Source organism: Sphingobacterium sp. MYb388, from assembly GCF_037479535.1.
Classification (GTDB): domain Bacteria; phylum Bacteroidota; class Bacteroidia; order Sphingobacteriales; family Sphingobacteriaceae; genus Sphingobacterium; species Sphingobacterium anhuiense.
In genome coordinates, this window is record NZ_JBBGYV010000006.1 from 230,686 (window position 1) to 288,356 (window position 57,671).

The 57,671-nt window shown below is 36.8% G+C and carries 52 protein-coding genes (2 of these 52 only partly in view); 30 read left to right on the forward strand and 22 right to left on the reverse strand.

The features are described 5' to 3' along the window. The 4 genes from WH188_RS18785 to WH188_RS18800 all read left to right on the forward strand — a co-directional run. Positions 1 to 32: the 3' end of a SusC/RagA family TonB-linked outer membrane protein gene (locus WH188_RS18785; RefSeq protein ID WP_339424480.1), read on the forward strand. The gene continues 3,316 nt to the left of window position 1, outside the view; the window shows 32 of its 3,348 coding nt (coding positions 3,317-3,348); the start codon falls outside the window, past its left edge; its stop codon occupies positions 30 to 32. Between the two features lie 10 nt (positions 33 to 42). Beyond that, positions 43 to 1,623: a SusD/RagB family nutrient-binding outer membrane lipoprotein gene (locus WH188_RS18790; RefSeq protein ID WP_339424481.1), complete on the forward strand. Its 1,581-nt coding sequence runs from the start codon at positions 43 to 45 to the stop codon at positions 1,621 to 1,623. A gap of 105 nt (positions 1,624 to 1,728) precedes the next feature. Further along, positions 1,729 to 2,346 (forward strand): hypothetical protein, encoded by a 618-nt coding sequence (locus WH188_RS18795; protein ID WP_339424482.1) that lies wholly within the window; start codon positions 1,729 to 1,731, stop codon positions 2,344 to 2,346. Positions 2,347 to 2,415: 69 nt separating this feature from the next. Continuing rightward, positions 2,416 to 3,450 (forward strand): sialidase family protein, encoded by a 1,035-nt coding sequence (locus WH188_RS18800; protein ID WP_021189876.1) that lies wholly within the window; start codon positions 2,416 to 2,418, stop codon positions 3,448 to 3,450. Between the two features lie 106 nt (positions 3,451 to 3,556). On the opposite strand, the gene WH188_RS18805 is transcribed toward WH188_RS18800, so the two are convergent. The 8 genes from WH188_RS18805 to WH188_RS18840 all read right to left on the reverse strand — a co-directional run bounded on the left by WH188_RS18805 (position 3,557) and on the right by WH188_RS18840 (position 14,687). Beyond that, positions 3,557 to 5,923: a glycoside hydrolase family 3 N-terminal domain-containing protein gene (locus WH188_RS18805; protein ID WP_339424483.1), complete on the reverse strand. Its 2,367-nt coding sequence runs from the start codon at positions 5,921 to 5,923 to the stop codon at positions 3,557 to 3,559. A gap of 421 nt (positions 5,924 to 6,344) precedes the next feature. Then, positions 6,345 to 6,827 carry a hypothetical protein gene (locus WH188_RS18810; protein ID WP_168128285.1) on the reverse strand — a complete coding sequence of 161 codons (483 nt, stop codon included), beginning with the start codon at positions 6,825 to 6,827 and terminating at the stop codon, positions 6,345 to 6,347. A gap of 101 nt (positions 6,828 to 6,928) precedes the next feature. Then, positions 6,929 to 7,300 carry a hypothetical protein gene (locus WH188_RS18815; RefSeq protein ID WP_021189874.1) on the reverse strand — a complete coding sequence of 124 codons (372 nt, stop codon included), beginning with the start codon at positions 7,298 to 7,300 and terminating at the stop codon, positions 6,929 to 6,931. A gap of 4 nt (positions 7,301 to 7,304) precedes the next feature. Next, positions 7,305 to 8,057 (reverse strand): hypothetical protein, encoded by a 753-nt coding sequence (locus WH188_RS18820; RefSeq protein ID WP_021189873.1) that lies wholly within the window; start codon positions 8,055 to 8,057, stop codon positions 7,305 to 7,307. Positions 8,058 to 8,089: 32 nt separating this feature from the next. Further along, positions 8,090 to 8,746, reverse strand: coding sequence for a hypothetical protein (locus WH188_RS18825; RefSeq protein WP_021189872.1), 657 nt, complete (start codon positions 8,744 to 8,746; stop codon positions 8,090 to 8,092). A gap of 12 nt (positions 8,747 to 8,758) precedes the next feature. Beyond that, positions 8,759 to 9,424: a hypothetical protein gene (locus WH188_RS18830; protein ID WP_021189871.1), complete on the reverse strand. Its 666-nt coding sequence runs from the start codon at positions 9,422 to 9,424 to the stop codon at positions 8,759 to 8,761. Between the two features lie 18 nt (positions 9,425 to 9,442). Continuing rightward, positions 9,443 to 12,928, reverse strand: coding sequence for a DEAD/DEAH box helicase (locus WH188_RS18835; protein ID WP_339424484.1), 3,486 nt, complete (start codon positions 12,926 to 12,928; stop codon positions 9,443 to 9,445). A 25-nt stretch (positions 12,929 to 12,953) separates the two neighbouring features. Beyond that, positions 12,954 to 14,687: a hypothetical protein gene (locus tag WH188_RS18840; protein WP_339424485.1), complete on the reverse strand. Its 1,734-nt coding sequence runs from the start codon at positions 14,685 to 14,687 to the stop codon at positions 12,954 to 12,956. A 189-nt stretch (positions 14,688 to 14,876) separates the two neighbouring features. Here WH188_RS18840 and WH188_RS18845 point away from each other — a divergent pair, with 189 nt between their 5' ends. The 4 genes from WH188_RS18845 to WH188_RS18860 all read left to right on the forward strand — a co-directional run bounded on the left by WH188_RS18845 (position 14,877) and on the right by WH188_RS18860 (position 19,801). Further along, positions 14,877 to 15,026: a hypothetical protein gene (locus tag WH188_RS18845; protein WP_168128289.1), complete on the forward strand. Its 150-nt coding sequence runs from the start codon at positions 14,877 to 14,879 to the stop codon at positions 15,024 to 15,026. A 549-nt stretch (positions 15,027 to 15,575) separates the two neighbouring features. Next, positions 15,576 to 17,366, forward strand: a complete 1,791-nt coding sequence (locus WH188_RS18850) for an alpha-L-fucosidase (protein WP_339424486.1) — start codon at positions 15,576 to 15,578, stop codon at positions 17,364 to 17,366. Positions 17,367 to 17,500: 134 nt separating this feature from the next. Beyond that, positions 17,501 to 19,372 carry a PAS domain S-box protein gene (locus tag WH188_RS18855; RefSeq protein WP_339424487.1) on the forward strand — a complete coding sequence of 624 codons (1,872 nt, stop codon included), beginning with the start codon at positions 17,501 to 17,503 and terminating at the stop codon, positions 19,370 to 19,372. Next, the gene (locus WH188_RS18860; RefSeq protein WP_339424488.1) at positions 19,373 to 19,801 is read left to right on the forward strand and encodes a response regulator; all 429 of its coding nucleotides are present in this window, start codon (positions 19,373 to 19,375) and stop codon (positions 19,799 to 19,801) included. A gap of 112 nt (positions 19,802 to 19,913) precedes the next feature. Here WH188_RS18860 and WH188_RS18865 read toward each other — a convergent pair whose 3' ends face one another. Further along, a complete protein-coding gene (locus tag WH188_RS18865; protein WP_339424489.1) occupies positions 19,914 to 22,157 on the reverse strand; it encodes a glycoside hydrolase family 20 protein in 2,244 nt (747 codons plus the stop codon). Between the two features lie 134 nt (positions 22,158 to 22,291). Further along, positions 22,292 to 24,067 (reverse strand): aminopeptidase P family protein, encoded by a 1,776-nt coding sequence (locus WH188_RS18870; protein ID WP_339424490.1) that lies wholly within the window; start codon positions 24,065 to 24,067, stop codon positions 22,292 to 22,294. Between the two features lie 111 nt (positions 24,068 to 24,178). Between WH188_RS18870 and dacB the strand changes: the two genes are divergently transcribed. The 4 genes from dacB to WH188_RS18890 all read left to right on the forward strand — a co-directional run bounded on the left by dacB (position 24,179) and on the right by WH188_RS18890 (position 29,148). Next, positions 24,179 to 25,624, forward strand: a complete 1,446-nt coding sequence (gene dacB / locus WH188_RS18875; RefSeq protein WP_339424491.1) for a D-alanyl-D-alanine carboxypeptidase/D-alanyl-D-alanine endopeptidase — start codon at positions 24,179 to 24,181, stop codon at positions 25,622 to 25,624. A 109-nt stretch (positions 25,625 to 25,733) separates the two neighbouring features. After that, positions 25,734 to 28,013, forward strand: a complete 2,280-nt coding sequence (locus WH188_RS18880; protein ID WP_339424492.1) for an NADP-dependent malic enzyme — start codon at positions 25,734 to 25,736, stop codon at positions 28,011 to 28,013. Positions 28,014 to 28,025: 12 nt separating this feature from the next. Continuing rightward, complete coding sequence (gene ruvA / locus WH188_RS18885; RefSeq protein WP_021189326.1) at positions 28,026 to 28,607, forward strand: Holliday junction branch migration protein RuvA; 582 nt, start codon at positions 28,026 to 28,028, stop codon at positions 28,605 to 28,607. Between the two features lie 70 nt (positions 28,608 to 28,677). Beyond that, positions 28,678 to 29,148 carry a GAF domain-containing protein gene (locus WH188_RS18890; RefSeq protein WP_339424493.1) on the forward strand — a complete coding sequence of 157 codons (471 nt, stop codon included), beginning with the start codon at positions 28,678 to 28,680 and terminating at the stop codon, positions 29,146 to 29,148. 6 nt (positions 29,149 to 29,154) lie between these two features. Here WH188_RS18890 and WH188_RS18895 read toward each other — a convergent pair whose 3' ends face one another. From WH188_RS18895 to WH188_RS18945, 11 genes are all read right to left on the reverse strand, one after another. Next, positions 29,155 to 30,075, reverse strand: a complete 921-nt coding sequence (locus WH188_RS18895) for a WD40 repeat domain-containing protein (RefSeq protein ID WP_339424494.1) — start codon at positions 30,073 to 30,075, stop codon at positions 29,155 to 29,157. A 144-nt stretch (positions 30,076 to 30,219) separates the two neighbouring features. Continuing rightward, entirely contained in the window at positions 30,220 to 30,804 is a 585-nt protein-coding gene (gene hisIE / locus WH188_RS18900; RefSeq protein WP_132843854.1) for a bifunctional phosphoribosyl-AMP cyclohydrolase/phosphoribosyl-ATP diphosphatase HisIE, read from the reverse strand. 61 nt (positions 30,805 to 30,865) lie between these two features. Beyond that, positions 30,866 to 31,618 (reverse strand): imidazole glycerol phosphate synthase subunit HisF, encoded by a 753-nt coding sequence (gene hisF, locus WH188_RS18905; RefSeq protein ID WP_132843855.1) that lies wholly within the window; start codon positions 31,616 to 31,618, stop codon positions 30,866 to 30,868. Between the two features lie 2 nt (positions 31,619 to 31,620). Continuing rightward, positions 31,621 to 32,373, reverse strand: coding sequence for a 1-(5-phosphoribosyl)-5-[(5-phosphoribosylamino)methylideneamino]imidazole-4-carboxamide isomerase (locus tag WH188_RS18910; protein WP_132772470.1), 753 nt, complete (start codon positions 32,371 to 32,373; stop codon positions 31,621 to 31,623). 20 nt (positions 32,374 to 32,393) lie between these two features. Beyond that, positions 32,394 to 32,987, reverse strand: coding sequence for an imidazole glycerol phosphate synthase subunit HisH (gene hisH / locus WH188_RS18915; RefSeq protein ID WP_031287866.1), 594 nt, complete (start codon positions 32,985 to 32,987; stop codon positions 32,394 to 32,396). 53 nt (positions 32,988 to 33,040) lie between these two features. Continuing rightward, positions 33,041 to 34,180, reverse strand: a complete 1,140-nt coding sequence (gene hisB, locus WH188_RS18920; protein ID WP_132772472.1) for a bifunctional histidinol-phosphatase/imidazoleglycerol-phosphate dehydratase HisB — start codon at positions 34,178 to 34,180, stop codon at positions 33,041 to 33,043. A 4-nt stretch (positions 34,181 to 34,184) separates the two neighbouring features. Further along, positions 34,185 to 35,243 carry a histidinol-phosphate transaminase gene (gene hisC / locus WH188_RS18925; RefSeq protein ID WP_168128298.1) on the reverse strand — a complete coding sequence of 353 codons (1,059 nt, stop codon included), beginning with the start codon at positions 35,241 to 35,243 and terminating at the stop codon, positions 34,185 to 34,187. 196 nt (positions 35,244 to 35,439) lie between these two features. After that, positions 35,440 to 36,351: a ribonuclease Z gene (locus WH188_RS18930; protein WP_339424495.1), complete on the reverse strand. Its 912-nt coding sequence runs from the start codon at positions 36,349 to 36,351 to the stop codon at positions 35,440 to 35,442. 1 nt (position 36,352) lies between these two features. Further along, positions 36,353 to 36,733: an STAS domain-containing protein gene (locus tag WH188_RS18935; protein ID WP_132772477.1), complete on the reverse strand. Its 381-nt coding sequence runs from the start codon at positions 36,731 to 36,733 to the stop codon at positions 36,353 to 36,355. Positions 36,734 to 36,750: 17 nt separating this feature from the next. Next, complete coding sequence (locus WH188_RS18940) at positions 36,751 to 37,701, reverse strand: phosphoribosylaminoimidazolesuccinocarboxamide synthase (protein WP_132772478.1); 951 nt, start codon at positions 37,699 to 37,701, stop codon at positions 36,751 to 36,753. A 49-nt stretch (positions 37,702 to 37,750) separates the two neighbouring features. Then, positions 37,751 to 38,716, reverse strand: a complete 966-nt coding sequence (locus WH188_RS18945) for a PhoH family protein (RefSeq protein ID WP_132772558.1) — start codon at positions 38,714 to 38,716, stop codon at positions 37,751 to 37,753. A gap of 355 nt (positions 38,717 to 39,071) precedes the next feature. Between WH188_RS18945 and WH188_RS18950 the strand changes: the two genes are divergently transcribed. The 18 genes from WH188_RS18950 to WH188_RS19035 all read left to right on the forward strand — a co-directional run bounded on the left by WH188_RS18950 (position 39,072) and on the right by WH188_RS19035 (position 56,820). Further along, positions 39,072 to 39,860 (forward strand): SAM hydrolase/SAM-dependent halogenase family protein, encoded by a 789-nt coding sequence (locus WH188_RS18950; RefSeq protein WP_168128299.1) that lies wholly within the window; start codon positions 39,072 to 39,074, stop codon positions 39,858 to 39,860. Positions 39,861 to 39,934: 74 nt separating this feature from the next. Continuing rightward, positions 39,935 to 40,459, forward strand: coding sequence for a hypothetical protein (locus tag WH188_RS18955; RefSeq protein ID WP_339424496.1), 525 nt, complete (start codon positions 39,935 to 39,937; stop codon positions 40,457 to 40,459). Between the two features lie 59 nt (positions 40,460 to 40,518). Further along, on the forward strand, positions 40,519 to 42,351 hold the full coding sequence (locus WH188_RS18960) for an ABC transporter ATP-binding protein (protein WP_168128301.1): 1,833 nt from the start codon (positions 40,519 to 40,521) through the stop codon (positions 42,349 to 42,351). 96 nt (positions 42,352 to 42,447) lie between these two features. Continuing rightward, on the forward strand, positions 42,448 to 42,855 hold the full coding sequence (locus WH188_RS18965) for a hypothetical protein (protein ID WP_031287862.1): 408 nt from the start codon (positions 42,448 to 42,450) through the stop codon (positions 42,853 to 42,855). A 73-nt stretch (positions 42,856 to 42,928) separates the two neighbouring features. Next, entirely contained in the window at positions 42,929 to 43,588 is a 660-nt protein-coding gene (locus WH188_RS18970; protein WP_168128302.1) for a heme exporter protein CcmB, read from the forward strand. Between the two features lie 33 nt (positions 43,589 to 43,621). Next, complete coding sequence (gene ccsA / locus WH188_RS18975) at positions 43,622 to 44,287, forward strand: cytochrome c biogenesis protein (protein ID WP_132772486.1); 666 nt, start codon at positions 43,622 to 43,624, stop codon at positions 44,285 to 44,287. A gap of 28 nt (positions 44,288 to 44,315) precedes the next feature. Further along, complete coding sequence (locus tag WH188_RS18980) at positions 44,316 to 44,531, forward strand: CcmD family protein (RefSeq protein ID WP_132772488.1); 216 nt, start codon at positions 44,316 to 44,318, stop codon at positions 44,529 to 44,531. A gap of 127 nt (positions 44,532 to 44,658) precedes the next feature. Next, positions 44,659 to 45,642, forward strand: coding sequence for a DUF6427 family protein (locus WH188_RS18985; RefSeq protein WP_021189315.1), 984 nt, complete (start codon positions 44,659 to 44,661; stop codon positions 45,640 to 45,642). Between the two features lie 224 nt (positions 45,643 to 45,866). Continuing rightward, positions 45,867 to 47,189 carry a hypothetical protein gene (locus WH188_RS18990; RefSeq protein WP_132843868.1) on the forward strand — a complete coding sequence of 441 codons (1,323 nt, stop codon included), beginning with the start codon at positions 45,867 to 45,869 and terminating at the stop codon, positions 47,187 to 47,189. A gap of 13 nt (positions 47,190 to 47,202) precedes the next feature. Further along, positions 47,203 to 47,811: an LPS export ABC transporter periplasmic protein LptC gene (gene lptC / locus WH188_RS18995; protein WP_168128303.1), complete on the forward strand. Its 609-nt coding sequence runs from the start codon at positions 47,203 to 47,205 to the stop codon at positions 47,809 to 47,811. Between the two features lie 160 nt (positions 47,812 to 47,971). Continuing rightward, the gene (locus tag WH188_RS19000; protein ID WP_339424497.1) at positions 47,972 to 50,077 is read left to right on the forward strand and encodes a peptidylprolyl isomerase; all 2,106 of its coding nucleotides are present in this window, start codon (positions 47,972 to 47,974) and stop codon (positions 50,075 to 50,077) included. 61 nt (positions 50,078 to 50,138) lie between these two features. Beyond that, positions 50,139 to 50,651: a DUF2480 family protein gene (locus WH188_RS19005; RefSeq protein WP_339424498.1), complete on the forward strand. Its 513-nt coding sequence runs from the start codon at positions 50,139 to 50,141 to the stop codon at positions 50,649 to 50,651. A gap of 41 nt (positions 50,652 to 50,692) precedes the next feature. Continuing rightward, positions 50,693 to 51,478, forward strand: coding sequence for a DUF3108 domain-containing protein (locus WH188_RS19010; RefSeq protein ID WP_132772494.1), 786 nt, complete (start codon positions 50,693 to 50,695; stop codon positions 51,476 to 51,478). 8 nt (positions 51,479 to 51,486) lie between these two features. Then, positions 51,487 to 52,050, forward strand: coding sequence for a DUF3109 family protein (locus tag WH188_RS19015; protein ID WP_021189309.1), 564 nt, complete (start codon positions 51,487 to 51,489; stop codon positions 52,048 to 52,050). Between the two features lie 58 nt (positions 52,051 to 52,108). Further along, positions 52,109 to 53,080, forward strand: coding sequence for a polyprenyl synthetase family protein (locus tag WH188_RS19020; protein WP_132772498.1), 972 nt, complete (start codon positions 52,109 to 52,111; stop codon positions 53,078 to 53,080). A 3-nt stretch (positions 53,081 to 53,083) separates the two neighbouring features. Then, on the forward strand, positions 53,084 to 54,142 hold the full coding sequence (locus WH188_RS19025; RefSeq protein WP_021189307.1) for a TerC/Alx family metal homeostasis membrane protein: 1,059 nt from the start codon (positions 53,084 to 53,086) through the stop codon (positions 54,140 to 54,142). 131 nt (positions 54,143 to 54,273) lie between these two features. Next, positions 54,274 to 55,461, forward strand: a complete 1,188-nt coding sequence (locus WH188_RS19030; protein ID WP_132772500.1) for a C1 family peptidase — start codon at positions 54,274 to 54,276, stop codon at positions 55,459 to 55,461. A 129-nt stretch (positions 55,462 to 55,590) separates the two neighbouring features. Further along, a complete protein-coding gene (locus WH188_RS19035; RefSeq protein WP_339424499.1) occupies positions 55,591 to 56,820 on the forward strand; it encodes a thioredoxin family protein in 1,230 nt (409 codons plus the stop codon). A 79-nt stretch (positions 56,821 to 56,899) separates the two neighbouring features. Here WH188_RS19035 and WH188_RS19040 read toward each other — a convergent pair whose 3' ends face one another. Next, on the reverse strand, positions 56,900 to 57,671 hold the 3' portion of the coding sequence (locus WH188_RS19040; RefSeq protein ID WP_339424500.1) for an NAD(P)-dependent alcohol dehydrogenase. 278 nt of this gene lie beyond the right edge of the window; only the last 772 of its 1,050 coding nucleotides appear in the window; the start codon falls outside the window, past its right edge; it ends in the stop codon at positions 56,900 to 56,902.

The following is a 57,671-nucleotide window of genomic DNA, read 5'->3' on the forward strand; positions in this document are numbered from 1 at the left end:
CATATGGTTTAATGCTACGTGCTAGCTTCTAATTTTTAAAAAATGAAAAAGTCAATTTTATTCTTAGGGCTAACAATGACTGCTCTATCAACGATAACATCTTGTAAAAAAGATTCTTTTGGAGATTACTACAATAACCCTTCTAAAAGTAAAGAAACAACTGTAGAAAAACAATTCACAGGAATGATCTACGACTTTAGGGCACTTATAATACCCTCATATGGTAATTATTTTGTGACTTTAAGACCAACAATTAATCTTTATATACAGAATTTAGGTTCTATTAACCAGGCTAATCAATTAGTACCAGGCTCTGCTGCAACTGAAGAAAGATGGAACAAATATTATGCTGGCTTAGCACAATACAAAGAATTTATACGTTTGTTTCAAATACAGACAGATAAAGAAAAAGAAGAAAAAAGAATTGCCCTCTTAGCTGCTAAAATTATTTTCTATGACCAGACACAACAAATGGTCGATTTAGTGGGCGATATACCGTGGTCTGAAGCCGGATTGTTAAATACCAATAATGGTGATTACAAAGTCTCTTATCCGAAATACGACAAAGCAACTGATATTTACACTAATATGCTGACTGATCTAAAAACAATCAGTGTAGAATTAAGTGATTTAAAAATACCTTCAACTTTTGCTGGTGCTTTTAGAACACAAGATCTGATCAACAATGGTGATGTTATTTTGTGGAAAAAATATTGCAATTCTTTGCGACTTAGAATGCTAACCCGCGTATCGGCTAGTAGTCAGTTCAGCGCTACTGCAAAAAATGAGATAGCTGAAATCATCAATAATCAAGATAAATATCCTTTGATTTTAAACAATGCAGACAATGCTCAATTAGATATCTTTAACACGAGTACCGATATCAAATCCGAAGATATCAAAGGTGCGTTTGAGGCAGATGGTTGGTTTGCAAATTTTGGCAGCAAACCTATGATTGATGAAATGGTAAATAAATCTGATCCTAGATTACCTATCTTATTCGAGAAAGGTCAAAAATCCGGAGATAAATATATCGGTTTCGATCAACAACTTGGAGAAGCAGATCAATCTGACTTAGCTAGAGGAGAAACTATAAGTTTTTACAACCGACACACCTTGTCTCGCAACAAATTTATTCCTGGCATCCTAATCAGTGCTTCACAAATTAATTTTTTACTAGCGGAGTATTACGATAAAATAGGAAATAACAGTGCCGCAAAGAATGCTTTTGAAAAAGGTTTGAGAGAATCAGTAGATTTGTATTACAACATCTCCACAAAAAGTGATGATATAACAGTTGCCACACCAGCAAAACCTCAACAAGCAAGCATAGATAATTTTGTCACGAAAGTAAATTGGGACGGAGCAACTAATAAAATCCAATTAATTGCCATGCAAAAATGGTTACATTTTAACCTATTTCAAGCTGTGGAAAATTGGTCTGAACAGCGACGATTAGATTTTCCTAAGTTTACTATTCCAACCTTAGCATCAGATTTACAAAAGACAATTCCTGTTAAATTGACTCTACCACAAAATGAAGCGACATTTAATGCAGATAACTATAATGCTGTAAAAGCACAAGACAACCCGAATACCAAACTTTTCTGGGACGTTAATTAAAATTAAATAATCTTAACAAAGGAAGCCACGCAAGTGGCTTCCTTTGTTTTGTAGCAATATTTCGTCAAACCTCGTTATCTTTTCAACCAATCAATATACTTATATATGAAAAAGATCATTTACACCTTATCTTTATTATTGAGTCTGTCTGTATTTTCCTGTAAAAATAGCGACCTTGAATATTCAAATCAATTTGAAGACAGCTTTGATAAGTTTAAAGAATTCAAAAAAGAAAGCTATAACTCCTATCAATACCAAACAAACACCTCATTAATGACACAAAGTGCCACAACAACAATATCAGTCATCAATGGAAAAGTAACAAAACGAGAGCATCTCATTCAGCGGTTTGGTAATCAATTTATCTCGCCGGCTACGGGCTGGACAGATGAGAAAATTGCAGCAATTGAAGCAAAAATAACGGATGCATTTAAAACATACCTAACGGATAAGAAGATTACATTAAAAGAATGCCTCAGCTGGTCAGAATCTGAAAAAGAATTAGGAAAATATAATGGATTAGGAGCAACTGAAATTATGACACTCGATGACGTTTATACCAAGGCAAAAGGTGAATGGCTTGTAGCACAAGAAAAGAAAAAGATATTTTTTGAAACGAAAAATAATGGGATGATCTCATCATGCGGTTATGTCATAGGAAATTGTCAGGACGATTGCTTTACCGGAATCAATATATCAGATATTAAAACATTAACGAACTAAAAAATAAAACCAAAAAGACTCCTGTACTTCGTTTAACATATGAAAAAGTGCAGGACCAAATAAACTTATATGAACAAACTATTCTTCTTTTCTATAATCATACTAACTATCCTTTCTTCTTGCAATAATTATAGACCAGCACTATTAACATCAACTCAGATTTTTAACGAAGGTCAGGTACCTTTCAAACAGTGCCACGCCTCTACCATCGAACAAATTGGAAAAGATAGCCTAATTGCCGCCTGGTTTGGAGGTACACATGAATCCAATCCCGATGTTGTGATCTGGACTTCACATTATATTAATGGCAAATGGCAGACCCCTGTGCAAGTTGCCGATGGAGTCCTTGGAGACAAACGCTATCCAACATGGAACCCTGTATTTTATCAACATCCAGCATCGGACAGCCTATATCTTTATTATAAAATAGGACCTAATCCTCGAGAATGGAAAGGTTATTACAAATATTCGCTAGATAAGGGCAATACCTGGTCAACAGCGAAAGCATTACCCCAAAACATTTTAGGTCCCATCAAAAACAAACCCATCACCCTAAAAAATAGTACTATCCTTTCCCCTTCAAGCACCGAGTCAAAAGACGAAATTTGGAAAGCTCATTTAGAGATCAGCGCAGATAGAGGTAAAACGTGGTCAATTGTTAACATTAACCATGATAGCCCCATTCAGGTGATCCAACCGAGTGTTGTACAACATGCAGATGGAAAAATTCAAGTCCTGTGTCGCAGTAAAGAGAATAAAGTCATGAGCTCCTTTTCCAACGATAACGGAAAGACTTGGCAACCTTGGCAAGCTACAAATCTGCTTAATCCAAATGCGGCAACAGACGCAATACGTCTAAACAATGGAAAATTTATGATCGTTTATAATCCCGATCTTGCCGGAAAAGATTGGTGGGAAGGACGTACGAAACTACGCGTGGCATTATCTAAAGACGGTCTGAATTGGAAAGATGCATTGATCTTAGAAGATGGTAAAAAGGGGGATGAATACTCCTACCCGACAATAATACAAGATGATGATGGTTTGATACATATTACCTATACCTGGAATAGAAAGAATATTAAACACATTGTATTAAAATAAAATTGGGGCTGTCAATAATAGACAGCCCCAATTTTATTTTACATCCTAAACGAGTAGGATCATTAAAGATGCAAGTATAGTATACTTTCCGAGTGTATTATTTTTCCTACAAATAGTCCTTCTTCAATTCCAATGTACCTTCCAGTCGCACATCATCAGATCCTGCACCAATCAGTAATTTAAATTTTCCCTTCTCAGTTTTCCACCGGTTATCCACAGCCCAAAGCTTCAGATCCTCTTTAGTCAATTGAAAAGTGACCCTTTCACGCTTACCAGCCCCAATAGACTTACGTTCAAATCGTTTCAATTGTTTGATAGCTGTAACTACTGAACTAACCTCATCCACAACATAAAGCTGAGCCACCTCATCACCGTTTAACAGTCCTTTGTTTTCCACATCAAAAGCAACCGTACAAGCAAAATCGTCTGCACTTTCCTTCACATCAACAACAAGATTAGCATATTCAAATTTACTGTAGCTCAAACCATGGCCAAAAGCATATAAAGGCTTAGCCGACATCTCCACATAATCATGATGTTTAGGTTTATTATGATTATAATGTACTGGCAACTGTCCTACAGAACGAGGTACTGAAATCGGCATGCGTCCAGCAGGATTATAATCTCCAAACAGCACATCAGCTATCGCAAGTCCACCCTCCTGCCCAGGGTACCAGGCATTCACAATAGCGGGGATATGTGCAGCTGCCCAATTCAAATTCAAAGGTCTTCCCATGATGGTCACAAGCACAATAGGTTTACCTGTTTTCTCCAAAGCCTGCAATAACTGCAACTGATGCCCCATCATATCCAAAGAGACGCGGTCAAAACCTTCACCACTTTCCATATCACTAACTGCATTGATATCGACATTTGCGGCACCTGTAGCTTGATAAGTTGTTTTAAAATCACGGGCACTAGAACCACCCAATACCACAACAACCACATCCGACAGCTTCGCCGCCGCAACCGCATCTTGTATATTACTATTAAGCGTATCACGGATAGCACAGCCCTTCACGTAATCAATCTGTGTCCCCTTACCTACCGCAGCACGGATACCAGCCAATACTGTTTTCACTTTACCATCAGCCTGCGGAGCAGTATAGTCTCCCAATTGATTATAGGCATTATCCGCATTAGGACCAACAACTGCAATACGTTTAACCGTTTTCTTCAGAGGCAATAAGTCTCCTTCATTTTTAAGCAATACGATAGACTCCTGAGCTACTTTACGTGCTATAGTCACATTTTCAACAGTAGCTACCTTTTTTGCAACCAGTTTTTCATCCACAAAAGGACGGTCAAATAAACCCAGATTAAATTTCATACGCAGTACACGTGCCACAGCAGTATCAAGAACTGAAGTTTCTACAAGACCGCTATTGACCGCCTCCAATAAATTAGCACCATATCCTGTACCGCTCAAATCTACATCAAGACCGGCATATATACTTTGTGAGGCTCCCTCTGCTGCAGTAGAAGCTGTGGCGTGCCCTCCGTTTAATCCAGAAATACTTAATAAATCGGATACGACAAAACCGTTAAATCCCCAATCTTTACGCAATACATCTTTCAGTAGCCAGGGATTTGCAGAGCAAGGAATACCATCAATACTGTTATAAGCCGTCATCACAGAACCTGCTCCTGCGCGAACAGCTTGTTCAAAAGGATACAGATAATGGTGACGCATTGCTCTTTCACCGACAGAAACACCTTCACCATTATGACCACCTTCAGGAACAGCGTAGGCAACAAAGTGTTTAAGTGTACCAATTATTTTATCTTCTTTCCCAATTACATCACCCTGGAAGCCCTTCACCATCGCCCTTCCCATCTGCCCGATTAAGTACGCATCTTCACCATAAGTCTCTTCTGTTCGTGACCACCGTGGATCACGTGCTAGATCCAATACAGGACCATAACCATTTTTTCCACCTACAGCGTAAGTTTCCTTTGCAATCGTAGCCGCCATCTGTTCAATTAAAACTGGATTCCAAGTACTTGCTTGACCAATTGCTGTAGGAAAAACAGTAGCACCGATAGCCATATGACCATGCGGAGCTTCTTCAGATAACAACAAAGGAATACCTAAACGTGTACTATCCAACATATAACGTTGAATCGCATTTGTAGCTCGTGCCGCTTCCACAGGGCTCAAACCATTTAACAGCGTTTTTTGAGTCCACGGATCAGCACGCAAGGTTGCCCAGAGCAGACCAATATGCTGCTGCTGAACTGCTTTTTTCAGTTTTGCACTTACACCGATACCCTTAGCCCTCTTCTCATACATCTCCCAACCCAACAATTTCGACAATTGACCAACTTTCTCCTCCTTAGTCATTCTCCCCAATAGGTCCTGAACTCTTTTCTCTGTCGGAAGTTTACTGTTTTTATAAGCTGGCTGCTGCGCCTGTAAGTTTGGAATCGCTAGAAATAACATTCCACTAAAAAATATACTGCTAAGTTTCATTTAAGATTGTATAAAAGAGACCATCGGTCGGTTTGTAAACCCCTAAATTAACGTTTTAGCATTAGAAATCAGTAATACATCATAATAATATTACTAAAAGTAACAAACATAAAAAAGGACGATTTTGATCGTCCTTTTTTATGACTAATGTAAACGCGTTATAAACGATCCTCTTCCTACCGTAATCTGATAATAACTTGACCAAAAATATCCTTCTCTTTAGAATGGATTATAAAAAATATGAGCTTTTCTCAAGGTCTCTTAAATTTTATAAAGACGAGTAGTCATTTCAAATCTTTCCATATAACGAATAACTCAATCCTTCTCTTTATAACTCAATATTAGGCTCAGAGAAAATTTTGTTTTTTTCAACTCCAGCAGAACGCCTTCACTAATTGGATGCATTCACGCGAATATCAAATTATTGAGCCTTCACCCCTTTAAAATAATATTTCACGGGCCTAACAAAAGCCGCAGGATTATTATTCTGACTCGTTAACACCAGTTTATCCCCATTAACCACTACGGTATAGGAAGAATACTGATCTTGATTTGCAAATTTAATCGTACCCTTTTCTTTATTAAAAGTAAAGCCTGTATTATTCTTATCTTTGAAAATAAACTCCTCAAAAGCTCCTTTATTCGCCTCACAGACTTTCACCCCTTTATCCAGATTCAATTGATTTGACTTTTCCTGAAAGATAAAGCGGTAACTGTTATCCATTTCGCAGTCATCTAGATTATAATCGGTTTCCTTCGCGTTCCCTATAACAGGATGCCACACATATGCCCCCAATCGAACTTGAATATCTTTCGAAAAGTCAGGATCTGGAGTACCACTATCTTTTGCACAGCTACTAATTAAAGCCAGAACAGCAACACCATAAAAAATTTTTTTTGTCATAGTTTATATATCGTTAGTATAAAGATAACGCAAATAAGTGAAGGAGTGCTACAGCTTTACGTAAACATAACATGATAATTCAACTGTTAGGTCTCAAACTTTTATTTTTGTAACTTATCGTCATCCCCCATCATAATCTGATTAATACGGTCTTCCAATACAGATTTATGCCAATCCTCCAGCAGTTTTTTAGTTTTCTCAAGAGCATCCTTTTCCCCTGCTCTCATAATCATAGCCCACTTTTCCCCAAATTCAAAGTAAGCCTGCAATGCTCCTTCCGAATCCGTATATTTAATTAAATACTCTATCATAAACAAATTGGCCCATCGATCAGGATCCAATGGAAAGCACATGTACGCCGCTATATCAACTTTATCAACAAAAGCCTGAATAACATTTTCAGGTGTGAAATTAAAAATATCACAAAATTGTTTAAACTCATCAGTGAGCTTAATATTCTCTAAATTCTTCATATCATTAACTTAAACTGTTATTTTCTAAATAGTTATTTAACCATCCCTGATAATGCGCTTTTCTCTCGTCCACATCTCTACAAAAGAAATAACGCTTATTCAATTCTTGAATTTCCATCATCATTTCTCTGCATGGTACCGAATCTTGAAATTCCTTATCACGTATACTACCGTAACCATCAAATACCCTAATAAATACACCTAAAACTGGGTTATAGATGGATTTATTTAAATGTATTCTCGCTAGATAATCTGGGATCGCCACACATTGCATGATACCATTCAAAAACTGCGTTGCCGAAATACCCGAAACAAGTGATCTAAACATCAAATCTTTATTTAGTGTTATCTTGGTTTCTTCATCCAGATAAATGACATTCTTTATCTCACAATCTTTTGAAAAAAGATCATAAAGTTGATTCGTCAACAGCTTACCCTTCATTCTCCTTTGCGAATAACTGTAGTTTCTGTTCATGGCCAGTTTAATTTGCCTCTGAACTAATTTCACCCCCTTATCGCGCTCTATTGCAGTTAATTCAATATTCAATTTATGTTTATCCTCTTCTTGTTTTGGAATCACATAATCGAAAGATTTAGTTACCAAAGAATACACAGATTTGTCATCAAAATGCAGGTCTATGTAAGAAAAATGATTTACATAAAGCTGTAAAAAGTCAGCCACTTTAATACCAAAAAGCTGACAAGCGAGTTGAAAACTTTGTGGTATAGCAATAGCCTCTGAATCCATATTTTTCATAGATTTTTAGTTTAAAAAATAATAACTTCCGTTTATTTATGCAGGCTATACCGATAACTATAGCTATTTGCTTTGCTTCTTTTTAGAGGAGCAGTTCCCTTCCTACCCCAGAGCAAATCCAACTCTCTCTTAAAATAAATAACAGGAATCTTATAATCCTCCAAATGGCCGTCAAGGCAATCCTTGATTTGTCTAGCTGTCCTAGGTCTTTTAAAATAATCGGTGGACAATATCGCTTCAAAAAATGTTTGGCATACACCCCGTTCAAATGAACTTGGACTTTCAGCATCTTCAATTCTTTTGATATTTAGATTTTCCATTAATCTAAAAAAAGAAATGCTTTCAACTGCATTAATAAAATAATCCATTTGGTAGTATCTCACCCCATTCTCCACCCAGACCCCAAGTTCAAACTCATAACTGGTTTTGTCATCATAAGATTCAAAACTTAGCTCCTTTTTTTCAAAAACCCAAGTTAGGTGAGTCATCAATTCTAGATTACTCATAGATATCTTAAACCGCTCTAATTGATATACAAAGTCATCATCCTGTCCTAATAAAAATGAAAGCTCTTCAGGACTGTAATCGCAACTTATTCGATGCAACAGCAAAAAATAGATCGAACTTGCATACTTCATCGTTGAAGAAAAACGATGCTTCTCCTTGTCACTTTTAAATAATTCTATCATATTAAATCACTCTTATTTCACAGAACTAAAACAATAACGATCATCTACAATGCGCACCACTATTTTTCCCTGCTGAATCATTTGATATAAGCAGTTTTTCAAGTGTCTCGGGTAAATGATCAATTTCGACAAACCCGTATGCCGCACATTTTGAAATAATTCCCATGACGATTTCCCTTCTTCAAATTCCCCTCTCGAGAACAATCCTTCCAATCTAGAGCGCACATGAATCATGGCATCAGACTCCAGTAGAAGATTAATTTCCGGCTTCCATTCTTCTAGAGAAAGCAAAGGAGTAGCAGGTTTATCTTTACCCCGCTGAAACGTCCAGCCTAATTCGATTTTATAATACCATTTAATCTCATCTTCGACTACTTTAACACGAACAATACGCTCTGTAGAACCTTCGTACGGTTCCCTAAAAAATTCCATCGGCACAACTTCCGAACAAGCATAAATGCGATCCAGTAAAATAGATTGAGATAATAAAAATTTAGAAACCTCAAATAATTTTTCAAAATCCAGATAAGCATGATCAGGCTTACCTAATAAAAAAGAAAGATCCTGAGGACTCCACCCTAACTTTAGTCTCCGATTAAAGTATGTATACCACAATTGAAAATCGTGCGAATACATCATTCCTGAATAGGAACTCTTAATCATCATATCACTTTTCATAGTTTAAGTTTATAATAGTTATTCAAATAATTTCAGCAGGTCATCTTTACTCAACGATTTCATCAGATTCGCTTCATCCAAAATCAATCCGTCAGCCACACTCCTTTTACTCGCCTGCATCTCAAAGATCCTTTCTTCCACCGTATCCTTACACACGATTTTGTAAGCCATCACATGTTTATCCTGACCGATGCGGTAACAACGGTCTATCGCTTGCGCCTCTGCGGCAGGATTCCACCAAGGATCCAAAATATAGACATAGTCCGCCGCCGTCAGGTTCAACCCCGTACCACCAGCTTTTAAGCTGATCAAAAAGATCCGGCAATCATCCTCATTGTGAAACCTTTCCACCGCCTTCTGCCGATCCACCTGGTTCAATTTACCATCCAAATACGCATAATCTATACCCCTTTCAGCGATTCGTTTTCCCACCAATTGCAACATAGACGTATAAAAAGAAAACAATAAAACCTTATGCCCTGGCACAACCTCATCCAAAATTTCATCGATATAATCCAATTTCACTGAAGAACTCGTTAACACCTCCCCTTTAATCAAGCTCGGAGAATTACAGATCTGCCGCAATTTACTGAGCGCCTCAATAGCCAAAAACTTAGACTTCGATGCATCTTTTCCTTTTAGATTCTCTTTCAATTCCCCCTTAAAAAGTTTTCGATATCGATCATAAACCTTCCTTTGGTCAGGAAGCATATCCATATAAAGGACAGTTTCTGTTTTTTCAGGAAGATCAAGAGCCACTTGTTTTTTAGTGCGGCGAAGTATAAAAGGTGCGATCACCTTTTGAAGGCTTCCCACAGTTTCCTGTACAAGATTTTCATCCTTAACACCTTTATACGTTTTATTAAAATTTCGATAATTACCAAAAAAACCAGGATTGACCAGCATCATTTGTGAATAGATATCCTGAATCCCATTTTCAATAGGCGTACCCGTCATCGCGGTCCGATAAGATGCTTTTATCTCAGACAAACATTCAAAACGCTTTGAATTCCGATTCTTCACAGCCTGCGACTCATCCATAACCAGATAGCTAAATGTCGTCATTTCAAACTCTTCCACATCCGTCATCAACGTACCGTATGTCGTCAACAAGACAGTCCCCGCTTCTAACTCCGCAACAGGCGCTCGTAACTTCCCATGATAAACTCGAACCAGACGGTTCGGCGCAAATTTTTGATATTCCTGCTCCCAGTTAAACAACAACGTATTGGGCAATACAATAAGAGAAGGAGCACCTTGAGGATTTGCATGATAATAATACTCTAGCAAAGTAATTACCTGCAGGGTCTTACCCAATCCCATATCATCCGCTAAAAGACCACCCCAACCAAACTCATTCAAAAAAGCCATCCAGCTAAATCCAACCTGTTGATAAGGACGCAAAGTTGCCAACACAGTATCAGGAACATCCAATAAAGGAATCTCATCCATATTCATCAATTTCTCCCGGCGTTCTCGGATGCTCCCTTGAATAATTTTAGGATCTATCTTTTCCAAATTAGGTTGCAACGAAATAAGCTGTACCGTATTGAGCAACAAGCTGTCTTCATCCCGAACCGAACTTAAAAATAAAGGCTTATAGAGATGTCGAACCTCTTTCGTTATAATTCCATAAGAAGAATCGGGCAATCGGAATACTTGCTGTCCCTCCATAATCAGATCTTCAAAATCAGAGATTGTCATAGCCTGATTGCCAAATTTAAGAGCCAACAGAATTGCACATTGATTATTTTCAAAATGAATATTCCGTACCGTACAATTGAGCTGATGTTGATAATAGGAAGTACCAACTTGAAGATCCTCAAGTACAATCAAGATATCCTCCGACTTACACTTATCAATAAAATCATGTAACCAACTACGATGCTGAAGTAAATCAATCGGGATAAACCAGTTACTATCAGCCATAGATGATGCCAAAGAGGGATGCTGTTGCAAAATAAAAGTTCGAAATTCCTCCTCTTTTATCTTGTCGCGCATAAAATAAGTAAAGTCTTCCTGTTTCGGTGCAATTACCAAATTAGCATCCCATTTCAGTGGAAAAGTTCCTATATTTTCATATACAACTTGTGCCTCCAGATGAAGAAAGTTATCTATCTCACGAATCGTCAGCATCCGCTTAAACGCAGGATCGTATAGAACATGTCTCCTCTTTATCTCCTGATGAGAGTGAATCTCAAGAGAACAAGATTTACTCAACGGAACAACCAAATCCGTCAAAAAATCAGCGTACTGCTCCGGCAGAGCCGTGACAATAAAGTCAAAAGCCCGAAAGCGGCGCAACAGATATTCCATTTCAAGATTATCGATAAAAAGCACCTGAGCATCCCTGATTTTTAAGAAGTAACAATTTTTAAAATCAAGAAAAGTAGGTTCTTCGAGAAGAATACCATCTACATATACCTCCACTACGAGCTTTTGATAAACGTCTTCATCATAAAGATGTGCTTTTATTGTTAATCGATCTGCTGCCAGCAAAACCTGAGCACTATGTAGGCCGTAAGTTCTACTTAAATTGATCTGATAAGCATATTGATATGATCGATTTGTACTGACGAAATTAAGGTTAATATTAAATATTGGATCCGATAATAGATCGCGCCAGACCTGCAGTATCTGTTGTTGGTTCTTACGATAATGACTATAAAAATCTAAACTACCTAGATTCTTTTCTTTAAAAGCCTTATCAGCCAGAATAAGAGAGACAATTCTTTTGCAGAAACGCTCTAGGTATCCATCTTTTGGGCTCAAGAAAAGTACGGTCTGTAATTCATCAAACAAATAACTCTTTGTAAAAGAATCGGAATTCGGACTCCTGGATTTAAATGGAAAAACAACAGGGATTCCAAAAGCCAAAAAATTGAGCGGAACAAAAAACTTAACGTTATCACTCTTCTCCGCTGGCATGTCCGCGATAATATGACTATCTGGAATCTGGATTCTTTGTTCATCATTCGACGACTGCCCCATTACTTTAAACATCCTACCATATGTAGTATGGTTGCCTATCTTTAAATTGATACTACCGTAAAAATCTTCTATTTCAAAATGTAGCATCTTGAGTTGCCACGGTAAGAGTTCGTCCAGAACTTTGGGATAAAGCCCTTTAAAGTAAAGATCCCTACTATCTGGTATTTTGTCGTAAAGAAAACGGGCTTCATGTGAACAAAGTCCCTCTGCCTTTTTCCCACAACTACAATTAACTTCAAGATAATCACGACTTACTTTAATCTGAACAACCTCCTCCACACCAGATTTACGAATCTCAAAATGTGGAGGTATACCATTTACATGAACTGTTATCCGCCCGGAATAATCGATCCCAAAAGACTTCCTTTTACAAAACTGTAAAAGATATTCCCTTCCCATTTTAAAAGGATCTCCATCCTCCCAAGGAATCTGAAAAGGTTCTGATGACTTCCGTTTAGGCAAAGCAGTGGCTAAGGAGAGCTCTTGGCTATCCTGTACTTTATTAATTCCCATAAATTTATTGTTTGTTGTTTATTCCTTAGCTAACTTGCTCAATACGCTGTTCTATAGATTGAACGACGGATTTTAACAGTCGCTCATACAATTCAACCACAGCACGAGCACGCGTTATGATTAAATTTTTATGCTGATCATCCATATCCATTGCCGCACTTTTCCACCAGATCTCCTGTGGTTTCAAAATGATGGAAAGAATCAACATATCGAGTTCATTATCATTCAGAATACCCTGTATTACATCGGCACTGGCAATAGCAGACCACTCCATGAGATCCAATAAATCAGTATTTTTAGGGATATATCCCACAGCACATCGCAGATAGGTCTGTATACCAATAGTGTACAATTCGCGCAATAGCAACAAAGCCGTATCTGCCATCAATAGTGGAGAGTCTGTTATCGTCATCAATATATTACGCATCACAACAACAGCATTTTCTGATATGATTTTAATTTTCTCAAATTTTGCAGACCAATCTACTACTACAGGTACCAATTTAGAATTGAAAGTAGACTTTTGCCGCAAAATCCAAGACTTCTGCCAGACAACACTCACAAACCGGCTTCCAAGAGTCAACTGCTTTTCCACATAAGGCAAATCAAGAAATACAACTGATGCTCGAACATCACCCACTTTCCTAATCTGAAATGTATAGGGTGAGTTCCGTTTAGTAAGCACCACCAGAAAAAGTTCAACTTTGACACCATTCTCCTCTTGAGCAACACGCTCTTGAAAAGGATTACCATGTGAAAAGCCGTCAGTTTGATAGTTGACCAATAAGATCTGTTCTGGATGACAGCCTGAATACAACTTATCAAGAAGTAAATTAGCATCATCCTTATATTTTTGTGGCCATGGAAAACCTGAAAAATTTTCCAATGTAGCAGGCCCTGAAACTATTGGATGAGATTTTTTAGCCATAATAGCAACAGTATCTTTAGCTACCGATACAGCAGCAGCACGATCACTCTTCTCCTTAATATATACCGCTACGCCATTCCAAATATAATCAACCATACTATCCAAAGCCTGACCAAATGCCTGACAATGCGCCAGTAAAAACTCAAATTCCTCTTCTAAAATATCGAGACGATCCTTTTTCTTCAAATAACTATGACAAGTATCCAATAACCGCAACAAAGGTGTACTATGGGCATCATAAGTAAAAATCTTAAAAAGTCCAGGTAAAGTGCCCCGCATCAGTTTAAGAATATGCTCCAGATTTTGTGCTTTACCAATCGTTACACCCGCCATGGTTTGAAATCCTTTTAACCGCAACACAATAAACTGATGCAACATGGCAGTTGCTTGAAAATAATCCGTTTTAGAATGAAAATTGTAACATGCGAACATAAATTCATCGGCTAAATTTTTGCCTTTAGCATAGTCTACATGAGACATTTCCATTAAACTGATCACGAGCTTACCCCCTAAAATGGGGCTCTTTTTGCTGTCTGCCTGATAAAGCAGGTGTGCAGGCAAAGAAGCATACGTAAAATAAAGGCTTCCTTTTTTCAACTGATTACTCCACTCCCCTGTCCAGATCACATGGAATGGAATATCGGGCATATCGGCCATACAGAGGCGGATAATAGGTTCAATACTTTGAACAGAGATACCCTTTATAGGATTAACAACTAATAAAAGATGTGGACTTTCGACGCTATCATTGAGAAAATTAAACAAAAAAATACGATCTAAATCAATCCGCTGAACCAATCGATCGACCAATAATTGGGTGTTAAGTTGCATAATTAGAGATTTAATAATAAATAATTAGTATAGATTTAATATACAAATATATATTAAATATTGTAATATAAAATTATTTGTATATTAAATCTATACAAAAGGTATGAATCACAATAACATCTATACTTTACAGCTACATAGTTCAACTTTGGCTTTACAGAGATTCACCAGAATCTTTACGACTCACAGATGATCAACAGGCTAAATAAGCAAGTGTATCGGGCACTCCAATCAAATCCCGATCAATTGTCCGGAAATATGTCTATGGAACGCGCAATTCTCAAACGGTTAGTTGGATTTCAATTCAATGAAAAAAATCATTTGGAAGACTACTTATAACTTGATCCGGAGCTCTTCTTGGATAAAGATGAACAACTCACCATACGGTTCCACGAATTTGATGTGCTAAAAGCAATCTAGGATGACAAAAGATTGTCTGAATTACCTGATTAGTTTTATAGATAATCAAGTTAGAACGGGAACATCCTAATACCATATGATAACTAATACCAATTTTTAACCAATTTTTAGACAGTAATGAGTCATTATTGATACAGTCTACACTGAGTGATCACTGAGCAAGCACTGAACAAACACTGAACAAGTAATGTTAAAAGACATAATCTGGTAATCATCTGATCTTCGTTTGCTCCCTAAAAATTAAAAGAGAGGAACCTACGTTTGTGTAACGGTGCGTTTTCAATTTATATATGAGGTCCTCAGGTATAATTTACATATAGTTATTATCCTATTAAACAAGAAGTAAGGAACAAAAAAAGCAAATCTATACTCCTAAATGCCGATAAAACAGTAGCCAAAATCATCTATCACTAGCCCTACGTAAGATTTTTTTCACTATATTAGTAAGACATAAGAACTGAAACCTTTATGCTACAAAATCTGAAAAGAATTTCAATTACTATTTCTTTATTCTTAACGTTAACATGTACACTTTTTGCTCAGGAAAATCCTAAAACCAAATGGTTTAGTCATGATCGCTTCGGGATGTTTATACACTGGGGACTATACAGTGGTGCAGAAGGATTGTGGAAAGGCGAAAAACTACGCTATATCAACAATTATGCGGAATGGCTCCGCTATCGAAACCGGGTTTCTAAAGATGAATATGGTGAGTTAGCGAAGCGCTTCGTATGGGATCAGATCAATCCTGAAGAATGGGTACTGCTTGCTAAAAAAGCAGGCATGAAATATATCATCATGACGACTAAACACCATGACGGTGTAGCCATCTGGGATACCAAAATTGGGAATTATAGTCTTAGCAAATTAAGTGAGAGCAATCGGGATATCATCAAAGAATTAGCTGCGGCATGTAAAAAACATAACATGAAGCTAGGTTTTTATTATTCACATTGGATTGACTGGGAACACCCATATGCCTGGGATCATAATCAGGAACTCACAGGACATGTCACCGACACCCAGTACAATCAGTATTGGCAGGAAAAAGTAATACCACAATTACGTGAACTTTTAACAAACTATGGCGATATCGCACTTATGTGGTTTGATATGTGGATTCCATATCAAAAATCAATAATTAAAAAAGAACAGCTTGAACAGGTTGTGGAGCTTATTCATACCTTACAGCCCAACTGCCTGATTAATTCAAGACTAGGTTTACCTACGGATGAGAAAAATATTGATTTTGAAACCTTCGGCGATAATCAATTTGGAACCTCATACATTCAACATCCGTGGGAAACACCAGGTACCATTGCACATTCGTGGGGCTACAACGGTCAAGAAAATGAATGGAAATCAACCAGTCAAATCTTCAATTCGCTGATTTCAAATGTTAGCCTAAACGGTGGATTTACCTTAAATATTGGACCTCGTGCAGATGGTACTGTACCTTATGAAAGTGTATCAAGACTGGAAGATATCGGTAAATGGCTCAATAAACATGGAGAAAGTATCTATGGGGCAACTGGTCTAGATCTAAGAGCCAACCAGCATGATTGGGGGTATTTAACAACCAAAACTACAGGAAAACAAACAAATGTATATGCTCAGGTGTTTAATTGGCCACTGGATCGCGTGTTGCGGATATCAGGAATTAAAACTAAACCGGAACAGATATCCATTCAAGGTACGACAGATCATCAGAACTTAAAATTTGAACAAATTGGTGGCATCCTGCATGTAAATCTTCCCAATAAGCAAACAGACAACTATGTATCTACCATAGTAATCCATTACAATGAACCATTGCAACTGGATAAAGATATCGTTGCTGAGTCCACTTTTGGTGGTTTTGCTTTAAATAGTACTAATGCACAAAACAGAGAACAATTAAAAGTAATTCGTTATGACGGAAAAAAACCTAACCATATTCAAACAGCTGGAGAAAACATTGTCTGGGAGATAGATTTTCCTGAAGTAGGAACTTATAAAATAGATGTATCTGCACATAATCCTAATACAGATCCGGTAGAAATTAAGGTTCAAACAAGCAATCAAACAGCTTCAGGAAAACTAACACCAAATGGAAAAATGGTAGTAGAACCGAACGAGAATAATTACACCGATGAGTTTGTGAACACTTCCATAGGTACATTTCATATTCGTCAAACAGGTAAACAAAAGATCACGTTCCAGACAGGTGGAAATCAACAACTTTGGTTAAACAGTATTTGGTTAGAAAAAATTAAATAAATATGGGTTATGTATAGCATATCAGACGATTAATATACATGTGAATAGGTAGTGTTGCCATTAAATTTCAAGAAAATGTGCACATTTGCATGCATTAACATTAGAAAAACAGGTTTTCTCAACTAGAATTGCGAATGGAATTTCACAATCAAGCATTGGACAAACAAAACATATTTCTAGAAACTTTAGGTTTTGAAGGATTAGTTGCGCTTGATTATGAAGGGCATATTTTGGCATTAAATAATCAGGCTAAATCCCTATTACCTTTTGACAAAATAGCACATAAAAAATTGCATGAGGCGTTGACCTTCTACAGCAAAGAAGGTCAACATCCAATACATCCCAATGAATTATCATTTAATAAGACATTGGAGACTGGTGCGGTACAGCGTGATATAATCTATGGTATCACAACAGAAGATAACACGTTGATCTGGCTTTCTTTTAGCTCTAAATTAATACCAGATAGACCTGATATCCACATGCTCATCAGCATTCAGGATGTTTCCCCACTCGTCAATGAAAACAAAAAATTACTAGATAGCAAACAAGAACTACAACTTCTAATAACATCGCTCGATGATATTGTATTTGAAGTAACCAAAGAAGGAGTTTTCAAAAACTATTGGACCAGCGAACCGGATTTATTATTTTATGAACCAGAGCAATTTTTGAACAAAAATATTGCAGATCTATTTCCTTCGGAAATGGCCGAAAAAACATTACCATTGATCAATAAGGCGTTAACCTATAACAAGGTTTATCATATGGAATTTCCTTCTCCTTTTGATACGCATAAAGGTAGATGGTTCAAATTAAAAATTAAACCCATACGCACTACAAAAGATCGTGTAGCAGTTGTTGTCTCCGATATTTCCCAAAAAATTAAATCGCTTGAAAAAATTAGATATAATCAACATAAATTCAATCAAGCTTTTCATTTCTCCGGATTAGGGATATCCTTGACCGACACACAAGGTTACTGCCTGGATGCAAATAATATCCTCAGTAAAATTTTAGGCTTTTCGCAAGAAGAATTATACTGCACAAACTTCTTTGATTATATACACCCTGACGATATCAATAATGATTATCTACAACGTCAACGATTGTTAAAGGGAGAAATGGACAGTTTCACATTAGAAAAACGGTATCGCCATCAACTCGGCCACTATGTATGGTGTTCAGTGACCACCTCGGCAGTACATAATCAGTGTAATGAAGTATCTTTTTTTATTGTTCAGCTACAGGACATATCGGAATGTAAAAAGAATCTTGAAATTTTAGAAAGGCAAAAAAAGGAAATCGAAATTGTCAAGATAGATCTGGAAACTAAAGTGCGCCAGTTGGAAGAGTTTAATCATATTGTAGCCCATAATTTAAGAGAGCCCGTAAGCAATATCCATATGCTCATCGATGAACTGAAAGATGAAAACAGAAAAGAAGTTAACAAAGAATATTTTAGACTACTGAAAAGTAGTAACAACAGTCTAACAGATACGTTGCAAGAGCTATCAGAGATATTAGAAATTAGTCAAAATAGAAACATAGAAAAGGTGAACTGTCATTTGCCTACAATTTTTAAAAAGGTATATGATCAATTTTTAGCAGAGATATATAGTAAAAAAGTGATCCTGACAACAGATTTTGAGATTGAGTATTTGCAATACTCTAGAATATATCTCGAAAGTATTATTTATAATCTGCTTAGCAATGCACTAAAATACACCGTTCCCCGTGTTCAGCCACAAATTCATATCAGAACATATCAACAGAATAATTCAACCTTATTGAGCATCCAAGATAATGGAATAGGCATTGACCTACCCAAATTCAAATCGCAAATCTTTATGTTTAGAAAAGTTTTTCATCGTGGCTTTGATAGCAAAGGCCTAGGTTTATTCATCACACGCTATCAGATTGAATCTTTAGGAGGTAAGATCGATGTTATTAGCAAGCCAAATAACGGCACTACTTTTTTAGTAAATTTTTTAGAAAACAACTAAATGGGATCAACCAATACTATAAAAATAAGAACTGTCACCCTTGTCGATGATAATGCTATTTTACGCGTTATTTTCAGTAACATGATCAAGAGTTTTCCAGACTTTCCGCTACAGATCAACTTATTTGAAAATGCGCTAGATGCATTAGAGTATTTTGAAAATAAAAAGGAAAATCTCGATCCTTCTTCAGAAATAATATTTGTCGATATTAACATGCCCTTTATGACAGGTTGGGAAATGATGGATAAATTAGAAGAGTTTGGTCATGACTTTTTAAATCTTATGAACATTTACATCATAAGTTCATCAACAAGCAGGACCGATAGGGAACAAATTCAAGACTATCCATTCATTGATGGATACATTTTGAAACCCATAGATAAACTTAAATTGTTTGAATTGATCCGCAAACTAAATAATGGAGCATAATACGATGATGCACATTTAATCTTGCATCAAATAAAGGAAAAGAGTTGCTTTATGAAACTGTAAACAGGTCCTAAAGCAACTCTTTTGCAGGGCTTATTAAGTATGATAAATACTAATACACCGACAGCTCGTCAACAAATAACCAAGCCGGCGAACCCGCACCACCAGATCCTGCAGGAATCTTATTCAGATGTTGCACTTCAACTTTAACAAATTTAGCAGTCTGCTTTTCAAACGACAATTTGATGGTCCCTTTAGATACGGCGATCACTTCTTTTCCCACCTCTTTTACTAAAGTAAAATTTTGATTATCCTGAGAAATATAAACTTTAACAGCTTGCGGATAGTATATCCAACTCGCATTTTGATCAACGACATTCAGTTCCACATTTGAAAATGAAACTGGCTCAGACATATCAATCGTAGCCACTAAATCTTTACCATTAAATCCTAACCAGTTTTTCTTAAAATACTGCTTATTTCCATAAACTCCATCCACCAATGTTGCTGTACCGTTAGCTTGATATGCTTCATTTGGCTCATGCAATAGTTGAACAGATTTCCCAGTAGATTTACTGATTACAAAGTCCTGCTTCAGGACCGAACCGACCATACGTGCAGCACTAAAATTTGCAGCATTGATGGTCATTGTTCTATCCACTACAACAGGCTCCTTATAAACGGCACTTTGAACAGTCGGTGCTGTTCCATCTGTAGTATAGCGAATCGTATTATCATTTTTGATTGTTGACAATTCATAATACATCTTTCCGTCTCTGGAAACGATATTACCATTCAATTCAAAAATAGCTTTACTATAATTGATTTTTTTTCTGTCCAGATAAGTAAACTCATGAATCACCCTGTTTTCGAAAGATTTATACGCTTCCGGTTTTGATGTTCCCCATGCCACTTCAGACAAAGCCAACAATCGAGGAAACAACATATATTCAACATGTTTAAAATTTGTAATATACTCCGTCCACATATTGGCCTGTGGTCCCAAGATATGCTTTGCTTCTTGCGCATTCAACTCCTTGGGTATCGGGTTGAAGCTATACACTTTATCCAAGCGAAGTTCAGCATTAAAAGCCAACGGTTCAGATTGCGGATTCCCCTGATAATAATCCAGATACATATGACTGACGGGAGTCATGATGGCATCGTGTCCTGTCTTTGCGGCATGAATACCACCTTCAATACCTGTCCAACTCATAACTGTGGCATTTGGAGCCAGACCGCCTTCTAAAATTTCATCCCAGCCGATAATATCTTTACCCTTTGCATTGATGTATTTTTCCATCCGTTTGATGAAATAAGATTGCAACTCGAACTCATCTTTTAATCCTTCTTTTTTAATCATTTCCTGGCAATGTGCACAGGTTTTCCATCTTGTTTTAGGTGCCTCGTCGCCACCGATATGAATATAATGACTTGGAAAAAGTGTAACAACTTCATCGATCACATCTTCCAATAACGCAAAAGTTTCCTCCTTAGGACAATAGATATCATCCATAACACCCCAGGTTGTTCCTACCTGAAAAGGACCTCCAGTGCAAGAAAGTTCAGGATATGCAGCCAATGCAGCTTGAGCATGACCTGGCATTTCAATTTCAGGGATTATTTCAATATGTAGTTTATTTGCATAGGCAACAACATCTTTAATTTGCTCCTGTGTATAAAACCCACCGTAACGACCATCTTTTGTTAATTTAGAATCTTTCACATCATCTGTTACTGCACGGTATGCTCCGATAGCAGTAAGCTTCGGATGACTTTTGATTTCAATACGCCATCCTTGGTCATCTGTAAGATGCCAGTGAAACTTATTCATTTTATAACGCGATAAATAATCTAAAAATAATTTCACTTCATCGGCAGTAAAAAAATGTCTGCTGACGTCAAGATGTGCACCACGATAAGTGAACTTCGCATAATCTTTAATTTCCAAAGCAGGAATACTTCCACTAGCTTGGTTCTCCTCCACAAGCTGCAACAAAGTTTGAACAGCATAAAAAGCGGCACTTTCTGTAGAAGCAGCTATGAAGACACCACTAGGACCTATCTTTAATTCATAATAATCATGCTTTTCCGAGACAGTATTGTTGATTTTCTGAAATCGGATTGGTCCCGATTTTTTAAGAGTAACTTTCGTCTGTAATAAGCTTTCTAATTGATTAGCCAAATATTTTGCTTGGGTCTCAAATGCCCCTGCTCCAACGGTTAGATTTCCTTTTAAAGGAAAGGAACCTTGCTTTGATATCTCCAAATGCTGAGGCATCGGTATCAGGTTCTTCTGTGCGAATAAGACAGAAGAATAGAAAAAAATAAAACTTAAAAATAGGATTTTACGCATGATAGTGATTTGGTCTTTCAACAAAAGTAGCATTAATTTTAAAAAATTAAAACGTTATAGCATGCCCGTTACATTAAACTAAAAAAGGAGATCATATGATCTCCTTTTCCTATTATATTACATTTTAAATAATCTTAAATTGCTTGCGTTTTGATTTTCAACCAAGCCTTTTCATCATCATTCAATCTGCCTTCCAGTTTATCATAAACCCATTGGTTATACTGATTCAACCAGTTTATATGTTGCTGATCCAGTAACGTTTTATCAACTAGATCTGTTGCAATATAGCAGATTGTCAATGTTTCAAAATCCATAAACTCTCCGAATATGGAAGAATCAGCATGTTTTGATAAGACAAGATTTTCAATACGGATACCATGTTTTCCCTCACGGTATAACCCCGGTTCAATCGAACTGATCATTCCCGCTTCAATTGCAACATCAATATTTGCGGCATTAAACGTCTGCGGACCTTCGTGCACATTCAAAAAGAAACCAACACCATGACCAGTACCATGGCCATAATTACGTAATGTAGCCCAAATCGGACGACGTGTAATCGCATCAATCTGATAACCTTTAGATCCTTGCGGATAAATAGCCTGGCTACCTTCTATCGTACCTTTCAATACAATTGTGTAATCTTCCTTCTCTTCCTGCGTAATATTTCCCAACGAAACCACACGCGTAATATCTGTTGTTCCTGTCTGATATTGACCTCCCGAATCGACCAATAACAGCCCTGACGTTTTTAAATCGTAATTGCTTTCTTTACTAGCGGAATAATGTGGCAATGCACCGTGGTCTAAATAGCCGGCAATGGTACCAAAACTAATATCATTAAAACCAGGTTGCTCCTCTCTAAACTCTTGCAGTCGTGCTGCTATTGAGATTTCAGACTGACCACCGGCAGGTACTGCCGATTCCAGCCATTTAAAGAATTTAGTCATCGCAACACCATCATTGATCATTGTTTCGCGCGTATGTCCAATCTCTACTTCATTTTTAATTGCTTTCAGAGAAGCTGAAGGATTGATTTTCTCAATGATTTTTACGCCAGAGGGAATAGAATCATAAATAGCAAAACAAGTTCTTTTTGGATCAATCAAAATAGATTCTACAGCTAGATTGCTCACTTGTGCATACACTTCCTCATAAGGCTTAACAGTTACACCGGAAGCTTCTAAACTGATAACCGTTTCCGAATCCAATTTAGCTGTTTCAATATATAAAATAGCTTCATCTGCTGTTACATAAACGAATCCTAAAACAACAGGATTACATGGTACGTCACGTCCGCGGATATTAAGCAACCAAGCCAGATCATCTAAAGAAGAAACCAGATGTGCCTGTGCTCTATTTTTGGCCAATACAGTGCGCACAGCCGCCAATTTAGATTTTGTAGATTGACCTGTTGTCGTATCGGCCAATAAATATGCTTTTGCTAAAGGCAAAGCCGGCCTACCCTCCCACAATGGAGACAATAGATCCACATGACCGTCAACTACAATATCAAGAGGTTTCAAGATTTGCTGAACAGATTGTGCAACTAACAAAGAAGCTAAATTACCATCAAAAGCAACTTTGGCACCTTTTGTTAAATGCTCACCTAACCAATCTGCGTACTCCGCATTCCCTTGAACTTTTAATTTTACAAGTTCGAAACCGCTCCCTGCCAGCTGTTCATTTGCCTGAACAAAATAACGGGTGTCTGTCCACAGACCTGCGAAACCCTGTGTAATAACTAAAGTACCTGCTGAACCTGTAAACCCTGATGTCCAAGCGATACACTTATAACGGTCTGGTAAATATTCACTTATATGCGGATCAGAAGAAGGAATGATATAACCATCAACACCTTGCTCTTTCATCAGACTTCTAATTGCCGTCAATTTTTCTGAATGCGTCATTGTTTCTTTAATTTGATCATGCAAGTTATAAAATTTCAAGAAGTAAACACCTTTTCAAGGGTAACTTTTGACTTTCATATTAAACACTTTTGATCAAACAATAGTATCTTTATGAAAACAGAAAGATTAATATTAATGAAAACCAGTATATCCCTTACCCTTCTCAGTATCTGCTTATCCCCGTTATACAGTATCCCTACTTTTTCACAGTCAGCAACAAAAACCAAAATTGAAGAAGCTTACCGTCAATTTGAAAAAGACCCTTCGTTAAAAAATGGTACAGCATCGCTATCCGTATTTGATGCAAGCACAGGAACACCCATTTTTCAGCATAATCAAGAGATAGGATTAGCAACGGCTTCTACGATGAAGATTATCACCGCCAGCACAGCATTTGATATTCTAGGCAAGGATTTTAAATTTAAAACCAATCTATCATATACCGGAACTATTCAGGCCGACGGCGTGCTCCATGGAGATATTATTATTGAAGGTAGTGGAGATCCCACGTTGGGAAGTAACCGTTACCCCGAAACCAGTGAAGAACAGATACTCAACAAATGGATCTATGCAATCCAGAATGCTGGTATTAAGGAAATAAAAGGCCGTATCATCGGGGATGACAGTCGCTACCAAGGATATAAAGTTCCTGGAGGCTGGATCTGGTCCGACATTGGAAATTATTATGGTGCGGGCGTATCGTCGCTGAATTGGCGGGAAAATGCCGTAGGGGTAGTTTTCACACCTAACGATGCGTTTGGAAAACCAGCAACAATACAAAAGCTTACTGCGGATCTTTCCTATATAAAAATCACGAATGAAGTTACTACGGGAAAAAATGGCTCAGGAGACAATGTATACGCCTATTCAGGTCCATATGCTACAAACATTTACATCCGGGGCACGTATGGTTCAGATCTCAAAAAAACAATTGAAATCTCCGTACCGGATCCCGCTTATGATGTTGCCTTTCAATTAACAAAAGCACTTAAGAATGTCGGCATTAAAACTGCTGAATCACCAAGTAACAGCAAAGCGATTTCAACAACAGAAATCTCAAGACATCTTCTGGACACCCATAAATCACCCGATCTTGCTGCGATTATCTACTGGTTCAACCAAAAAAGCATCAACTTATACGGTGAAGCATTATTGAAAGCAATTGCATACCAAACGGCACAAAAGACTGAAACGAGTGAGGGAGCATCCTTTATTCAAAAATATTGGGAGAATAAATTGCAGATCAATAGCAGTGAACTCAACAATCAGGATGGGTCCGGTCTCTCTCCACAAAATAGGGTAACGACTGCTGCAATGAACAAAATTATGCAATATGCTCAATCACAATCCTGGTTCCCGGAATTCTATAAAAGTCTGCCCGAATACAATAATATGAAGATGAAAAGCGGTACAATTGGAGGTGCACTGGGCTATACAGGTATCCAAAATAATAGCACAGGAGAGAAATTCACCTTCACCTTGTTAGTGAATAATTACTCAGGATCGACTAGTGCAATGCGCAAACGAATGTTCACACTTCTTGATGCCTTAAAATAAATTGACACTTCAGAATAAATTTTTGACTATTTATCATTTCTTTCTCAAAAAAAGAATGATACATTTGTAACCTTAGTTTAACAAACTAGCACTATATAAAAGAATTAAAATGAGTAATGTAAATCGTAAACAAGCGGCATTAGACTACCACTCAATGGGTAGACCTGGTAAAATAGCTGTTGTGCCAACCAAGCCAACAAATTCTCAAAGAGACTTATCGCTAGCTTATTCGCCAGGGGTTGCTGAGCCTTGTTTAGCTATCGCTGCAAATAATGAAGATGCTTACAAATATACTGCAAAAGGTAATTTAGTTGCAGTTATTAGTAATGGTACGGCTGTTCTAGGTCTTGGAGATATTGGCGCTGTAGCCGGCAAACCAGTTATGGAGGGAAAAGGTCTATTATTTAAAATCTTCGCTGATATCGATGTTTTTGACATTGAACTTGACACTAAAAATGTAGATGAGTTTGTCAATATCGTAAAAGCAATGGAACCTACCTTTGGCGGTATCAACCTGGAAGATATTAAAGCTCCAGAATGTTTTGAAATCGAAAGACGCCTAAAAGCGGAAATGAATATTCCGGTTATGCATGATGATCAGCATGGTACAGCAATTATTTCTTGTGCAGCCTTGATCAATGCGTGCGAACTGATCGGAAAAAATATCGAGGATGTTAAAATCGTCGTAAACGGCGCAGGTGCTGCCGCTATTTCTTGTACAGGTATGTATGTATCTGCTGGTGCGAGAAAAGAAAATATTGTTATGTTAGACAGTAAAGGTGTAATCCGTCGTGACCGTGAAACGTTAGATGCGATGAAAGCTACCTACGCTACTGACCGTGATATCCATACGCTTGCTGATGCAGTAAACGGATCTGATGTTTTCATCGGACTTTCTGCAGCAGATGTGTTGACTCCAGAAATGTTATTGACAATGGCTAACCAGCCGATTGTATTAGCAATGGCAAATCCTAACCCGGAGATCGCTTACGACTTAGCAATTGCAACACGTAATGATGTCATTATGGGCACAGGACGTTCAGATTATCCGAACCAAGTTAACAATGTGTTAGGTTTTCCTTACATCTTCCGTGGTGCGTTAGACGTACGTGCAACAGCGATCAACGAAGAGATGAAAGTGGCAGCTACAAAAGCAATTGCTGACCTCGCTAAACAACCAGTTCCAGAAGAAGTAAACTTAGCATATAATACCAATAATCTAAAATTCTCAGCAGATTATATCATCCCAAAACCTAATGATCCACGTTTGATCACTGAAGTTTCAGTAGCAGTTGCAAAAGCAGCGATTGAATCAGGTGTTGCCAAACATACAATCGAAGATTGGGATAAATACAGAGAAACTCTTCGTAAAAGATTAGGTCAAGATGATGCTATTATGCGTAACTTGACAATGGCAGCAAAACGTAATCCTAAACGTGTTGTCTTTGCTGAGGCAGATAACTACAAAACACTTCGTGCGGCACAGATCGTAAAAGAAGAAGGTATTGCAGTTCCTATTTTGTTAGGCAAAAAAGGAAAAATCAATGCTTTAATTAATGAGTACGGTTTTGAATTAGCAGGCGTACAGATCATTGATCCATTTGAAGAAATGGAAACAGAACGTGTCAACCAATATGTTGAACATTTATTTGTGAAGAGACAACGTCGTGGTCTTTCGAAATTAGATGCTAAAAAACTTTTAATCGACCGCAACTACTTCGGAGCTAGCATGGTACAGTTTGGCGATGCCGATACGCTAATCTCTGGATTAACAAAAAACTATGCAAATACGATCAAACCAGCAATCCATGTTATTGGAGCAAAAGAAGGTAGCCGTATTGCAGGTATGTATATGATGTTAACAAAAAAAGGTCCTATCTTCTTAGGAGATACCACTGTTAACAAAGAGCCTTCAGCAAAAGAGTTGGCAGACATCACCGTATTGTTAGATAAAGCAGTTAGAAAAATGAATGTAAGCCCTCGTATTGCATTACTTTCTTATTCTAATTTCGGTTCTAACGAAGGTAACACACCTACAAAAGTACGTGAGGCAATTAAAATCGTACACAAGGAGCATCCTGAAATTGTTGCAGACGGTGATTTACAGGCAAACTTCGCATTAAACAGTGAGCTATTAGAAGCAAACTTTCCATTCAGTACATTGAAAGGACAACCAGCAAATACGTTGGTATTCCCGAATTTGGAATCTGGAAATATTGCATACAAATTATTACAGGAAGTAGGCAACGCCGAGGCAGTTGGTCCAATCTTATTGGGTATGAACAAACCAGTTCACGTATTACAATTGGATAGTTCAGTTCGCGAAATCGTGAATATGGTAACGATCGCTGTTGTCGATGTACAATCTCACGAAAAACAAGGTAATTAATTCCGTATCGCTATGTATGCATATTTTAACGGGAAATTAGCACATAAAGCACCTACCCATGTTGTTCTCGACGTGGGTGGGATTGGCTATTATATCCATATTTCCCTCAATACTTTTTCCTTGATTAAAGACCAGGAGCAGTGTAAGCTATTCATTTCTTTTCAGGTTAGGGAGGATGCGCATACCTTATACGGATTTGCAACAGAAGGTGAAAAAAAACTATTTGAAAATCTGATTTCAGTATCAGGTATTGGTCCAAATACAGGCCGTATGATCCTTTCATCCAATACACCGGAAGAAATACAATCTGCTATTGTTAATGGTCAGGTTACACTGATTCAGCAAATAAAAGGTATTGGTCCTAAAACAGCACAACGTTTGATTTTAGAATTGCAGGATAAGCTAAAAAAACAGGGCGTAGAATCCTTGTCAACGATTCCAATGGCACAATCTGTACCAGACGAAGCATTATCCGCTTTAGTCATGTTAGGATTCAATAAAGCTACCTCAGAAAAAGTTTTAAATACTGTCATCCAAACGGATCCAAATCTGACCGTCGAAGGAATGATCAAATTAGCTTTGAAAAAGTTGTAAAGAAAGATTATTTATTTTTAACAAGCGCTATTATTCTGTTAACTTTGAACAGCATAATAGCGCTTTTTTTATGGCAGAAGATTTAACAATTAAAAAAGGAACAAAGGAAGAACAATATATTGCTCTTCTTCCTCAAATAAAAGGCTTGATCACCGGTGAAACGAATCAAATCGCTAACCTGGCAAATATTGCTGCAGCATTGAAAGAACAGTTCAATTTTTTTTGGGTAGGTTTTTATTTAATTGAGGGTGAACAACTTGTACTTGCACCTTTTCAGGGACCAGTAGCATGTACGCGTATCCAGTATGGTCGTGGAGTTTGCGGAACTTCTTGGAAAGAAAATAAAACCATTATCGTACCCAATGTGGATGAATTCCCTGGGCATATCGCTTGCAGCTCACTTTCAAAATCAGAAATTGTTATCCCTGTTTACAAGGGCAACAGCATCATCGGTATTCTAGATGTAGACAGTAGCGAACTCAACGATTTTGATGCTGTAGATGAGCAATATTTAACTGAAATAGTAGCTTTGCTTTCTTAAGACTACCTAAGACAATTTCATCTCCCAGACTTTGATTAATTTATCATCACCTGCAGTGAGAAAGTATTTTCCAGAAGTAGTCCAAAGTCCGGTGTTGATCGATAAAGTATGCGAGTCATAGAATTTATCACGACTGACTGTTTTGCGTAAAGCATAGGTTTCCTCATCCCAAATTTTGAAAGATTTGTCCCGGCTAACCGTAGCAAATACAGGATAACTGGGATGTGGATAAATGCCATATACGGTAAACATATGCGGAACAAACCCATGCTGCTCTTTTAACGTTGCTACGTCAGATATTTTCAATGCAGCATCTCTAGCTCCACTCAAGAGCTCAAGTCCGCTACGAGAGAAGATCAGACTCGTAATCGGCATGGTATGTTTCTGGTTCGCTAATAAAAAATGAAAATCTTCTGCAGAGAACAAAAATATATCCCCGTTCTTATCTCCAAATGCGATTTTCTTTTGATCATGAGAAAGCGCAATCGTACGGATTGTGTTTGAGGAAATAGCAAATTCATATATCTTCTTGTAATCTGTCAAACACCATACACTAGCAATACCGTCCTCCCCTACTACAACAAGCTCATTCTTGGTCGGAATACTCTGAAGGGCAAAAATTGCTTTCTTAGAAACTTGAATGCTCGCTATTAATTTTTGATTTTCAACATCAACAATCATAACCTTACCCTCACGAAGTGCAATCGCCAAAAAAGAGGTATTAGGGATAAGATGTAAGGCATAAATTGAAGAACTTACCGCACAAAGAATGCGCTTGAATGACTTCGTTTGCAAATCCCATTCCACTACACCTTTATCATTTCCTCCAGAAAAGAAAGTATTGGTAAAATATCCTCTCTCTAAAGCGAAGATAGGATTTTGATGTCCTGTTAATGTTGCTGCTAATTCCATTTCTAATGTATCCATAATCATATTACCCTATACAAACTTAGCTAAATTTACATCAACTAGAAGCTATATCAGTAAATTTACAGCGTATTACAAATCTTAAAAGGCACCCATAGGTGCCTTTTTTACAAATTTTATACATCTTAATAACGTAGAACAATACTATTGATGTCTACCTTCGAGATTCTTAGCAATTGTCTCTAATGAAATTCCTTTTTCGCGTAATAATACGAGAAGGTGAAACAATAGATCAGAAGTTTCATTAATAAAATCATGCTCTGTTTCTGTCAATGCAGCGATAACAGTTTCTACGGCTTCTTCACCTACTTTTTGAGCAATCTTATTGATTCCTTTTGAACGCAAACGATTAACATATGATTCATCGGAAGGAAATTCATAGCGATGCTTGATGATTCGCTCTAGCTCCAGCAAGAAGTTTTGATTAAAATCAGTATTAAAACAACTGCGGCTACCTGTATGGCAAGTAGGGCCTGCAGGTCTCGCTTTAATTAATACCGTATCTTTATCGCAGTCAATATGTAAGCCAACAACCTCTAAAAAGTTCCCACTTTCTTCACCCTTAGTCCATAAGCGGTTTTTACTTCTTGAAAAAAAAGTAACACGCTTCTCGGCTTCTGTTTTTTGCCATGCTTCTTCGTTCATATAACCGAGCATTAACACTTCCAATGTTTGGTCGTCTTGTACAATTACAGGGACAAGTCCGTCACTTTTTGAAAAATCTAACATTTCTTTTAATTAGTATCGAGTACATGGTATGAAGTCATTAGAGTTGCTTTAGTAAGCAAATTTAACGTACTACAATGCCATTACTCCTTAAAGTATTCTTTAATTCTGGGATAAGGATTTCACCGTAGTGAAACACTGATGCTGCCAAAGCGGCATCTACATTTGCCTGTTGAAATACATCGACAAAATGTTGCTGATTACCCGCACCACCGGATGCAATTAACGGAATAGTAATAGCATCATTGATTTTTTTCAATAATCCATTATCAAATCCATTCTTCGTTCCATCATGGTCCATAGATGTCAGTAAAATCTCGCCAGCCCCTCTTTCCTGTGCCTCGTGTACCCAATCCTCTGTTTTGATATCAGTCTTGATACGGCCTCCACTTAAGTGGACAAAGTTTTGACCATCTAGAAAACGCGTATCAATCGCAACAACAACAAATTGTGCACCAAACGCTGCGGCAAGATCATTGATCAATTGTGGATTACGAACAGCAGCAGAGTTGATCGAAATCTTATCTGCTCCAGCATTCAACAAAATCTCAGCATCTTTCATTTCGTTAATTCCACCTCCGATTGTAAATGGAATATTGACCTGACGCGCAACAGCCTTAACCAGGTCAATAGTTGTTTTACGCCCTTCATGCGTGGCTGCAATATCTAAAAAGACCAATTCATCAGCTCCCTGTTCAGAATACTGCCATGCCAATTCAACTGGGTCACCAGCATCACGTAAATCAACAAAATTAACTCCCTTTACTGTGCGGCCATCTTTAACATCAAGACAAGGAATTATACGTTTTGCTAACATCCTTAGAAGTTAATTAACGATTTCAAATTCCAATCTTTAATCTCTTCAATTGAAATTCTATTCTCATAGATCGCTTTACCAACAACAACAGACTCCATTCTTCCCAATGATTTTAAGTTGCTGATGTCTTCCATTGAACTGATACCACCAGATCCGATTAATTTAATTATAGGAGAATGATCTAATAGTTTTTTATATAATTCAACACCAGCACCGCCTAATTTACCATCTTTGCTGATATCAGTACATAAGAAACGGTAAAAACCTAAAGCTAAACACTTGTCGATATATGCAATTAACTTGATTGGAGAAGATTCCAACCAACCTGAATATTTAATCACCTCGTCCAATACATCAATTGCAATAACGATATGATCGGCATATTTAACTTTACCCTCATTCAAGGTACTTAATTCTTCCAAAAATGATGGATTAGTGATTGCCTGTGTACCAACAATAACACGGTAAATACCAGCATCAACCAATTCTTTAACTTTTTCAATACTGCGAACACCGCCACCGTATTGAATTTTCATTTCTGTTTTTTGAATGATATCAAATAAATATTCTTGATTACTAAAATCACCTTTTGCACCATTTAAATCAATGATATGTACCAATTCTGTACCATTTGCATGATACTTCTCAATCTGCTCTTCTAAACTGATTTCATAAGTAGTAACATCGTCATAATTTCCTTCTCTTAGACGAACAACTTTCTTATCTAATACATCAATTGCGGGTATAATATACATTGTAAACTGTTTTTTATTTTCTAACTTAATTTTGAAAAATTCACTAATAATTGCTCGCCAGCCTTTCCTGATTTTTCAGGATGAAACTGCACACCATAAAAATTACCTTTTGCTATAGCGGCCGAAAATGGCAATCCATAGGCACACATTGCTGCCGTGTATTTCGCATCATACTCAATGAAATACGAATGTACAAAGTAAAAATAAGCATTATCTTCTATATTGCTGAATAATGGATTGTCATTTCTGATCGATACACTATTCCAACCCATATGCGGAACTTTCTCCTTGATTTTTTTATCAAAGTGTAAAGTCTTCAAAGGTATAATGGATAATAAAGAGGCATTTCCTTCTTCTGAGAAATCCGTTAGCAACTGCATGCCTACACAAATACCCAGAACAGGCTTATCAATGTTATGGATACATGAAGCTAAACCTGAGTCACGCAATTTTTGCATCGCTGCACCTGCATGCCCTACTCCAGGAATGATAATACGATCATATTGTTCCAGCTCTTCTTCCTTGTTGACCATGCCATAGGCTAGTCCAACACGATCTAAAGCTGCTGTCAATGAAAATATATTACCGGCTCCGTAATTTATAATTCCTATCATTTTTGTCTTTTTAGATGTCAGATAATAGCTATCAGACATGAGATTGGAGATACCTACAAAACTCCTTTCGTACTTGGTAGCTCCATATTATCAGCATCACGACGTACAGCTTTCTTTATTGATTTGGCAAAAGCCTTAAATATTGCTTCGATCTTATGGTGCTCATTGTCACCTTCAGCTTTGATATTTAAATTAGACTTAGATGCATCCGAAAATGATTTGAAAAAGTGGAAAAACATCTCTGTAGGCATATCACCAATTTTCTCACGCTTAAAATCAGCTTCCCAAACAATCCAATTACGGCCACCAAAATCCAAAGCAACCTGCGCTAAGCAATCATCCATAGGTAATGTATATGAATAACGTTCAATACCACGTTTATCACCCAAAACCTTTAAGAATACTTCTCCCAGCGCAATACCAGTATCTTCTATCGTATGATGTTCATCAATATGTAAATCACCCTTTGCTTTTACTGTCAAATCGATTGCACCATGACGGGCAATCTGATCCAGCATATGGTCAAAAAATGGCAAACCTGTTTCAATATCACCTTTTCCTGAACCATCTAAATTCAATTTGATATAGATATCCGTTTCATTCGTTTTACGATGATGTTCACCGGTGCGTGTTCCTAACTTCAGGTATTCATAAATAGACTTCCAGTCGGTTGTTTCAAGACCAATTGTTTCTGCATCAATCTGTACATTTTCCAAAGCCCCTAAGTCATCATTATTACGTAGCCAAATAGCTTTAGCACCTAGATTTTGTGCCAGCTTTACATCATTGACACGATCTCCGATAACAAAAGACTGTGCTAGATTATATTGTGAAGGATCGAAATAATCCAATAGCATACCGATACCTGGCTTGCGTGTAGCCGCATTTTCATGAGGAAACGTACGGTCGATATGTTCTTTAGAAAAAACTACACCTTCAGCCGCAAATGTATCCAGTATAAATTGATGGACAGGCCAAAAGTTTTCTTCTGGATGAACATCTGTACCCAGACCATCTTGGTTAGAAACTAATACTAAGTCGAAATCTAATTCTTTCGCGATGCGTGGAAGGTATTGCAATGCACCTGGGTAAAATTTAAGTTTAGCAAAAGAATCAATTTGTTGATCCTCAGGTTCCAAAATTAAAGTACCATCACGGTCGATAAACAATACACGTTTTAGCTGATTAGGCATTATTTTATATGTTGATTGTGGTTAATTTTTCCAATAATATACTATTCTCTTCTGGTGTACCGATTGTAATTCGAAGACAGCCTTCACAAAGTTCCACCTTCGAGCGGTCACGTACAATGATGCCATGTGATACCAAATAGGCATATACTGCTCTTGGATCATTCATTTTTACCAAAATAAAGTTGGCGTCAGAAGGAGTAATGTGTTGGACCATATCCAGTTTGTACAATCCCTGCACTAACTTTTCACGTTCCACCACAGTTTGTTTGATCCAGCCATTAACCTGATCAACTTGATCTAATGCTTCCAGAACAATATCCTGTGTCGCTTGGTTAATGTTATACGGTGGTTTTATCTTATTGAACACCGAAATAATTTCGGTACTTGCAAAGGCCATCCCTAAACGTAAAGCTGCTAAGCCCCATGCTTTTGAAAGCGTCTGTAAAACAACTAGATTTTGGTATTCGGCCAATTCCTGAGTAAAGGATTTAGTTTGTGAAAAATTAATATAAGCTTCATCCACCACAACCAGACCATCAAAGTTGTTCAAAATGGTTTCGATATCATGACGATTTATCGTATTACCGGTTGGATTATTCGGTGAGCAAATGAAGATCAATTTAGTGTACTCATCGACAGCATTTTCAATGCCTTCTAAGTCCAACTGATACTCCTTTGTTAAATTTACCTTCCGAAAAGCGACATCGTTGATGTTGGCCGAAACCTCATACATGCCGTATGTAGGAGGGACTAAAATCACATTATCAACACCTGGACGACAAAATGCACGAAATAAGATATCGATAGCTTCGTCACTTCCATTACCTAAGAACATATTCTCTGCAGGCACTCCTTTAATATGTGCTAGCTTATGCTTGAGTTGATGTTGCAGAGGATCTGGATAACGGTTATAGTTATGCGCTAAAGGAGAACCAAAAGCGTTTTCATTGGCATCAATTAAGATAGATGCTTCCCCCTTGAATTCATCTCTAGCAGAAGAATAAGGTACGAGATTTTTAATGTTTTCCCGTAAAAGTTTCGTTAAGTTGAATGGAGTGTCCATTAAATTATTAAATTTTAAATCGTAAACTTAGATAAATTTGCTTACATCCACAATATAATTACAGATCAATAGAAATTTAGCCTTATTTATTTTTAGTTCATAGGTATTGACGCATGTCGCTCAAATATAACTTTATTGATCCCTTATAAGAATTTTTGGCGTAATTTAATATAACAGGGAGATTTTACAAATAACATTATACCGAAAACCATTTTCCCTCTTGCGATAGCATCGTTTTCGGGAAAACAAACTGCGCCTCAAGTAATAAAGGCTGTAAATCTTTATATCGTGCAGAATAATGACCTAATAATAATTTATCTGCATGCGTTTCCTTTGCTATCTCTGCGGCCTCCAAGGCTGTCGTATGAAATGTTTCCTTTGCACGATCGACCATCTCATGGAGAAAAGTAGATTCATGGTAGATTAATGTCGCATGTTGAATATAGGGTAAGTAGTTTGCTGTACGAATGGTATCTGAACAATACACATAACTGCGGGATAATGGTGCAGGCAACGTATAATCTGATGCGCTGAATACCTGCCCATCTTCACGAACATAGTCCACCCCGTTTTTCAATAATTGATAATAAGCAACAGGAATACCGGCCTCCTCAATATCTTCTACAAGTAGGTGGCGTGAACGCTGTCCCTCGTCAAAGCGAAAGCCCGTACAGGGAATTCGGTGAGTCAAAGGGAATGTACTTACTTTAATGGTTCTATTTTCAAAAATAACCTGTGGTTCTTCGGCAGAAGTTTCATGGAAAATAAGATCGTAGCGAAGTAATGTCTCTGAATATTTAAACTGAACAGCCAATATTTCATCAAGTCCCTTTGGTCCATAAAGGTGTAAATCACTTTTACGCCCAATCAGGTGCATGGAGGACAATAACCCAACTAAACCGAGGTAATGATCTCCATGCAGATGACTGATAAAAATATGATTTATTTTATTGCTTTTAATGCCATAACGGCTAAGCTGCATTTGTGTACCTTCTCCACAATCAATTAAGAACAATTGCTCATTGAAGTTTACGACTTGACTAGTTGGATGCCTATCATACATAGGCGTTGCGGAACTATTCCCTAAAATCAAAACTTCAAATCGCATATTATTTTTCTTTCTCTCCTCTATAATCTAATTCAATTTCGTGTGCAAAAACACGGTCTTCAGCATCTTTAACAGAGTTTACGATCGTAAAGTTGGTCTGTAGGTGAGACATTTCCAATACCTCAAGGACTTCAGAGTCCAAGTTTGCTAGAATGAATAGCCCACCACTTGAATCACAAAGACGATTTGCCAATAGTGCCAAGCGAATACTGCTTTCGTCTATTTTACGCACATTAGATAAATCTAAAATAATATTACGTTGACCAACCGTGTTTCTCAACAAAAACTCACCTTTTAATTTAATCGCTTTTTCCGCATCTAAGCTATCACAAAGCGGTTCTATTACAATATAGCGGTCATGCTTATCAATCGTATATTTCATAATTTAGATCCTTTCTCTTAATATTTTAGTTGTTTTAAAGCTTGAGTCACATTCCGTTCTACACGTTCCAAAACATCTTCTTGATTTGGATAAACAAACTTCTCGCCTACAATATGCTCATAAAGTTCGATATATCGCTCAGAAATTGATTTTATTATTTCATCTGTCATTTCCGGAACCTGCTGTCCATCTTTACCTTGAAATCCGTTTTCAATTAACCATTTGCGTACAAACTCTTTCGACAATTGCTTTTGTGCTTCACCACTAGCCTGACGTTCAGCATAACCCTCCGCATAAAAATAACGGGAAGAATCTGGTGTATGAATTTCATCAATCAAAATAATCTGACCATCTTTTTTGCCAAATTCATATTTGGTATCCACCAAGATCAATCCTCTTTCGGCTGCGATTTCAGTACCTCGTTGAAATAATGCTTTTGTATATTTCTCCAACTGGATATAATCTTCTTCACTCACGATCCCTCTTGCTAAAATAGCATCTCTTGAAATATCCTCATCGTGACCTACTGCTGCTTTTGTCGTGGGAGTAATAATAGGTTCTGGTAATTTATCATTTTCTTTCAATCCCTCTGGCAGCGCTTCGCCACATACCGAACGTTTTCCTGCACTATACTCTCTCCAAGCGTGACCAGATAAATAGCCACGGATCACCATTTCTACTTTAAAAGGCTCACACATTTTACCAATGGTAACACTTGGGTCCGGAACAGAAACTACCCAGTTTGGCAGAATATCTTCCGTTGCTTTCAAAAATTTTGCAGCGATCTGATTCAACACCTGTCCCTTATACGGGATAGGTCTTGGTAAAACCACATCGAATGCCGAAATACGATCTGAAGCCACCATAGCTAAATATTCATGAGCAATGGTATATACATCACGTACTTTACCTCTGTAAAAAGAGGTTTGATTTTCGAAATTGAAATTTGTTTCTTGTATTGCGTTCATATATTGATGAATGGATAGTATCTCTCTATCTCAAATTTATTATTGACTATTAAATATCTCCGTAAGCCTCTAAAATGCGTTTCACTAGTTTGTGCCTCACAACATCTGAACCATTTAAATGTATAATATCGATACCCTCAATATTATCCAGCAACCGTACAGCAGTAGCTAGTCCTGACTGATTCTTTCTCGGTAAATCGATCTGTGTCACGTCACCCGTAACAATGAATTTTGCTGTCGGGCCCATACGGGTTAAGAACATTTTCAATTGCATATCGGTTGCATTCTGTGCTTCATCCAAAATCACGAAACAATTATCTAGAGTACGTCCACGCATAAAAGCTAACGGAGCGACCTCAATGGTTCTATTCTCGAGATATCCTTTAAGTTTTTCTGCCGGAATCATATCATCAAGCGCATCGTATAAAGGACGTAAATAAGGATCAACTTTTTCTTTTAGATCTCCTGGAAGAAAACCCAAATTTTCTCCAGCTTCAACAGCCGGTCTTGTTAAGATGATACGTTTGATTTCTTTATTACGTAATGCACGGACCGCTAAGGCAACAGCGGTGTAGGTTTTACCTGTACCTGCAGGACCTATAGCGAAAAGGATGTCGTTGTTCGTGATGCTATCCACCATCTTTCTTTGATTGGGTGTACGTGCACGCACAATAATGCCATTAGGCCCAAAGACGATAGGCTCGGAGCCGACACTTGCAGCTTTATCAGCAAGCATTTTTTCTTCCAGTACAGCAGATCCCGAAGTTGTCTGCATCAGGTTTTCCAAATCCATTAAGGAAAGTTTATTATACTTTTCCAAATGGTTGATAACATCGTCAAAGGAATTTTTGAAAGATTCAAGTTGCTTTTCATCACCCAATACCTTCATCTCATTACCCCTAGCTACAATTCTCAATTTTGGATACTGTTTTTTTATGTAGTCAAAGTGCTCATTCTGAGCGCCCCAAAGTATCGCTAAATTGATAGCATCCAATGTAATTTGTAATTCGTTCAAATCATTCAATTTAAGGTGAATTATTTCCATATTGGCCTGTTACCTACAAACATCAACCAATATCCAAAAATACAGTATTAATATCAATTTTAGCATCAGAATATGCAACAAAAATAAAAAAAAGAGTTCATTTTTTATTTTTATATTGGTGGATATCAAGATTAAAAACATCCAACTCAAATCGATCGGATCGAATATGTACATTCTATTTATTTTTATCAGAAGACATTACGTACTTTTGCGTACCTTTTCTTTTTTTTGAGTTAATTTTACTTTAATTTTGAGGATTAAGTTCATATATTAAAACCTTAACAAAAAGAATTCTAGGGTATATCATAAAGGGTAATTAAGAAGAATGGGAGTTATTACATTAACAACAGATTTAGGACATAAAGATTTCTATCAAGCAGCGCTCAAAGGCAGTTTGATATCGGAACTTCCTGATGTCCGAATTGTTGATATTACACACGAAATACCGGCCTTCAATATTCCGAGAGCAGCCTTTGTATTAGCCAATGCGTATCATTATTTCCCAAAAAAAACAGTCCATATCATTGGGATCAACACTTTATTTCATGAAGGATCACGTTACGTGGCAATGATGTATAATGATCACTTCTTTGTTGGCGCAGACAACGGCATCTTTAGCTTACTCTTAAATGGTGACAAACCTCAAGAACTTGTTGAACTTAATTTGATTCAGGACCTTCGTTACTTACATTTCCCACTTGCTGATATTTTGACCAAATCAGCCTGTCACATTGCTAAAGGAGGTAAATTAACGGACATTGGTAATACCATTGATCAAACAGTTGAAAAAGTCACGTTACAACCTATATATGACAATGATACCATCCGCGGTAATGTCGTCTATGTTGATGCTTTTGGAAATGCGATTACCAATATCTCCAAGGAATTATTTAACCGTGTACAAAAAGGTCGAAGCTTCACACTCTATTTTAAAAGAAGTGAAACCATCACTAATTTATCATGGAACTACAATGAGGTAACGGAGGGAGAAAAACTATGTTTGTTCGGAATCAGTAATTATCTGGAGATCGCTATGAATAAAGCAAACGCAAGTCAGCTCTTAGGATTATTTGATGATGAATCTCATATCATCAGAATCGAATTCCACAATTAATAACAAAACGAGCGATTAAACTTTTATTCCTTTTTTTTGTCTTATCCAAGATTTTAAAAAAATATCATTTGAATATGCAGTTTATAAAAAGTCTTTCTTTTCTTCTATTCTTTCTGACAGGTTTTGCTGTTAGCGCACAAAATGCTGACTCAACTTCCTTTGAGGCACAACGTATGCGTGTCAATAAACTTATTGAAGATCGTAAAGTAAAATTTGGAGAATACGATCTAAGTCTGGAAAAGAAATCAGCCATATTTGGGCTTTTTAAATCGAAAGATGATATGCAGCGCACCATAGATATTTTAAAAAATATCGTCATCACTGACAACAATATTTTTTTGGAAACACGTAGACTCATCAGCATCAAAGATGATGAAAAACAGAAGTTCCAGAATCTAGCTTCGGAATATGACAAACAGGTTTCTGCTTACATGGGCACCATCAATAAGCTGCAAAAAGAGAATGAGAAACTCAAAAAAGACGTAGAAAATCTAGAAGGAAGTGATAATAGTTCAAATATTTTACTTTATATCGCCCTCGTAATCATAGCTGTTCTGAGTTATTTAATATACCGAAATCAAAAAATTACTAAAGGATGATAAGTGATTAATGAAGAGTAGTTACTTTTGCAGGTCTCAATATTAAATTGATTGGTGCTATGGCAAGAGGATTTAACAGCGGAAATAAGCAAGAAGAAGAACTACCAAAACCGAAACTTAATAAGGAATTATTAAAAAGAGCGGCACAAATACTATCATATCTAAAACCATTTAGAACCAAGTTTTTGTTAGGAATGCTTTTCTTGATACTTTCAAGTTTGGCGATGCTGACTTTCCCAGCACTTTTAGGTGCAATGATTGATGCTTCCGAAGGAAAACAAACGTACACATGGCTCCCAGCCGATGTTTTTGAAATAGGATCCATCGCTTTTGTTATCCTCACTTTTACTTCCATTGTCTCTTTTTTTAGAATTCGCTTATTTGTGGAGATTGCAGAAAAATCTCTCGCATCAATTCGCCGGGATTCATACCAGAAATTGATATCACTTCCCATGGAGTATTTTGCCAATCGTCGCGTTGGTGAACTCAACAGTAGGTTATCTGCAGATTTAGCTCAGATACAAGACACTATGACAACTACTTTAGCTGAGATCTTGAGACAGTGTATCAGCTTAGCATTTGGTGTTGCATTATTAGTTTTTGTATCACCAAAGCTAGCTTTAATGAACTTATGCATTTTGCCAGTACTCGTTGTAACAGCTATTGTATTTGGTAAATTCATCAGAAACCTATCCCGTCAGGCTCAAGATAAATTGGCAGAATCGAACACCATCGTTCAAGAGACATTACAGGGAATCAGTAATGTTAAAGCTTTTGTCAATGAATATTATGAATCAAACAGATATTCCAATAAACTAGATGCTGTTGTAGGCTTAGCGGTAAAAGGTGCTACATATCGTGGTGCATTTGCTTCCTTTATCATCTTCTGCATCTTTGGTGCTGTCATTGCAGTGATCTGGTACGGTTCTACGCTAGTGTTTTTAGGAGAAATGTCTGTTGGAGATTTGACCACTTACATTCTATATTCGATGTTCGTTGCTGGATCTATGGGTAGTTTTCCAGAACTCTATGCCAATATTCAGAAAGCTCTGGGAGCAAGCGAACGCGTACTTGAAATCCTGCAGGAAGAACAGGAAAGTATCACAATCGATGAATCTTCTAAAGAGATCCGTAAACATTTTCATGGTGATCTGACTTTCAATCATGTATCTTTCTCTTATCCAAGCAGACCTGATATTAAAATATTAAAAGATATTACCTTTCATGCGAAAGCTGGACAAAAAATTGCGATCGTCGGCCCGAGTGGTATCGGTAAATCAACCATCGCTTCTTTGGTATTGCAATTTTACAAGCCTGACAGCGGAGAAATTCTATATGATGGAATGAGCAGTGCTGATTATTTACTGTCCGACATCCGTAATCAAGTCGCCATTGTTCCACAAGACGTCTTACTTTTTGGCGGTACTATTCGTGAAAATATTGCTTATGGGCGCTTAGACGCTGATGCTGATCATATCATTACAGCTTCAAAACGTGCAAATGCACATGATTTTATTATGAATTTCCCGGAGGGCTATGATACACTGGTAGGTGAAAGAGGGGTTAAATTATCCGGAGGTCAACGTCAACGTATCGCAATTGCGCGCGCTTTATTGAAAGATCCTGCGATCCTTATCTTGGATGAAGCAACATCATCATTGGATTCCGAATCAGAAAGACAAGTACAATTAGCACTTGAAGAATTAATGAAAGGAAGAACTTCCATTATCATCGCACATCGATTGTCTACTATTGTAGACTCGGATCAAATTATGGTCATCGAAAACGGCGTGGTGTCCGAATCAGGAAATCATATCGAATTAATGAGCAAAGGTAGTGGACTATACCATCACCTGTACTCATTGCAATCCAAACATAAGATTCAAGTGTAAAAAAATGTTAATTCATAAGCCCTTTTAAAACTTTTCTCTGTATCAGCTGTTTAATTGGTATCATAGTTGAAAGAAGTATATTAAAATATGAGCGATATGAAAAATAAAAATGGATTAGTTGCATTTGCGTTAATAGGTTTAGCAGCAGGTGCTGCAGCATGGTATTTATTAGGTACTGATGATGGCAAGAAACAATTAAGTCGTGCTAATGACGGAATTAAAGATCTGACTCGTTCTCTAAAAGATGTATCAAAAAGAGAAGCAAAAAGAGCTCGGAAATTAGCAAACCAGGCTTCCGAAGAACTACATGCATTAAAAAATAAAGCTGCTGAAGGATTTGGATCATTGAAAGATAAAGCTTCTGATGAAGTAGATGCTTTAAAAAATAAAGCAAAAGAAGTAGGCAGAGAAGCATTGAATAATACCAATAGCGCTGCTCATAAATTAGCAGATCATGTTGACGATGCTGTCGATACAGCAAAAAGCAAAGTTGATAAAGCCTAAAACCTTTTAAAATTTACTTCCTCGTTGCACTATTCATTCAGCTTATTACATTTCATTTGTATCTTTGCGCTGTATGAATTTACTACAACAAGTAAAAACTTTAGTCTATAAAGATGCTATTCTAGAGTGGCGATCCAAATATGCCATCAATAGCATTTTACTATATGTAATATCTACAGTATTTGTTTGCTATCAAGCATTCAAATCTGTAGATGCTACTATATGGAACGCTCTATTTTGGATTATCATGCTCTTCGCATCGGTGAATGCCATCAATAAGAGTTTCACACAAGAAAACCAACAACGCCAACTTTATTACTACTCTATTGTAAACCCGAAAGCAGTTATACTCGCTAAGATTTTTTATAATATGTGTTTAATGGCATTCTTGGCCGTTGTTGCATATTTAACCTACTCCGTAATTTTCAAAAATCCATTAGGCGATCCCGCTTTATACTTTTTTGCAGTCATCTTGGGCAGTGTCAGCTTTGCTTCTGTTTTCACTATGGTTTCGGGAATTACTTCAAAAGCTGGAAATAACAGCACCTTAATGGCTATCCTGAGTTTTCCTGTTATTATTCCGTTGCTTATCGTACTGATTAAGCTGTCACAGAATGCAATGCAGGGTATGGATAGAGCAGAAAGTTTGAATGAAATCGTCGTTTTAATTGCAATTAATATCATCACAATCACTGTTTCTTTATTGTTATTTCCTTACCTTTGGCGTGATTAATTGCACAATTACAGTTTTTAAATATTCATAAAAATGAGAAAAAGTTGGTGGAAAATTTTGGCAGTAGTCTTAATTTCATTGGTCATCATTGCAGGGCTACTAGGTCCAGTACCTGCTTTATTCCTTCTTCATGAAACCATCCGAAATATTTATTTCCATGTCCCGATGTGGTTTGCAATGCTATTCCTTTATACAATATCTGTTATCTACAGCATCAAGTACTTGAATACGGGTAAGCAAGAGTATGATTTAATGGCGGTAGAAGCTGTAAATACCGGGATTACATTTTGTTTTATGGGATTAGCCACAGGTATGCTATGGGCAAATATTACCTGGGGAGAAGCATGGCCCAATGATCCTAAATTGAATGGATCTGCCATTGCGACATTGATGTATTTGGCCTACTTGGTCTTAAGAAATGCGCTTGAAGAGGAGCAGAAAAGAGCTAAAATATCTGCCGTATATAATATTTTTGCTTTTCCTATCATGATTGTTTTGCTTTATATCTTACCAAAACTGACTGATTCACTGCACCCAGGAAGCGGAGGAAATAGCGCTTTCAGTAACCTGGACATGAACAATCAGTTAAGACCGGTATTTTATACAGCCGTCATAGGGTGGATTTTGATCGGTACTTGGATGTTTACCTTACGCTACCGTTTACGTATCATCGAACAGAAGCAAAATGAAATTAATTAATTTTTTGAAAAATCTTATTACAATTGATATGAAAAAGTTATCACTATCAATCGCTTTAGTCTTCATGACAACATTAAACATCTTTGCACAAAGCGAAATTGATATGGCGACCGGACTAAGAAGTTCAGGTAAAATATACGTGGTTGTTTTGGTTATGCTCGTTTTGTTCTTAGGAATAGCTGGTTATTTGTTTATCCTGGATAGGAAAATAACAAGATTAGAAAAGAAACAAAATCAAAAATAATTTTACAATATCATCTTATAAAAGGCAATGCTATCATATCAAGAATATGATGGCATTGTTGGTTTTAATCAACCTTATTCGGAATTAAATAGTAATATTGTAGAGAACAACTTGTAACAAGGCATACATGATTATCAGTCAATTTAGGAAATTCACGCCCATTAATATCGTTCTTCTTATACTTATAGGATTTTTCTTATGTTTTGGTGTATTCATTCATCTGCCCGAAAGCCTGACTCCTATCCTATTTGAGCCCGCACTGGGCAATTTACTCGGAAAGGACGGTATCAATACCTTATCACCGCAAATGAATGTGCTGGTGACATTAGGATTAACCATTATTCAAGCGACCATCCTAAATCGAATCATCGGTCATTTCAACTTATTGGGTAAACCAAGTTTTCTTGTTGCATTGATGTATTTGACTTTAGCCAGTTTGTTTTTACCATTTCTGGTTATATCACCTACCCTGATCTGTAATTTCATATCGGTATGGATGCTGAGCAAATTATTAAGTTTATACCGGCAACAAGATATCAAAGCACTGATGTTTGACCTGGGCATGATCGTAGCTATCGGTAGCTTGATCTATTTCCCTTTCATCATCATGTTTCTTTTACTTTGGATCAGTCTCATCATCTTCAGACCATTCAACTGGAGAGAATGGATTTCACCGTTGTTGGGTTTTGCAACCATCTATTTTATCCTTGCGGTAATCTACCTCTGGTTAGGGAGATTTAAGGATTTCTATAGCATCTGGCTACCGCTGACGAAAACATTTCCAACAACAGTAACGATGGAAATTCATGATTACTTTGTACTTATACCCATCGTATTTAATTTGATACTTTTTCTCATCATTCTAAAAGATAATTTTTTTAAGAGCGTAGTACATATTCGAAAATCATTTCAGCTCTTATTTTTCATGTTGTTATTAGCAGTTGGTTCCTTTTATTGGAACAAGCAAATAACCGAAACACACTTTCTACTATGTGCACCTCCATTAGCAATTTATATGGCTTATTATTTCACACATGCAAAGAAAAAATGGCTTTTTGAGAGTGTATACGCAATCATTATTTTAACAATACTGTATTTTCAGTTTTTCTAAAATTTTAGCTATCAGGAGTTTAACCTTTTTTAACAAAATCAACTCTACAAGGTCGCAAAAATTAAATAGTTTTGTATGCTGATAGGATCATCGTAAAATATAAATTTGAACAGATTTTTAACCCGTTATACCGATCTTTTCGCATATTTTTAGAATCTTTGAAACACAAAACTTTAATATATTATTTATATAAAATAAAAGTTTCGCAACTTTAATCTATAATCATGCAGAAACGCTTTTTAAGCTCCATTACAAGTAAAGTACCTCAAGTGTTATTGACTTTAGGCTTATTATACAGCTCGTCAGCAGCATTTGCGCAGAAGTCGACGTCTGCATCACCTTATTCACAATTTGGCTTAGGTCAAATGCGTGAAGATCTACTACCTCAACATCGTGCGATGGGTGGCTTATCCACGGGTGTCCGTTACTTCGGTTCAGTTTATAATACGAATCCTAGTAATCCAGCTTCATACTCTGCTGCCCAATTCAGTACTTTTGATGCCGGTCTATATGGAAATTTCACCCAATTGAGTTCGAAAAATAAGTCAGATAATACGGCAGATTTTGCTTTCAGTCATATCACAATGACCTTCCCAATGAAAAAAGCGGGCGGTATCAGTATCGGTCTTTTACCATACTCAGATTTAGGTTACAACTCAAACAGTATACAAAAAATAGATACCGTTAATTACAGAAAAACATTTACTGGAGAAGGTGGGTTAACAAAAGCTTATTTCGGATACGGTGTCAATATCACAAAGAATTTCAGTGTCGGAGCTAATATTTCTTACTTATTTGGTACCTTAAATGATTTTAGCCGACTTGAATTACCCTTTAACTACGGTCTGAACGTACAACAACAAGATAAACGTGAAATCCAAGGTGTAAGCTTTGACTACGGGGCTCAGTATTACAAAACGATCAATAAAGAATATTCGATAACAGTTGGTTATTCGGGATCATTGAATAATGCAATCCATGACCGCACAACATCATTTGTGACGCGTACGCTACCCTCAAACAATAGTGACGACACAAATATCGCTTTGGATACAGTGAGTCAAACTGAGCGAACGAGAAGAGATTTAAACCTTCCATTAAAACATAATGTCGGTATTACTTTTGCCAGAACAAACCGTTGGTTAGTAGGTGCAGAATTCAAATATGCAGACTGGTCTAAATTTCAGGTAAGAAAAAACGAAGAAAACTTAAAAACAAATTATGGTTTTGCAATCGGTGGACAAATCACACCAGATCCAACTTCATTTAAATACACAAGTTTAATGGATTACCGTATCGGCTTCCGTTATAACAGAACGCAATACTTCATCAACAAACAGGATATCAATGATATGGCTATTACCTTTGGGGTTGGCCTTCCATTAGCAAGAAATCCTTATTCAGGTGCATTTTCTAAAATCAATATCTCTGCAGAACTGGGACAAATGGGAACCATGAACAATAGCCTGATCAGAGAGAGATACGTCAACTTGAATGTTGGTTTTACTTTAAATGACCGTTGGTTTAGAAGAAACTCCATTGATTAATCAAGAGACTGATATGGCAAGACATACAATTGCCTCAAAAAAGCATTATACATTGCCTCTACTGCTCCTCATTGCAGTAGGGGCAATCTTCTTTACAGCTTGTGAACCCGATTTAAAAGAAGTAGATCGGATCGCTAATCTTAAAAAAGAAGAAGCCGTTGATATCTCTCGTCACGTGGACGTCATCTATAGCGATTCAACGATCGTAAAAGCACGGATGTCAGCTCCTGAAATGCGCATTAAACATGATAGTACGCAAGTGTATGAATTTCCTAAAGGTATCCAGATCATATTCTATGATAAAGATGTTAAAGAAACACAACGTATTATCTCGGATTATGCCATTCAGCATGAAGCGGCAAAAACAACAACATTCAAAAAGAACGTTGTCGTAACGATGGCAGACGGGTCAATCATTAAAACAGATGAAATCATCTACGATGAAGGCAAAGAATCTTTCTATAATAATATGCCTATAACGGCCTATTTCAAAGATAATAGAGGTAACCTGCAGGGATCTTCCTTTACTTCTGATAAGGATTTTAAAAAAATAAATATCCAAAATTCAACGGGTGTCATGCTGGTAAAAGACAATAGTATGTTCCCTTCATTTGGCCAATAAAATTTGCTCAAAACAAATTTGGATGAAATAAGTTTCCCTTAATCAGAAATAATTACTCTTTTTTTTATAAAAATTGTATCTTGCACCGCATTTAGGCATACTATTTCCTAAATAATGGTATTTTAAGTATTTAAACAATAATAAACACAATAAACAGACTATGGGATTAATGAGCTTTTTGCGCAACCGAGCTGGTTTCATTTTAACTGGAGCTATGGCTGTGGCAATTCTAGCATTTTTATTAGGAGATGTTGTCAAATCTGGAACTCCGTTTTGGGCTAAAAACCAAAATCGCGTAGCAGAAATAAATGGAGAGAAAATCGATTTCCAAGAATTCAATCAACAAGTTGATCAAACAGCAGAAATGTTTAAGCAACAAATGGGTGGTAACTTGACTACTCAAATGAAATCATATGCTGTACAACAGGTATGGAATCAATTGTTGCAAAAAGAAATCCTAAAAAGCGAAATTGAAAAAATCGGCTTAGAGGTTGGCAAAAATGAATTAAATGATTTAGTTACAGGTAATCGCCCTTCGAATCAAATTGTTCAAGCTTTTACTGATCCACAAACAGGTCAATTTAATCGTAACCAATTGTTAACATTCATTTCACAATTAAACACCGCGGGTAATCCTCAGGCAGCACAACAGTGGGAAATGTTATTAGCAGCTGTAAAGGAAGAACGTTTGAACAATAAATACTCAAGCTTATTAAACAACAGTGTTTATGTTACATCTTTAGAAGCTAATGATGAATATCAACAACGCAATAAATTAGCAAATTTCAAATATGTATTATTGGATTATGCTGGCGTTAAGGATAGTGAAATCAAAATCACGGATGCTGACTATCAAGCATATTACGATGAGCATAAAAACTCATTTAAAAATCAAGAAGAAACTCGCTCTATCGAGTATGTTGTTGTAGATGCACGTCCTACTGCAAAAGATATCGATTATGCAAAAGAGACTATCAATAGATTGAAAACTGAATTAGCAGCTTCAACAAACGATTCTTTATTTGCATCGATCAACTCAGACAATAAATATCCTTATACTTTTGTTAAAAAAGGTCAATTAAGTCCAGCATTGGATTCAGTACTTTTCAATGTTCCGGCTGGAACTATTGTTGGTCCTTACGAATCTAACGGTTTATTTGAAATTGCTAAAGTAGCACAAACGACTGTTGGACCTGACTCCGTAAAAGCTAGTCACATTTTATTGAACGCAACTGCTGAAGGTGGTGTTCAGAAAGCATTAGCAAAAGCAGACTCAATCAAAGGTTTATTAGCGAAAGGAGAAAGCTTCTCTTCACTAGCTGTCCAATTCAGTACTGACCAAGGTAGTAAAGTAAATGGCGGCGAACTTGGAACATTCCCTCGTGGACAAATGGTTCCTGTTTTTGATAACGCTGTATTCAATGGAAAAACAGGTGATATTAAAGTTGTGGAATCACAATTTGGTGTACATATCATCAAAATCGAGAATCAAATTGGTTCTGCAAAATATGTTAAAGCTGCGATCGTAGATAAAGCGATTATCAGCGGTAAAGAAACATTAAACACGGCACATAGCAAAGCAAATGCTTTCTTGACTGCAGCTACAGCACAAAACTTTGCTCAAGAAGCTCAAAAATTAGGATTGAAAGCAACTACTGCAACTCGTGTTTTAGCAATGGATAATACATTAGACGGCAATGAAGCTCCAAGAGAATTGATCAAATGGGCATTCGAAGCTAAAAAAGATGATATTTCTGATCGTGTTTTTGAAACAGAACAATCGTATATATTAGCACGCCTTGTAGATGTACAACCTAAAGGTATCTTGCCTTTAGCAACTGTAAAAAAAGATATTGAGCCTGCTGTAAAAAATGCAGTTAAAGCAAAACTATTGACAGAGAAAATGAATGCTGCCTTAAGCGGTGCTAGCTCTCTTGATCAGGTAGGACAGAAATTAGGTAAAACTCCAGTAGCAGTTGAAAATATCGTATTGGCAAATCCAGTTATCCCTGGAGTTTCTTTAGAAAACAAAGTGGTGGGTACTGTATTTGGTTTACAACCGAACAAACCATCTAAAGCAATTGAAGGTGCACAAGGTGTATACGCTGTTCAAGTGAATGGCTTTGTTAACCCTGCTGCGATTCCTGATTTAAATGCTCAGAAAAAACAAATTTTAGCCGGAAAACTGCAGCGTTCTTGGGCTTCAATTTTCAAAGCTTTACAAGATAAATCAGAAATCACTGACAATCGCGTGAAATTCTTTTAAGATAATTTTAATTAACTTTGTAGCCGGCCGAGTATATCGTCCGGCTTTTTTATTATTTGATATGGATATTCAAACCGACATTGTAAATAAAGTTGCTCAGAGTGGTATTATCACTGTAGATCTTGCGAAGTTCAAGCCAACAGGTGAACTTGTTGAATATGATATTAAAGACAATCTATTTCATGGCCTGATCTTAAAAGAGAAAGACTTTAGAGATTTTATAAAAACACATGACTGGTCAGCTTATGCAGGCAAACATGTCGCAATTACATGTTCGACTGATGCTATTGTCCAGACATGGGCATATATGCTGTTAGCGACCAAATTAGAGCCGTTTGCAAAGACTGTTGTATTTGGAGATCTTGCTGAACTCGAACGTATTCTATACGCCCAAACTATAGCCGAAATTGATATGTCTGAATATACTGATCAACGCGTTGTTGTAAAAGGATGTGGAGATATCAAAATTCCGGAATCGGCTTTCGTTCAGTTCTCTACTGCCTTGGCAAAAGTTGCGAAAAGTATCATGTATGGAGAACCTTGTTCTACCGTTCCTGTATTTAAACGTAAATAGCGGTATTCGTAATTTCAAAATATTTTTGTATTCTTACGTATATGAAAAAGCTAGTCTCGTTAATACTCTTAGTGCTCAGTTTCTGCGGTCAGATATTTGCTCAAGAACTTCCTCATTTGAAAGAATCCGCTTTTAAAGGCGGAGAAAAATTAGAGTACAAATTAAAGTATGGTTTTCTATCTGCGGCAACTGGCCTATTGACGGTAACAGATACTAAATCAGGTAGCGGGGCACCGGCATTCCGGTTATATGCAACTGGGAAAACTGCCGGAGCATTTGCTTTATATACAGTTAAGAACGAATACAACTCCTATATAGATGGTAAGACTTACCTGCCTTATTATTATACTGAAAACATCAGAGAAGGAGGCTACAGACGGAATGATAAGGTTACTTTCGATCAAAAGACAAGATCAGTAAGCGGAAATAAAGGAGACTTCAAAAGTGTAGTATCTCAAACATTTGATTTACTATCAGCATACTATTTTGCGCGCAATTTAGACCTTTCGTCTGTCAAGCCAGGAGAGTCATTTAAATTGACTTATTTCTTAAACGACGAGATCGCCACATTAGGAATTAAATATATTGGTGTAGAAACCATAAAAACAGATTTAGGATCGTTAGAATGTCTTAAATTCAGTCCTGAAATAAAGCCAGGAAGAATTTTCAAGAAAAACAGTAAGTTATATCTTTGGGTAACCAATGATGGGAATCGTATCCCTGTAAAAGCTAACGTAGACATTTTAATTGGTTCTGTCACATTAGAACTCTTAAAAGCCGAAGGCTTGAAACATAAACTCGGACAACGTGCGAGTTATTCAAAATAAAAAATATCATGATAGAAGTAGGAAATGTATTAGTGCACGAAGATTTGATTAACAATGATTTCGTATGCAATCTTTCCAAATGCAAAGGCATTTGCTGTATAGAAGGAGATTCCGGCGCTCCATTAAAACAAAATGAGCTGGCCATACTTGCGGAGATATATCCAAAAGTAAAACCTTACATGACAGCTAAAGGTATAGAAGCCATAGAAGATCAAGGCACACATGTGATTGATATGGACGGAGATTTAACAACCCCATGTGTCGATGGTAATAAAGAATGTGCATATGTTACTTGGGAAAATGGTATCACAAAATGTGCCATTGAGAAAGCATATGAGCTTGGAGATATCAACTGGAAAAAGCCAATTTCCTGTCACCTATACCCTATTCGTACGACAACTTATCCTGAATTTGATGTGCTTCATTACGACAGATGGCACATCTGCAAAGATGCATGTACTTTTGGAAAAGAACTACAGGTTCCTGTATACAAGTTCCTAAAAGACCCGTTAATTCGGGAATATGGTGACGAATGGTACCAAAAATTAGAGAATGCGGTAGATTCATTATAATCTATTGCTTATATTTATAGACATTTAAGGAGATTATAGTGGTTTTTAACCATCTTGCATGCTGAAATTAAAAGAAATACAACGTCCCATCCTCAAGGAATTGGCAACTTTTGAAACTGAATTTAAAGCTTCAATGAAAAGTTCAATCCCTCTATTAGATCGTATTACAGGATATATTGTGAAAACCAAAGGAAAACAGATGCGTCCAATGTTTGTTTTCTTTTCGGCAGGTCTGTGCAACGGTATAAAAGAATCCACCTATCGTGGCGCTTCCTTAGTTGAGTTGCTTCATACAGCGTCATTGGTTCATGATGATGTTGTAGACAATGCAAATGAACGAAGAGGTTTCTTTTCTGTGAACGCACTCTGGAAAAATAAAGTATCCGTTCTAGTCGGTGATTTTTTACTTTCCAAAGGATTGCTTCTCTCAGTAAAGCATCATGAATATGACTTACTGAAAATTGTTTCAGAGGCCGTTGAACAAATGAGTGAAGGTGAATTATTACAGATTGAAAAAGCGCGGAAACTGGATATCGAAGAATCAATCTATTTTGAAGTCATCCGTCAGAAGACAGCTTCATTGATTGCTTCCTGTTGTGCTTGTGGAGCATCATCTTCGGGAGCCGATGCGGCGACCGTTCAAAAACTACATGCATTTGGCGAAAAAATCGGTATCGCTTTTCAGATAAAAGATGATTTATTTGATTTTGGAGTCGACGATGTGGGCAAGCCACTCGGAAATGATATCAAAGAAAAAAAAATGACCCTACCACTGATATATGCATTGAGTCAAGCGGACAAATCAGAAAAAAGAAGAATCATCAATCTGGTAAAAAACCATAATGATGACAATAAAAAAGTAGCAGAAGTCATCGCGTTTGTAAGACAAAGTGGTGGATTGGAATATGCAACAGAAAAAATGTTGGATTACCAAAAAGATGCTTTTAAAATATTAGATGAATTTCCTGATAATGAATATAAAACAGGGTTACTACAACTTGTCAAATTTACAACTGAAAGAAAAAAATAGAAAATGAGTCACGAGATCATGTTTTTTGGAGGATTTTTAATCTTCATTATTTTAATGTTAGCGATCGATTTAGGAGTGTTTTCAAAAGGAGACAAAACTGTATCCCTAAAAAGTGCCGCCATCATGAGTATAATCTGGGTATTATTAGCATTAGGCTTCTACTGGGTTTTACGTCACTATGGCCATGAATTACACAACATTCAAGATCTAGATCATCTGCAACAAGTCATCAAAGCTCATCTGCATGACGTTAAAATCATACCTGGAGATCTGGAAGGAAGCATTGCGTTATACAATAATAACCTAGCCCTAGAATTTATAACAGGCTATGTAGTAGAATATGCCCTATCTGTCGATAATATCTTCGTTATGGTGCTCTTATTTTCATCTTTTGGTATTCCAGAACGTTACTACCATAAAGTATTGGTATGGGGCGTAATTGGAGCCGTATTAATGCGTTTCATATTCATCTTCTTAGGAGCAGCATTGATTACAAAATTCGGGTGGATCTTATACATCTTCGGAGGATTCTTATTGATTACCGGTATTAAGATGTTCTTAAATAGAAATCAAGAGGAAGAAGTGGATCCACAAAACCATCCTGTGGTAAAATTTGCATCTAAATATTTTAAGGTAACGCCTAAATTAGATGGTGGTCACTTTTTCCATATTGAAAATGGTGTCAAATATATGACACCTTTATTCTTGGTTCTGCTGGTAATTGAATTTACCGATTTGATTTTTGCTGTAGATTCTATTCCAGCGATCTTCTCGGTAACAAAAGATGCATACGTTGTATTTTTCTCTAATATCTTCGCGGTATTAGGATTGCGTTCTATGTTCTTCTTACTGGTTAATATCATTCACAAATTCCATTACTTGAAGGTAGGATTAGCATTTTTACTAATTTTCATTGGATTAAAAATGTTACTGCATCACTGGTTGGTACAAATTGGTTTTTCAACATCACATTCATTGATTATTATCGTCAGTATTTTGGTGATCAGTGTCGTCGCGTCATTGGTATTTCCTAAAAAACCAGATCTCAAAATAGAAAATTAATAAAAAACGGGGCTTTAAAAGCCCCGTTTTTTTGTTAAGCACAATTTTATTACAATCAAATTGTAAGAATGTCATGATGGTAAATGAATTTATTTTTAATTTAGCATCATAAAATCATTAACTTTTAAAAAATGAATTGGAATAAATCACTCGTATTGGCAGCATCACTATTTGCAGCTTCATTACAAGTAGTACAGGCTCAGGATAATTTAATCAATGCCTTAAAAACAAATCAAAATGATAACAGTAAGGCTGGCTTCACTTTTACCGAAATCATTAATCTAAAAAATACTTCGATCAAAAACCAAGGTTCTTCCGGCACCTGTTGGTCATATTCTGGGAATTCATTCCTCGAGTCTGAAATGATCCGTATGGGAAAAGAACCTGTAGAAATTTCACAGATTTTCTCTGCTCGTAATACTTATTTAGGAAAAGCAAAAAACTACGTGCGTTTACACGGCGGATTATCTTTAGGCGAAGGTGGACAATTTCATGATGTTTTAAATGCGTTCCGCCACTATGGTGCTTTGCCACAAACAGAGTACACAGGCCTACACTATGGATCTGATAAAAACAACTTTGGTGAAATGACCAATATGTTGGATGCCATGTTAGCTACTTTTGTAAAAAGCAAAACGTTAACTCCAAACTGGGAAAAAGCGTACACTGCTGCAATGGATTCGTACCTAGGTGAAGTCCCTAAAAACTTCCAATACAAAGGCAAAAGCTATACACCACGTACATTTGCTGATCAAGTAATTGGTATTAACCCTGATGAATATGTCGGTATTGCTTCTGTTACAGATCAACCTTACTACAATAAATTTGTATTATTGATTCCTGATAACTGGTCATTTGATAATTTTTATAATGTTCAAATCAATGACCTAACTGATATCATTGATAATGCATTGAATAATGGTTATACAGTAGCTTGGGCAACAGATGTTTCTGAGAAAAGCTTTAGCTGGAAAAATGGTGTGGCTTATGTCCCTGCAAAACCATTCGAGCAAATGACCCCACAAGAACAACAAGAAATGTTTGTTGGACCAAAACCTGAGGCTAAAATTACAGCTGAACAAAGACAGACTGCTTTCGACAACTACCAAACAACTGATGATCACGGTATGCACATCGTTGGATTAGCCAAAGATCAAACAGGTAAAGAGTATTATATCGTTAAAAACTCTTGGGGTGTGACAAACGATTATAAAGGTTACTTGTATGTAACAAAAGAGTTTGTTCGTTACAAAACAACATCACTTTTAGTTCATAAAGACGGAATTCAAAAAGGTTTAAAGTCCAAAATGAAGATCTAGGCTTATAAAAAGCACTATTCTACAAATAGGTTACAGAAATAAATTTCTGTAACCTATTTTTTTTACAATTTTATTACATAACTTTAATTTCAAGAAATGATTAAGTGAGCAACTTCTTAGAGACTGGTTATGAAAAAGATATTATTATTCCTCCTTATTTTACCCTTTGCCGTTATAGGTCAAGAAAAAGGAATAACATTTGAGCACGGATTGAACTGGAGCCAAATTAAAGAAAAAGCAAAAAAAGAAAACAAATTTATCTTTGTGGATTTGTTTACTACCTGGTGTGGTCCTTGTAAATACATGAGTGCTAGTGTATTTCCACAAACAAAAGTGGGAGATTTCTTCAATTCTAAATTTGTTAATACCAAAATCCAAATGGATAAAACGGACAAGGACAGTGAAGAAGTGAAAGCATGGTATGAAGAAGCCGAACGGTTCGGTAAAGACTACAAAATTGCCGCATATCCTACCTTCTTAATTTTCAATCCTCAAGGTGAACTTGTGCACCGTATGGTCGGAGGTGGCGATGCTGATGAATTCATTGAGCGGAGTAAAGATGCTTTAAAACCTGAAACACAGTATTATGCTTTGTTAAAAGCGTTTAACGAGAATCCAACAGATTTAGCCTTAGCGCACCGAATGGTTAGAGCTGCGAACACAGCTTATGATGAAGCTACTGTGACACAAGCTGAAGATATCATTATCTCCCATACCAAACCTGAAAATTTAACGAAAGAATGTGCTGCCTATCTCGTGGCAAACACACGCACATCCCGATCTAAAGCTTTCGAGCTACTACGGGATAATCCTGAAAAAATTGATGCTTTATTAGAAAAAAACGGCGCGGCAAATCGTGTACTTTCCACTGTGGCCATCAATGAAGTATTAGGAACTAAAATCGATTTCAATACAGAACCTAATTGGGAAGCTTTAAAAACAGAAATTTCCGACAAATACGCAAATATCAATTTTGACCCAATCTTCAAATTGATGAAGGCACAGTATTATGTACAATCGCGTAATTGGTCTTCTTTAACAAATATTGTTGACAGCTATTTAACATCAGAAGATCTAAATTCAAATCAATTGAATAGTTATGCTTGGGAAATTTTTGAAAACAGTACCGATGCGGCATGTTTAGACGCAGCTTTAAAATGGAGCAAAAGAGCTGTAGAACAAGATGTAAAAAGCGCATACTTAGACACCTATGCCAATCTACTGTATAAAAAAGGAGATAAGATAAATGCTATAAAATGGCAAGAAGAAGCATTATCTCTAGCGACAGAAGGCGAACAAGATAACTATCAGGATACACTAGCTAAAATGAAAAGTGATATCCCAACCTGGAATTTATAATACTCTTGAACATAATTATTAAATAGAAAAAGGGTTGAAAATTATTTATTTTCAACCCTTTTCGATACCGCAGAAATTATTAACTGTCTTTCAATGATTTCATATCGATTACAAAACGGTACTTCACATCTGATTTAATCATACGTTCGTATGCATTATTGATATCTTGAATATTGATAACCTCAACATCTGAAACGATCTGGTGTTCACCACAGAAATCTAACATTTCCTGCGTCTCTTTGATGCCACCGATCAACGATCCTGCTAAGTGTCTACGCTTACCGATCAGCAAACCACCATGAACTCCAGGCAATGGCTCTACAGCTCCTACAATACACATTGTTTTATCCAATTTTAAAAGACTTAAATATGGATTAACGTCATGCCCCACTGGAATTGTATTCAATAAAAAATCAAACGTATTTGCATGCGCCTGCAATTGTGACGCATCTTTAGAAATCAAAACTTCATCAGCACCTAATTTCTTTGCATCTTCACCCTTTTCTGGAGAAGTTGTAATCATGACAACATGTGCACCCATCGCTTTCGCAAATTTAACACCCATATGCCCCAATCCTCCAAGACCAATAACACCAACTTTATCACCTTTTTTCACATTCCAGTGACGCAAAGGCGACCATGTTGTAATACCTGCGCACAATAAAGGAGCAGCTGCTTTCACATCAATTGTTGTCGGGATACTCAGAACAAAATCTTCCTCTACAACGATATTCTCCGAGTAGCCACCATAGGTAATACCACCATATTTAGATTTAGCACTGTTATAAGTGCCAATCATCCCACTTTCGCAGTACTGCTCCAACCCTTCATCACAAGGATTACAGTGCTTG

Bases quoted from the DNA above. Each gene is read 5' to 3' on its own strand.
- WH188_RS18790 (WP_339424481.1), top strand. From the start codon at position 43: ATGAAAAAGTCAATTTTATTCTTAGGGCTAACAATGACTGCTCTATCA.
- WH188_RS18795 (WP_339424482.1), top strand. From the start codon at position 1,729: ATGAAAAAGATCATTTACACCTTATCTTTATTATTGAGTCTGTCTGTA.
- WH188_RS18800 (WP_021189876.1), top strand. From the start codon at position 2,416: ATGAACAAACTATTCTTCTTTTCTATAATCATACTAACTATCCTTTCT.
- WH188_RS18805 (WP_339424483.1), bottom strand. From the start codon at position 5,923: ATGAAACTTAGCAGTATATTTTTTAGTGGAATGTTATTTCTAGCGATT.
- WH188_RS18810 (WP_168128285.1), bottom strand. From the start codon at position 6,827: ATGACAAAAAAAATTTTTTATGGTGTTGCTGTTCTGGCTTTAATTAGT.
- WH188_RS18815 (WP_021189874.1), bottom strand. From the start codon at position 7,300: ATGAAGAATTTAGAGAATATTAAGCTCACTGATGAGTTTAAACAATTT.
- WH188_RS18820 (WP_021189873.1), bottom strand. From the start codon at position 8,057: ATGAAAAATATGGATTCAGAGGCTATTGCTATACCACAAAGTTTTCAA.
- WH188_RS18825 (WP_021189872.1), bottom strand. From the start codon at position 8,746: ATGATAGAATTATTTAAAAGTGACAAGGAGAAGCATCGTTTTTCTTCA.
- WH188_RS18830 (WP_021189871.1), bottom strand. From the start codon at position 9,424: ATGAAAAGTGATATGATGATTAAGAGTTCCTATTCAGGAATGATGTAT.
- WH188_RS18835 (WP_339424484.1), bottom strand. From the start codon at position 12,928: ATGGGAATTAATAAAGTACAGGATAGCCAAGAGCTCTCCTTAGCCACT.
- WH188_RS18840 (WP_339424485.1), bottom strand. From the start codon at position 14,687: ATGCAACTTAACACCCAATTATTGGTCGATCGATTGGTTCAGCGGATT.
- WH188_RS18845 (WP_168128289.1), top strand. From the start codon at position 14,877: ATGATCAACAGGCTAAATAAGCAAGTGTATCGGGCACTCCAATCAAAT.
- WH188_RS18850 (WP_339424486.1), top strand. From the start codon at position 15,576: ATGCTACAAAATCTGAAAAGAATTTCAATTACTATTTCTTTATTCTTA.
- WH188_RS18855 (WP_339424487.1), top strand. From the start codon at position 17,501: ATGGAATTTCACAATCAAGCATTGGACAAACAAAACATATTTCTAGAA.
- WH188_RS18860 (WP_339424488.1), top strand. From the start codon at position 19,373: ATGGGATCAACCAATACTATAAAAATAAGAACTGTCACCCTTGTCGAT.
- WH188_RS18865 (WP_339424489.1), bottom strand. From the start codon at position 22,157: ATGCGTAAAATCCTATTTTTAAGTTTTATTTTTTTCTATTCTTCTGTC.
- WH188_RS18870 (WP_339424490.1), bottom strand. From the start codon at position 24,067: ATGACGCATTCAGAAAAATTGACGGCAATTAGAAGTCTGATGAAAGAG.
- dacB (WP_339424491.1), top strand. From the start codon at position 24,179: ATGAAAACAGAAAGATTAATATTAATGAAAACCAGTATATCCCTTACC.
- WH188_RS18880 (WP_339424492.1), top strand. From the start codon at position 25,734: ATGAGTAATGTAAATCGTAAACAAGCGGCATTAGACTACCACTCAATG.
- ruvA (WP_021189326.1), top strand. From the start codon at position 28,026: ATGTATGCATATTTTAACGGGAAATTAGCACATAAAGCACCTACCCAT.
- WH188_RS18890 (WP_339424493.1), top strand. From the start codon at position 28,678: ATGGCAGAAGATTTAACAATTAAAAAAGGAACAAAGGAAGAACAATAT.
- WH188_RS18895 (WP_339424494.1), bottom strand. From the start codon at position 30,075: ATGGATACATTAGAAATGGAATTAGCAGCAACATTAACAGGACATCAA.
- hisIE (WP_132843854.1), bottom strand. From the start codon at position 30,804: ATGTTAGATTTTTCAAAAAGTGACGGACTTGTCCCTGTAATTGTACAA.
- hisF (WP_132843855.1), bottom strand. From the start codon at position 31,618: ATGTTAGCAAAACGTATAATTCCTTGTCTTGATGTTAAAGATGGCCGC.
- WH188_RS18910 (WP_132772470.1), bottom strand. From the start codon at position 32,373: ATGTATATTATACCCGCAATTGATGTATTAGATAAGAAAGTTGTTCGT.
- hisH (WP_031287866.1), bottom strand. From the start codon at position 32,987: ATGATAGGAATTATAAATTACGGAGCCGGTAATATATTTTCATTGACA.
- hisB (WP_132772472.1), bottom strand. From the start codon at position 34,180: ATGCCTAATCAGCTAAAACGTGTATTGTTTATCGACCGTGATGGTACT.
- hisC (WP_168128298.1), bottom strand. From the start codon at position 35,243: ATGGACACTCCATTCAACTTAACGAAACTTTTACGGGAAAACATTAAA.
- WH188_RS18930 (WP_339424495.1), bottom strand. From the start codon at position 36,351: ATGCGATTTGAAGTTTTGATTTTAGGGAATAGTTCCGCAACGCCTATG.
- WH188_RS18935 (WP_132772477.1), bottom strand. From the start codon at position 36,733: ATGAAATATACGATTGATAAGCATGACCGCTATATTGTAATAGAACCG.
- WH188_RS18940 (WP_132772478.1), bottom strand. From the start codon at position 37,701: ATGAACGCAATACAAGAAACAAATTTCAATTTCGAAAATCAAACCTCT.
- WH188_RS18950 (WP_168128299.1), top strand. From the start codon at position 39,072: ATGGGAGTTATTACATTAACAACAGATTTAGGACATAAAGATTTCTAT.
- WH188_RS18955 (WP_339424496.1), top strand. From the start codon at position 39,935: ATGCAGTTTATAAAAAGTCTTTCTTTTCTTCTATTCTTTCTGACAGGT.
- WH188_RS18960 (WP_168128301.1), top strand. From the start codon at position 40,519: ATGGCAAGAGGATTTAACAGCGGAAATAAGCAAGAAGAAGAACTACCA.
- WH188_RS18965 (WP_031287862.1), top strand. From the start codon at position 42,448: ATGAAAAATAAAAATGGATTAGTTGCATTTGCGTTAATAGGTTTAGCA.
- WH188_RS18970 (WP_168128302.1), top strand. From the start codon at position 42,929: ATGAATTTACTACAACAAGTAAAAACTTTAGTCTATAAAGATGCTATT.
- ccsA (WP_132772486.1), top strand. From the start codon at position 43,622: ATGAGAAAAAGTTGGTGGAAAATTTTGGCAGTAGTCTTAATTTCATTG.
- WH188_RS18980 (WP_132772488.1), top strand. From the start codon at position 44,316: ATGAAAAAGTTATCACTATCAATCGCTTTAGTCTTCATGACAACATTA.
- WH188_RS18985 (WP_021189315.1), top strand. From the start codon at position 44,659: ATGATTATCAGTCAATTTAGGAAATTCACGCCCATTAATATCGTTCTT.
- WH188_RS18990 (WP_132843868.1), top strand. From the start codon at position 45,867: ATGCAGAAACGCTTTTTAAGCTCCATTACAAGTAAAGTACCTCAAGTG.
- lptC (WP_168128303.1), top strand. From the start codon at position 47,203: ATGGCAAGACATACAATTGCCTCAAAAAAGCATTATACATTGCCTCTA.
- WH188_RS19000 (WP_339424497.1), top strand. From the start codon at position 47,972: ATGGGATTAATGAGCTTTTTGCGCAACCGAGCTGGTTTCATTTTAACT.
- WH188_RS19005 (WP_339424498.1), top strand. From the start codon at position 50,139: ATGGATATTCAAACCGACATTGTAAATAAAGTTGCTCAGAGTGGTATT.
- WH188_RS19010 (WP_132772494.1), top strand. From the start codon at position 50,693: ATGAAAAAGCTAGTCTCGTTAATACTCTTAGTGCTCAGTTTCTGCGGT.
- WH188_RS19015 (WP_021189309.1), top strand. From the start codon at position 51,487: ATGATAGAAGTAGGAAATGTATTAGTGCACGAAGATTTGATTAACAAT.
- WH188_RS19020 (WP_132772498.1), top strand. From the start codon at position 52,109: ATGCTGAAATTAAAAGAAATACAACGTCCCATCCTCAAGGAATTGGCA.
- WH188_RS19025 (WP_021189307.1), top strand. From the start codon at position 53,084: ATGAGTCACGAGATCATGTTTTTTGGAGGATTTTTAATCTTCATTATT.
- WH188_RS19030 (WP_132772500.1), top strand. From the start codon at position 54,274: ATGAATTGGAATAAATCACTCGTATTGGCAGCATCACTATTTGCAGCT.
- WH188_RS19035 (WP_339424499.1), top strand. From the start codon at position 55,591: ATGAAAAAGATATTATTATTCCTCCTTATTTTACCCTTTGCCGTTATA.